Below are 57,671 nucleotides of genomic sequence, written 5' to 3'. Positions count from 1 at the left end.
GCAGCCACTACACCAGATGCTGTGAACGCAGCGAAAGATGCAGGGAAAACAGCGATTGAAGCGGTAGAGGCAGCAGTAGCACCAGCTGCTCAAAAAGATCCACTAGAAGCTGCTAAAGAAACTGCGAAACAGCACCTAAAAGCAGAAGCGGATAAAAAAATCAAAGAAATTACGGCAAGTGACATCCTATCACCTGAAGAAAAAGTTAGAGCCATCAATAATGTAAATAAAGTGGTTGAAGAAGGAAACAAAGCGATTGATGCAACTCAAAATCAAGATGCTGCAACGGATGCAGGTTCTGATGCGGAAGCTCGTATTGAAGATATAGGTAGTGTAGGCAGAGATAAGGCAAGAAAAGCGATTGATGATGCGGCAGCAATTAAAAAAGCAGCGATTGATGCTAACCCAGCTTTGACAACTGAGGAAAAGAATGCTGAGAAAGCGAAAGTTGACGCTGCTGTAACAGCAGCAAAAACAGCAATTAATCGCGGGCGTAATCAAAATGAAATTAATACTGCAAAAGACACTGGGGTAAATACTATTAATGCTATAACTCCAGTTCCAGTCAAGAAAGACGCAGCTAAAGCTAAAGTTGAAGAAGCAAAACGCATAAAAGAGCAAGCCATCGACAACAACAATCACTTGACGGCCGAAGAAAAACAAGCTGCCAAAGAAAAAGTTGCAGCAGAAGCTGATAAAGCTAATAAAGTGATTGATGCGGCAACGTCTAATCAAGATGTAGCAACTGCTCAAACAGCTGGAGAAAAAGCCGTACGAGATGTGCCAGAAACAGCAGCCAAAAAAGCAGAAGCCAAAGCAGCTATTGACAAGGTAGCTGCAGATCGTAAGCTTGAGTTGGCGCTTAGAACGAACTTGTCGCCGGAAGAAAAAGAGGCAGTGCTTGCAGATGTAGAAGCGGCAGCTACAGCAGAAAAAGAAAAAGTTGACCAAGCGACTAATGACGCAGGTGTAGAAGCGGCGAAAACTGCAGGTGAAAATGTTGTGAAGGCAGTCGATAAAGTCGGAAAAGACCAAGCCAAAGCAGCGATTGATGCCGCTAAAAAAGCGAAAGATAAAGAAATCGATGACAACAAGGACTTGACGGCTGAAGAAAAACAAGCAGCTAAAGAGCAGACTAAACAAAAAGCAGACGAAGCCAAACAAGCTATTGATAACGCAACTAACAAAACTGGCGTAGACACAGCGAAAACAGATGGAGAAGCAGCTTTAGCAGGCGTAGCACCAACTGCTGATAAGAAAAAAGACGCTAAACAAGCGATTGAGGCTAAGGCAACGGAAGCTAAAGATGCCATTGACCAAAATCAAAACTTATCACAAGCTGAAAAAGACGCTAAAAAAGCCGAAGTAGAGGCTGAAGCAAACAAAGCTAAAGACGCAATTGATGCTGCAACTAACAATGCTGAGGTTGATAAAGCTAAAACAGACGGTGAAGCCGCAGTAAATGACATTCAAATAGTTGGTAAAGAAAATGCTCTCAAAGCTATTGATGACGCTGCAGCAGAAAAAGAAAAAGCTATTAATGACAATGCTGATCTAACAGCTGAAGAAAAAGCGAAAGCGAAAGAAGCTGTTTCACAAGCGGCTAAGGACGAGAAGCAAAAGGTTAACGATGCGATAACTCAAGATGCAGTAACAGCAGCTCAAGCAGCAGGGGTAAAAGCAGTCAATGACGTAGAAGTCACTCCAGCGAAGAAAAAAGACGCAAAAGCAGCAATTGATGAAAAGCTTAAAGAAAAAGAAAATCTTATCAATGATGCAACTGGTTTGACTGAAGATGAGAAAACAGCTGCAAAAGAAGAAGCTAAGAAATTAGCAAAAGAAGCTAAAGAAGCAATTGATGCAGCGACAACAGATGCAGCTGTTGATAAAGCGAAAACAAACGGTACGGGTGAAATTGAAAAAGTAAGCCCAAATGCTGTGACAAAACCAGAAGCGACGAAAGCTATCGATGAGGCAAAAGCTGCTAAAGATCAAGAAATCGACGGCAATAAAGATTTGACCGATGAAGAAAAACAAGCAGCCAAAGAGAAAGTTCAACAAGCAGCAGACGAAGCAAAACAAGCTATCGCAGATGCAACGACAAATGATGCTGTTACAAATGCGAAAACTAATGGTCTAAATGCGTTGAATGATGTCCCTCAAACTTCAGAAATTAAGGCAACTGCTAAAAATAGTATTGATAATGCCAAATTACAAAAAGAGCAAGAAGTTGACATGCGTTCAGACTTAACGGATGAGGAAAAAGCCGCAGCTAAAGCGGAACTTGCTAACAAAGCTCAAGAAGCAAAAAATGCAATTGACGCTGCTACAACGAATGATGCTGTTGGCGATGCATTGAATGAAAATCTGCCGTATTACAATAATTTTGCGCCGAAACCAGTTCAAAAAGAAGCTGCCAAAGCGAAAGTGGAAGAAGTTGCAAAAGCGAAGGAAGCAGCTATTGACAAAAATACTCAAGCGACAGATGAGGAAAAAGTAGCTGCTAAACAAAAAGTTCAAGAAGAAGCGACAAAAGCGAAGCAAGCAATCGATGCAGCGACTACAAATGCAAATGTCATTGCTAAAAAAGATGATGGTATCGTAGCAATCAACGGCGTGGATGTAGCACCAAAAGCTAAAGAAGCGGCAAAAAAAGCGATTGATAAAGCAGCAGAAACGAAGAAAGCGGAACTTGTAGCGAACCCAGATCTTAGCACAGAAGAAAAATTGGCTGCCATTCAAAAAGTTGATGAAGCAGCAAAAGCAGCAAAAGAAGCGATCGACGAAGCAGAGACAAATACGACCGTTGACACTGAAACAGCCAATGGTGTGAAAGCAATCAATGCTGATACAGTCGCAAAAGATAAGCAGAAAGCTGAAATTGAGAAAGCAGCTGCTGATAAGATTGCTGTTATCAATGCGGACGACAAAGCAACGCAAGAAGAAAAAGAAGCAGCTATCAAAGCAGTGAACGATGCTAAGAAGGAAGCTTTACAAGCGATTGAGGATGCAGATGCAGCTGATCAAGTTACTGAAGCCGTTACTGATGGAAAACAAAAAATCAAAGATGTTGAAGTTTCTCATGCAACTGCTGATGCCGTAGAAGCAGCGCTAGCGAAAGCGGAAACTGAAATCAACAAAGCAGCAGACGCGAAGAAAGACGAAATTGCGAATAACGATGCTTTATCAGACGCAGAAAAAGAAGCAGCGAAAAAACAAGTAGATGACGCTGCAAAAGAAGCAAAAGAAAAAGCAAACGCAGCAACAACACCAGAAGAAGCAGACCAAGCAGTAGAATCTGGTAAAACAGCTATCGATGACATTGCTCCAATTGGCAAAGACAAGGCTAAAGATGCCATTGACAAGGCAAAAGAAGCAAAAGACAAAGAAATCGATGCGGATAAAGCCTTGACAGAGGAAGAAAAAGCGAAAGCGAAAGCAGACGTTGAAAAAGCCGTAGCTGATGCGAAAAAAGCAATCGACGACGCGATGGACAATGATGGTGTTGATACAGCGAAAACAGAGGGTGAAACTGCAGTAACTGGTGTTCAACCAGCAGCAGCGAAAAAACAAGCCGCTAAAGACGTAATTGACAAGGCAAAAGAAGCAAAAGACAAAGAAATCGATGCGAATAAAGCTTTGACAGAGGAAGAAAAAGCGAAAGCAAAAGAAGAAGCACAAAAAGCTGCAGACGAAGCCAAAGCGAAAGTGGACGAAGCTGCTACAAACGAAGATGTAGCCAACGTTCGTGCTGAAGCAGAAGATAAGATTGAAAAACTTCAACCAACCGCAACTGCTAAAGACGACGCGAAAGCAGCTATTGCAGAAAAAGCGAAAGAAGCCGCTGAATCTATTGATCAAAATAATGATTTAAGCGAAGCAGAAAAAGCAGCTGCTAAAGCCGAAATTGCAGAAAAAGCAGAAGAAGCGAACAAAGCAATCGATGCAGCTACAGATCAAGCTGCTGTAGATACAGCGAAAGATGATGGTAAAACAGCTATCGATGGTATTGCTCCAATCGCAAAAGACAAAGAAAAAGATGCGATTGATGCAAAAGCAGTTGAGAAGAAAAATGCAATCGAAGGCGATAACAACTTAACAGCTGAAGAAAAACAAGCTGCTCAAGCCGAAGTAGATGCAGCTGCAAATGCAGCCAAAGCAGAGATTGACAAAGCAACTGACAAAGCGGCTGTAGACCAAGCGAAAGCAGCCGGTGAAAAAGCAATTGAAGCTGTTACTGGAACAGCTTCAACGAAGCGAGATGCTAAAGCCGCGATTGACAAGGCAAAAGAAGCAAAAGACAAAGAAATCGATGCAAATACAGCCTTGACAGATGAAGAAAAAGCGGAAGCGAAGAAAGAAGTAGCAAAAGCAGCAGGCGACGCGAAAGCAGCGATTGAGGCAGCGACAACGGATAAAGCAGTTGCAGATGAAAAAACTAAAGCTATCAAGGCAATTGACGAAGTATCACCAAGTGCTGTTTCAAAAGACGATGCTAAAGCCGCGATTGACGCAGCCGCAGATGTGAAGAAAGCTCGCATTGAAGCAAACCCTATCTTGACAACTGAAGAAAAAGAAGCAGAAAAAGCCAAAGTGGATGCAGAAGTCACAAAAGCGAAAGATGCAATTGATGCCGCAGCAACTAATCAAGCTGTAATTGATGCAAAAGCAGCAGGAATCAATGCGATTGACTCAGTGACACCTGACACGACTGCAAAAGCAGATGCTAAAGCCGCAATTGACAAGGCGAAAGAAGCAAAAGACAAAGAAATCGATGCAGATACAGCCTTGACAGATGAAGAAAAAGTAGTGGCGAAAGCAGCCGTTGAAGCTGCAGCAACAAAAGCCAAAGTAGCAATTGATGCCGCAACTGACAAAGACGGTGTTGATACAGCGAAAACAGATGGTGAAACTGCAGTAAACGACGTTCAACCAACAGCAGCGAAAAAACAAGCTGCTAAAGATACCCTTGATGCCGTTGCAGACGTGAAGAAAGCAGCAATTGATGCTAACACTGCTTTGACAACTGAAGAAAAAGAAGCAGCGAAAGCGAAAGTCGATGAAGCTGTAACAGCAGCAAAAGAAAGCATTGATACAGCTACTACGAATGCAGTCGTGGATACAGCAAAAGCTGAGGGTGTGACAGCGATTAAAGACGTGCCAGTCACAGCAACAGTGAAAGATCAAGCTAGAAAAGCGATTGATGAAGCTGCAAAAGCGAAAAAAGCTGAAATCAAGGCGAAAGATGATCTTTCAGCAGATGAAAAATTATCTGCAGTAGAAGATGTTGATACAGCAGCCAATAAAGCCAAAGAAGCGATTAATGCTGCAGAGACAGATGAAGCTGTCAATACAGCAGCGAACAATGGTAAAGCTGAAATCGAGGCGATCAACCCAGTCGCAAAAGATGCATCGAAAGTAGCAATCGATGAAGCAGCGAAAGCTAAGAAAGAAGAAATTGCGAATAATAACACTTTATCAGAGGCAGAAAAAGCCACAGCAAACAAACAAGTTGATGATGCTGTAGTAGCAGCGAAAGCAAAAGTGGAAGCAGCAACAACTCCAGAAGAAGTAACAGCTGCAGCAAATGAAGGTAAAGACGCAATTGAATCAGTGAAACCAGTTGGTAAAGACGCATCGAAAGCAGCAATTGATGAAGCAGCGAAAGCTAAGAAAGAAGAAATTGCGAATAATAACACTTTATCAGAGGCAGAAAAAGCCACAGCAAACAAACAAGTTGATGATGCTGCAGAAGCTGCGAAAGAAAAAGTGGACGAAGCAACAACTCCAGAAGAAGTAACAGCTGCAGCAAATGAAGGTAAAGACGCAATTGAATCAGTGAAACCAGTTGGTAAAGATGAAGCGAAAGCAGCAATCGATGAAGCAGCGAAAGCTAAGAAAGAAGAAATTACGAATAATAACACTTTATCAGAGGCAGAAAAAGCCGCAGCCAACAAACAAGTTGACGATGCTGTAACAGCAGCAAAAGAAAAAGTGGAAGCAGCAACAACTCCAGAAGAAGTAACAGCTGCAGTAAACGGTGGTAAAGATGCAATTGAATCAGTGAAACCAGTTGGTAAAGACGAAGCGAAAGCAGCAATCGATGAAGCAGCGAAAGCTAAGAAAGAAGAAATTGCGAATAATAACACTTTATCAGAGGCAGAAAAAGCCGCAGCCAACAAACAAGTTGATGATGCTGTAACAGCAGCGAAAGAAAAAGTGGAAGCAGCAACAACTGAAACAGAAGTTAAGGAAATTTTAGGTTCTACAAGTCTTGTGGTGTTGCCAATTGAAAAACTTCCAGTAGCAAACATTAATCAGTTAACAACGGCTGAGCAAGAAAGACTTGTTAAAGAATTAACTCGTTTTAATCCTAATGCGACAATTACTGTTGGTGAAAATGGTAAAATATTTGCTGATAATTTTGAAATCCCAATTACTGATTTGGTAGTTCAAGGTAGACATGAGCTTGGATTGGCTGATTTTAATGATAAACCAATCTTGAAACTCAATGCGGACGATGATAATGATGGGTTAACTAATCTTGAAGAATTACAACTTGGAACAGACTCATTTAATAAAGATACTGATGGTGATGGTGTCGATGATGGTACTGAAGTTAAGAAAGGTACAAATCCACTTGATGCGAATAGCTATCCAGTAAGTGATAATCAAGCTAACAGTGAAACCAAAGTTGATAAAAATAATGTCGGTGACGCTGATAGTCAAAATAATACAGCAAAATCAATTTCTGATAAAAAATTACCAACTACAGGTGAATCTAACTCAATGACTAGTTGGAATACCGCAACACTTTCACTTCTAATTAGTTTAGGTTTGGTAGTAGCTCGTCGAAAAAAAGATGAAGAAGCATAAAATTTAATCATGGTAATTTAATTGCTGATTTGTTTTTAGTATATTAAGAAACCCTGTATTTTAGGTTCTATAATATTTGGTGTTGGTGGCTTCCGCAAGGAAGCTATCAACACTTTTTTTATTGTATTAAAAAAACCGCTTATGATTTAAAGTTATTTGTCGAAACACTAATTAAATTGCCTAATAAAATGCCTGAATTAGGCGAAAAAGGAATATAGTTAGGTAATTTGAATTGAAAAGATAGATAAGCGATCCTTTGTTCGCTTTTTTCGTATCCAGGACAATATCGAAGAAGTTTTTCAAAAAAAGAAAACGTTTTCAATACTATATACTACGCATATAGTATGTTGTTGACACAGTCAACAACATATATAACCTAATAACTGATTATTTATATTAAGGAAAAATGTTGTCGGTTAAGATGTTAGGAGTGATTCGTTACAAGATGGAAAAAATGATGGGTCAGCCACTTATTACTGTTATTATCCCTATTTACAATGGCGAAACGTTTATAGATAAATGTTTAGCATCTGTTACCAGTCAAACGTATCCCAATCTTGAAATCATTTGTGTTGTAAATGGTTCGACAGATTCTTCTGTTCTTAAAATTAATGAATGGAAAGAAAAAGATTCAAGAGTGAGGCTGATTGTGAGTGATATTGCAGATTTAGGTAACGCTTCAAATATAGCACTCGATGCTTCTAAAGGGGAGTACATTGCATTTGTAGACGTTGACGATTGGGTGATGCCTGAATATATTTCTAGTTTAATGGGAGGCATTCAAAAAGGGTATAAGATGTGTCGGTCCAATTGTATTATGTATGACGGCCGTAGAAATCATAAAGCTTATCAAAATCAATATAGTCGTTATGTCTCTATTAGAGAGGCAACGTGGTTATTGCCTTTTCGTCATACGGGTTTGTATGCGAGGGCATTATTTTCTGAATTACGCTATTTAGAATTTTCATATTATGAAGATTTGTCTTTGTGGCCAATTTTAGTTGCTAGGGCAAACGGTGTCTACTATATTGATGAGCCACTATATTATTATAATCAAACGAATGTAAATTCTATAATGTCGATAAAAGACGAGCGGCATTTAGTGCTTGATAAAGTTTTTGATTTTATACTATCGCATATTACTGAAGAACTAGATAGAGAAGTTAATTTATTAGTGACATGTTTGTTTGTTCAATCTTTCTGGACATCTAATATACAGTATGTACCACGAACGAAAGCAGGCATTAACTATATGAAGAGAATCTATCAAGTGATTAATAATAAGTTAGTTGGTTACTATTACGTCGTACAACAATTGAACGTTCCACCAAGTATAAAATCAGAAATGATTGACTTTTATAAATACGGAATAAAGGGTTTTAATATTTGAAAAATAATTACAATTAAGGAGACAAATTTTATGACGTCTAAAAACAAAAAAATGACGAGTGGACATAAAGGTTCGCAACGTTCGCTGAGTTCCAAATCTATTGTATCGTCATTATTGCTATGTACAGTACTTTTATCTAATGTATCATCAGTATATGCTGAAAGTGGCGTATCGGATGTTGAAATAGAGAAAATTAATGCTTTCTTAGAGACGAAACCAGAAAATGGAGCATCAAAAACTATTTTTGCTAGCGAGTATGTGCTAAAAAGTAAAACGGATCATGGACAATTACTTAGTGATGCAACAAATTATGAGTCATTTGTGCAAAAAAGTATGGAGAAAATTAAATTATCAGCTGATCAAGTTTATCGTGTATATACTGGTACTTTCGACTACCGTAAAGCAAAAATCAAAGATGTGGATACAATAACAGTGTATCGTTATCAATTCAGAGGAGAGGACTACTATTTTTTCAAACGTGGGACATTAGTCTATCAAGATGATTTTTCAGAAGAAGAAGTAAATAATGTTAGTATTGGTTTGGTTGAGGGTGAACTATATATAAGTAGGGATAGATATATCGCCGATTTACCAATATCTAAGGTTGACTATTTGGATTTAGACCGGTTTATGTTTTTTAATGGGTATAGTGAATATTGGAGTATGCCAGTTACAAACTTAGCTTGGGATATAACATATGATACCATTGTCTCAATAGATGAATCTTTAAAAAGTGGTGAAATACTAGTAGATGAAGAGGGGAAAAAGGGAGCTTTTCTATTTAGTTATACACCTAAGTTAGATTTTATAGACAAAGTAACAAAAGAAAATTATAAAAAATTTACAGAAGCTAAAATATACGAGGATATTAATGCCAGCCTTGAAAAAGATGGAGTAGAGAAACTTCATAATGGGGAATTCAATTCTGAGTTTGATTGGGGAACTATTTCATATACAAGTACAGAGGAACCAGCTTATGAAAATAATTCGATTGAATATGTAGATGATGAATCAGACCCAATTGTACACGATGAGTATTATTTAACTCAACCGCGTAAAATTCGAGTTGGAATAGACTATACACATTTTGAAACAGTAGATGGTGTAGAGTTAAGTTCTAAAGCATATGGATTAAAAGAAGCGACTATGTTTGATGGATATGAACTTTTAGAAACTAAAAAGCTTGAAAATGGCGATAGAGTACACGTTTATCGATTAGCTGTTAAAGATAGCGATAAATATACTCCTGAAGGTGGGGGGATAATTGTTCCTAAAGGTACGATGATTACAGAAAAAGATATTTTCGAAAAAGTAACTATTCCAGAAGGTTCAAATGGTATTCTAGAAGTAATTGGAAAAATTCCAGAAACTGATACAGCAGGAGATAAAGAGGCTGTATTAGTACGCGTGACGTATCCAGATAATTCAACAGATGTAGTGGAAGTAACAGTTAAAGTAACGGAAGTAATATCTGATGAAGTTGTAAAAAAAGATAGCGATAAATACACTCCTGAAGGTGGGGGGATAATTGTTCCCAAAGGTACGATGATTACAGAAAAAGATATTTTCGAAAAAGTAACTATTCCAGAAGGTTCAAATGGTACTCTAGAAGTAATTGGAAAAATTCCAGAAACTGATACAGCAGGAGATAAAGAGGCTGTATTAGTACGCGTGACGTATCCAGATAATTCAACAGATGTAGTGGAAGTAACAGTTAAAGTAACGGAAGTAGTATCTAATGAAGATGTGACAAAAAATACAGAAACTGAAAAAACTGAAGGAAGCGTCTCGCCAGGTAATGATGTTTTAGATAGTCAACAAGAGAAAAATGATGTTCAAAATGATATTCCTACTGATGCGCCAGCTAAAGTTTTACCGCAAACAGGAGAATCAAAAAGCGGTGGTATGATGCATGGTATAACAGCTATTAGTTTTGGATTATTAACGTTTATCAAAAGTCGTCGAAAAGAAAAAAGGGAGTTAAAATAGTAAGTATTTAACAATAAATATTGGCTCTATGTCAAATAGGGTTGATGGCTCATAAAGGTAGTGATTTAACAGATGTTAAGTCACTACCTTTTCATTTTAGACTGTATAATTTGGGTTCTATAATATGGTTCTAATAAGTGTAACTTATCCATTCCGTTTCTTCACGTAGTTTTGACTTGTTTCAATCCGTATCAATCAGTAATTTCCATAGTTTGTTATAGTTGATTCTCATTTTTGTTGTTTTCCCTCTGTTAATTCTCATTTAGGGGGATTAAATCAAACCTAAGTTGTTCATACTCATATCTAAGATCTCTATTTTTAACAGCCCAATGCGTATTGTAAAGTTCAAAATCTTCAATACCTAATTCAAAATTATTTTTATATAATTCGTGTTGTAAAAATGATGATCTTAATTCAAATGTTATTTTTACATTAGATCCTAATACATCAATTTTCTTAATATCACCTAAATATGCTAAATCTCCTTCAGTATCTCCTATTGGACCTTGATCCTTTGCAAATATAGTATTTAATGAAGTTAAAAATTGACGGGATTCAATATTTAATTTACTTAAAGGATAAACAATTTCATCACACCACCTGTTGAGTACGCGATCTTTTGATAATATTAATGATCCAATTGTGTTACTACCTTCACGAAAAGTAGCATTTTGAAAACCTACAATTAGGTTATAAAATTCAGCAGGGATTAGTTTTTCTTGTGTGTTAGGTGTATGGTTGCTAATTTTACGAATATTTACTTCACCTATATGTAAAGTTTCTATATGGTTTTCTAATAATTTTTGTTTTTGAATTATAGAATACGGCTTATTTGAATTTTCAACTGTGTATTCTCTGTTAAGCAAGATAGAAGTAAATAATTCGGTTATCTTATCTGCAATATCATCGACATCATCAATATTCATATCAGGTATATCATTTTTGAACTCTTTTGCTAAATTTAGGATAACAGATTCATCTAAATCCAAAATGAAATTAGTAAAACTAGTTGATTCTATATATGTATTTATACTTTTTGATAACCCGTCAATTTTTGATTTACCAGACATATATCTTCGATACGTGTCAAATTGTAAGTCAAGTAAATGTAATTTAGATTCAGGTAGATTCACAATTTCTTCAATTAATTTTTTTGTAAAGTGACCTTTACTTAGCCCAAACGTTACCACTTTATAAAATTTTTGAGAAAATTTACTAAATTCCATACTTTCTCCTTACTAACGGATGACATGGGATACGAAAGTATCTTATTTTATCCGTTTTTATTTTTGTATTTTTATTATAATGATTATGACTTAAAGATTATGTGTAAAGTATATCACGAATATTTATCTTGGGTCAAAGATACTATTTGCGAAAGTAAACACATAATTCACAAAAAATCTCATAAAAGTTCAAGTAGGCCTACAAGAACGGACGAGAGTAAAAAGAATTTTAAAAGATAAATAAACAATAAAAGTTTATTAGAATCTTAAAAAATTCAACTCACTTCCGTGTTTTTGTCGTGCCTATTTGGTGCAGTTACAGAACCCTAGTGCGTTGAATACTATGGTTCTTTTTGTTTCTCGTCCTTTGAGATGAATCCCAACTCAAAGGAGAAATTTTAATGGAAAATTTAAAGAAACAACACTATATCCCAATGGAAGTAAATCCAGAAGAAGATAAACGGTTCATTAAGGCTAAAGGCTATACATTAGAAGATGTCAGATGGTGGAAAATAGGGAATATTACCAAGAGAGTGATTCTTATTCCGTGTACAAAAGAAGAATATGACGCATACATGCGTCCGATTTGGCGCGAATTGAAACAAGAAGAACGTAAAAAAGCCTATTTTGAAGAACGTGGTATGACACAAGTATCTGTTGAGTATGTTAAAGAAGCGTATGACTTAGACATTATAGACCCATCTCGTGTAGAAGACGATATTATGAAAAAAGAATTGCTATCTGAATTGAAAGCACAATTAGAAAAACTGAGTGAACTCGACCAGAAGATTATGTTGCTTTTTAGTCAAGGATATTCGGAATCGGCTATAGGCAAAGAAGTTGGCATGAGCCAAAAAGGCGTGAATAAACGAAAAACGAATGCCATTAAAACATTAAAATTACATTTTTTAGAAAACTAGTACTTAAACTCATCAGAAGTGTCCGATTACTTTCGAGAGGCAAGTGCTTCTTAGAAAGGAGGAACCTTCATGATGGGAAAAACGATTAACGATGACATAACAGAAGTGTTGATGTCAATTCACGAAGTCAATCAACGTATTACTAAAAGAGTAAATGGTATGTTAGTTAAGAAAGGAGAACACGTCAATGGCAAAAACAAAACAACTGGATCAAATCATCTTGGACTTAGACCAACACATTAACCAACTGATGGTTATTAAGGCTGACTTGGCATCTTTATTGACACAAACAAAGGAGTCATCGGTTCAAGAGATTAAACTAGAAGATGTCCGAGCGGTACTAGCGGATAAGAGTCGATTAGGATTTACCAAAGAAATCAAAGCGATCATCACGGCATGTGGTGCGACTAAGTTAAGTGACGTAAAACCTCAAGATTACCCTACACTTTTAAAGAAAGCGGAGGGATTAGGTCATGAATAACCACGCTTTATTATCGGCATCAAGCAGTCATCGTTGGTTAACATGTCCACCATTGCCTAGGCTAGAGTCGTATTTTGAAAACAAAACCAGTGAAGCAGCACATGAGGGGACACTAGCACATGCTGTGGCAGAAAATAAACTTAGAAAATCACTAGGAATGTCGCACAAAACCATTCAAGTGACAGATAAAGAACTGGATGAATATACTGATGACTATGTGACTTACATTTTAGAACAACTTGACATCATCAAACAATCAACCAAAGATCCGATTGTACTCATTGAACAACGTCTGGACTTTTCAGACTATGTGCCAGAAGGATTTGGTACGGGGGATTGTGTCATCGTGTCGGATAAAAAAATACACATTATTGACTTTAAGTATGGACGTGGTGTTGACGTATCGGCAGTTGATAATCCACAGATGAAACTGTATGCACTAGGGGCATTAAAATTATATGACGCCTTATATGACATGGAAGAAGTGGTGATGACCATCTTTCAACCGAGAAAATATAATGTATCAACAGATACGATGTCAACCAAAAAATTGATGGAATGGGCAGAAACAGAACTGAAAGAAAAAGCTGAATTGGCATTTGAAGGCAAAGGTGTCATTGAGTATGGACCTTGGTGTCAGTTTTCAAATTGTGGTGTCGTACTGCGTGCCAGGTATGACCACCATAAAAAGTTAGACCGTTTTGAATTGAAGTCGCCACATTTATTAACCGATGCCGAAGTGGAAGAAGTCCTTCATCATGTGGATGATTTAGCTAAGTGGGCAACTGAAGTTAAAGCGTATGCAACTGAAGTAGCGATTAAAAGTGGCAAGGCATGGGACGGTTTCAAATTAGTGGCAGGTCGAACGGTTCGCAAATTTACGGATGAAGAAAAAGTCGCACAAATCGCAAAAGCAAATGGGTATGATAATATTTATAAACAATCCCTATTGTCTATGACCGATTTACAAAAGTTAATGGGTAAAACAACATTTGAAGAACTATTTAAAACACTGATTGTCAAACCTGCTGGAACACCTGTATTAGTACCAGAAAGTGATAAGCGTAGAGCAATCAATCTAACACAAGCAAAAGATGAATTTACGGAGGAAAAATAATATGAAACAAACAAAAGTAATCACAGGATTAAATACAAGATTATCTTATTTTAATGGGTGGGAACCTAAGTCGATTAATGGTGGTGCTGAAAAATATTCAGTGTCCGTATTAATTCCTAAAGATGACTTAGCTACTTTACAGAAAATCGAACAAGCCATCGATGCAGCTATTGAAGAGGGGATTGCGAAGTTTGGTGGTAAGAAACCGAATAAAGCAGCCATTAAAACGCCCCTTCGTGATGGAGATATCGAACGTGACGATGAAGCGTATAAAGGGCATTACTTTATTAATGCGAACTCACTAACCAAACCACAAATCGTGGATATGAATGTACAGCCAATTTTGGATCGTCATGACGTATATTCTGGATGTTACGCGCGTGTGTCATTATCATTCTATGCATTTAATTCTAACGGCAACAAAGGAATTGCTTGTGGTTTAGGAAACATCCAAAAAGTAAAAGACGGTGAACCCTTAGGTGGACGTAGTAGTGCGAGTGATGATTTCACCACTATTACAGATGATGATTTCTTAGCTTAGGGAGGAATGTGACATGACAGAGATGGATAGATTTATGCTCATGATGTGTTTTGGTGTGGCGGTGGCTATTGTTATCGCATCGTGGATACATATTATGTGTGACTGGATTGACAAGTGGAAAGGGAGAAAAAGAAAATGAGCATGGAAAACTTTATCTTGGTGGCAGTGGGTGTTTTAGTTGTGGAGTTTGTGGTCAAACGATTATTAGATTTGTATTTGTATGTAAAGGAACAATTAAATGAGAAAGCTAAACATTGATATTGAGTCGTTTTCTAGTGTGAACTTGACGAAATCAGGTGTTTACAAATACGCAGAGAGTGAGGACTTTGACGTCCTCCTTTTTGCCTATGCAGTAGATGACGGGGATGTGCAAGTGGTTGATTTGGCAAGAGGTGAAACAATCCCACAAGAGATTATAGACGCCATAAAAGATGATACGGTTTTGAAATGGGCATTTAATGCACAGTTTGAACGGGTATGTTTATCTCGGTATTTAGGTGTTTATTTAAATCCATCTGCTTGGCGATGTACGATGGTGTGGTCTGCTTACATGGGGTTACCTTTATCTCTTGAAGGAGTGGGAGCAGTTTTAGGATTAGACGAACAAAAGCTAAAAACAGGCAAAGAGTTCATCCGATATTTTTGTGTACCATGCCAACCAACAAAGACAAATGGACACAGAACACGAAACTTCTTTTATCATGATGAGGATAAATGGATACAATTTAAAGCCTATAATAAACGTGATGTGGCAGTTGAAATGGCGATAGCCAACAAACTAAACAAGTTTCAAGTACCAGACTTTATATGGGATGAGTATGTATTAGATCAAAGCATTAATGACCGTGGTATTCAAATTGATCGTGATTTTGTCCAACAAGCTATTCAAATAGATGAACAAAATCGATGTTTGTTATTAGCAGAACAACAACGCCTTACCCATTTAGATAATCCCAATTCAGTCATACAATTATCACAGTGGTTAAACGACCAGGGATTAGACGTTAGCAGTTTAGATAAAAAGGCAGTCAATACATTGCTTGAAACCACGACCGGTACAGTCAATAGAGTATTGCAACTAAGACAACAACTCGCCAAACCATCTGTTAAAAAATATCAAGCCATGCAAGATGTGGCTTGTAAGGATAATCGTTGTCGAGGCATGTTTCAGTTTCTAGGTGCGAATTGTACTGGGCGATTTAGTGGCAGATTGGTACAACTACAAAATCTTCCTCAGAACCACATATCCGATTTAAAAGAAGCAAGAGCACTTGTCAAACAAGGCAACATGGAAGCGTTGAGTATCCTTTATGATGATACGTCTAACGTTTTATCCGAATTGATTCGGACAGCGTTTATCCCGAATGGGTTGTTTTATGTCGTAGACTTCTCAGCGATTGAAGCGCGCGTTATCGCATGGTTAGCCAAAGAAACGTGGCGAGAGGATCTATTTAAACAAGGTGGAGACATTTATTGTATGTCGGCAAGTCAGATGTTTGGTGTACCTGTTGAAAAACACGGAGTGAACAGTGAATTAAGGCAGAAAGGGAAGATTGCCGAATTAGCCTGTGGTTACGGTGGTTCAGTTGGAGCTTTAACTGCGATGGGTGCTCTTGAAACGGGGCTTAAACCAGAAGAACTTCAACCACTTGTGAATGCGTGGCGAGGATCTAATCCAAATATCGTGCAGTTATGGTGGGCAGTTGATAAGTGTGTCAAAGAAACGGTTAAAGAAAGAAGGATCACTCGAACGCATGGGATAACGTTCAGTTACCAAAGTGGTATGCTTTTCATTCATCTGCCAAGTGGACGGAAACTAACCTATATAAAACCACGTATTGGTGAGAATACATTCGGTGGAGAGTCTGTCACCTATGATGGTGTAGGTGCAACTAAAAAATGGGAGCGTATTGAAAGCTACGGACCAAAGTTTGTTGAAAATATTGTTCAAGCGATTGCACGAGATATTTTGATGTATGCCATGATGAACTTAAAAGACTATCAAATTGTTGCGCATGTCCATGATGAAGTCATTATTGAAGCAACAAACGCTTCTTTAGATGACATCTGTTGCATCATGAGTCAAGTACCACCGTGGGCAACTGGGTTGATTTTAGATGCAGATGGCTATACTTGTGAATTTTATAAAAAAGAGTGAGAATCATTTCTCACTTTTTTTGATATTTGGTACTTAAACAATTTGTTTTTGTCCTTTATCTAGTGAAGGAATCACTTCTTCAAATACAACATGATAAAGGAGAAACGATATGTTTTATATTAAGCAAAAAGTTGGCAATGACTTAGAACTAACCATAGACATTCATGACGAAAATGTGTTTACAAGGTGTCCATATTGTGGTGTCGAGTTTAGTGTAGATTTGGCGGAAGTCTTATCAGAAAAAGATAGTGATTTATTTTCTACTGCTGTGGTATGTACTGCCTGTACTAAAAAGCTAAGGGGGTAAGACCATGAAAACAAAAAATGAATTCGGTATTTTTGCTGATAAAACTGAAGTGCTACAAAAGGTGGAGGTAGGTTTACTAGTTGCCTTTCCAAATGATGAAGATTGTAAAAAGCACCTAGAATGGTACAAAGTGAAATGGGAGGAAGAATATGGGAAAATCAACTAAACGCATCATGGCAGAAAAGCAACAAGCCTTTAAGCCGCTTGTCTATATCTGTGCACCGTATCGAGGTGATACAGAAAAACACATTCACAATGCCATACGGTATGCCAATTTTGCTTATCAAAAAGGGAACTTACCGATTACACCACATGTACTCTTCCCATTTCTTGACGAGGAGAAACATCGGGAAGATGCGATGGCAATGGATATTATCATGCTTGGCAAGTGTCAGGAAGTATGGGTGTTTGGCAATCGTATAACTGACGGCATGAAAGAAGAGTTAATTGTCGCAAAACGTAGACGACAACCGATTAGATATTTCAATGAGGAGTGTGAATCAGTTGATGAAGATAGCGTATGGGAATAAGCGAACAGATAAATTATGGAAAAATAGTGAAATAACTTGGGATGAGTTTTGTGACCGATTAAAAACACCCATCATAACCACTGAAAGTGTTTCAGAGTATCAAAAAATGCCTAAGAGCCAACAAGCAGATATTAAAGATGTTGGTGGTTTTGTCGCAGGGCATTTAAAGCAAGGGAGACGTAAGAAGGGACATGTATTGAGTCGTTCGATGGTTACATTAGATATGGATTTTGGGACAGTTGATATTTGGGAAGAGTTAACCTTGCTCTTTCCATATCGCTGTTTATTGTATTCAACCCATAGTCATCGTAAAGATAACCCTCGTTACCGTTTCATTATTCCGTTAAGCCGTGATGTGAGTCCGGAAGAATACGGTGCAGTGGCTCGTATGCTGGCTAAAGAGATAGGCATCGATTTGTTTGATGTGACAACTTATGATGTGGAACGTTTGATGTATTGGCCATCTGTGTCTAAAGATGGTGATTATCTATTTGACGTACAAGAGGGGCCGTTACTCAATCCTGATGATGTTCTTACGAAATACGATGATTGGACGGATATAACAACATGGCCAGTATCGTCAAAAGAATCACAAGTCATTAAGACGAATGATAAGACACAAAAAGACCCACTTGAAAAAGAAGGAATAGTGGGTGCTTTTTGTCGTACGTATAGTATCACTGAAACGATTGACACATTTCTATCCGATATCTACCAATCGACTACTATACCGAATCGCTATGATCATGTCGGCTCAGAGTCAAGTGCAGGTGTGGTGGTGTATGATGATAAGTTTGTGTATAGCCATCATGCGAGTGACCCAGCAGGTGGTAAATTACTAAACGCTTTTGATTTAGTGCGTGTTCATAAGTTTGGAGATGACGATAAAAAGGACATGTGGGTGTTTGCCAGTCAAGATGATGCCGTTAAACGCACACTGTTAGAAGAGCGAAAGCAACAAGCCATTCTTGATTTTTCAAGTGATGACGATTGGATGAAAAAGCTAACCTACCATCAAAAAACAGGTGTTATTGAAAATACACTGCGAAACTTGATGTTGATATTAGAGAATGATGACAACCTAAAATCGCTCGTTTTCAATCAATTACTTGATGGCATGGAGATTAAAGGAAGTGTGCCATGGAAACACCCGTCTAAATATTGGCGGGATGCCGATGATGCACAATTGATTTCTTATATTGATTTAACGTATGGGACTTTTTCTAGTCGTAACTACGACATTGCCGTAACAAAAATCACAGATGACCGTAGTTATCATCCCATTCGTGACTATCTGGAAGCCTTGCCTGAGTGGGATAAAATTGAACGAGTGGATACCTTATTAATTGACTATCTTGGAGCACCAGATAATGAATATGTAAGAGCTATAACACGAAAAATGTTGTGCGCTGCTGTGAAACGAGTTCAACAACCCGGATGCAAATTTGATACGATGCTTGTGTTAAATGGTCCACAAGGAGTAGGTAAATCAACCTTAATTTCCAAATTAGCCGGTGAGTGGTTTTCTGATAGTTTACATTTGTCGGATACTAAGGATAAAACTGCTGCGGAGAAATTACAAGGGTATTGGATATTAGAAATCGGTGAGTTGGCAGGACTTCGAAAAGCAGAAGTAGAGACATTACGTTCATTTTTATCTAGACAAAATGATGTCTACCGTGCAGCCTTTGGCAGACGTGCCACACAACATCCGCGGCAGTGTATTTTTATTGGGACAACGAATGCAGAAACTGGGTATTTGCGAGATACCACAGGCAATCGACGTTTTTGGCCTGTTCAAGTGAACGGTAATGGCAATAAACAATCGTGGGCATTAACGAGTGAGGATGTGTCGCAAATTTGGGCAGAGGTTAAACAGTATGTTGATGCCGGTGAAAAACTTTATCTTGATGAAAAGCAAGTGTTACTGGCCAAAGAAGAACAGCGTGAAGCCATGGAAGCAGACGAACGTGAAGGGTTAGTGAAGGATTATCTTGATTTATTGCTACCTGAAAATTGGCATACAATGAGTCTGTACGAGCGTAGAAATTACATTAATGGAGAATCTGAATTTGGTGATGTGAACCATAAAGGTATTGTCGTGCGTGATTCTGTTTGTACTTTGGAAATTTGGTGTGAGTGTTTTGGAAAAGAGCGCGCCAACATTAAACGTACCGACTCAAACGACATCATTTCTATTTTAATAAAACTAGGTTGGATTCGTGAACATCAGAAGAAGCGTTTCTCGATTTACGGACCGCAATATTTTTACGTACCTAAGTCGTGTTCTTGAGAGTGTTCCAAGGGAAATCAGTGTTTTGGAAATGTTAGGTACACAGTTTGAAAACGTATCGTACCTAAGTTTTAATGGTAGGAACATTCCATAGGCACATCAGTAAAAAGTTATTCTATCAAGCTTTTTACTGAGTCGTGTTCTTATGTTCTTATTATTATAAATAATATAAATATATAAGAAATAGAGAGATAGATACAGTAAATACACGTATATAAACTATATAGAGAAAATTTGGGAGGCATTAGCACAGTGAAAGAAAAATACATTGAACAAAAATTAGTAGCTGAAGTGAAAAAAGCTGATGGGTTGTGTATCAAGCTAGTGGGGATGGTAGGTATCCCCGATCGAATGGTATTACTGCCTAATGGGAAGATAGGGTTTGTGGAAGTAAAGCAAAAAGGCAAGAAACCAAGAGCCATTCAAGTCAAGCGGATAACACAACTGAGCAGTCTAGGGGTTCAGTGCTTTGTCCTTGATGACGTGGTACAGATTGGAGGGATTATCCATGCAATACAAGCCACATAAGTATCAACGGTACGCCAGTGAGTTTATTTTAAAGCATGATGCATCAGCGTTATTATTGGATTGCGGACTTGGGAAAAGTATCATCACTTTGACAGTTATTGATGAGTTAATGCTTGATTATTTTGACGTATCAAAAGTATTGGTCATTGCACCACTTCGAGTAGCCAGTGCGACTTGGCCAAGTGAAATCAATAAATGGTCACACTTAAAGCATTTAACGTATTCAATCGTTGTTGGGAGTGAGAAAGAACGACAACAGGCATTAAAGCAAAAAGCCCATATTTATTTAATCAATCGAGAGAATGTGGATTGGTTGATCAATAAGAGTGGGTATAAATTTGACTTTGATATGGTTGTGATTGACGAAATGAGTTCTTTTAAGTCTTACCAAAGCAAACGAGTGAAAAGTCTACTCAAGGTACGTCCGTATATTAAACGTATTGTTGGTTTGACGGGCACACCAAGCAGTAATGGGTTAATGGATTTATGGGCTCAGTTTCGTATTTTAGATTTTGGTCAAAGACTGGGGCGATACATCAGTCATTATCGCAATACTTACTTCGTACCAGATAAACGTAATGGTGCAATTGTCTATTCTTACAAACCACAAGCCAATGCTGAAGATAGAATTTATCAAGCGATTAGTGATATTACCATTTCGATGAAAGCTAAAGATTATCTTGAAATGCCAGAATGTGTGATGAATGAAGTGGTGGTAAGTCTTGGCGATAGAGAACAAAAGATATACAACACCTTAAAACAAGAAATGATTACGACCGTAAAAGATGTTGAAATTGACGCTATCAATGCAGCCAGTTTATCCAACAAACTGTTACAAATGGCAAATGGTACGGTGTATGACGAGAATAAAGTCACACATACCATTCACGATAAGAAGTTGGATGCATTAGAAGATTTAATTGAATCGGCCAATGGTAAACCTGTGTTAGTGTCTTATTGGTTTCAAAGTGATCGTGATAGAATCATGAAACGCTTGGATGTGCGAGAAATTAAAACTAGCCAAGACATTACGGATTGGAATGACGGTAAAATAGCTGTTGCTTTAATTCATCCAGCAAGTGCAGGACATGGACTTAATTTACAGCAAGGTGGGTCGACATTGATTTGGTATTCACTCACTTGGTCATTGGAGTTGTACCAACAAACGAATGCACGGCTTTATCGCCAAGGGCAACAAGATACAGTCATTATTCATCACATATTGACAAAAGGGACAATTGACTTTGATGTGATGAAAGCATTGAAACAAAAAGATAAAATACAAACGGCACTGATGCATGCAGTTAAAGCAAATCTTGAGTAGGAGTTCTATGGAGAACTTACCTCAGTAACATGGGAGGTAAGCATGAAAGCAAAAGATTTTTTTAAAACAATCAAACAACTTGAAAACCAAATTGAATCAAAACGGTATATGGCACAAACCTATCGTACGTTAGCTGAAGGTGTAAGGTCTCCTGTTTACTCTGACATGCCAAAGAGTCCGAATCGTCAACTAGAACCAATGGCTGAAGCGTTAATAAAGGCAGTAGAGATTGAAGAAGAAATAAAAGCGCTAGAATATGAATTGACTCAAAAGAGAGCAGATGTGATTGATTTGATTTCTAAACTGGAAAAGGACCATCAAATCGTATTGATTAAAAGGTACTTTGAAAAGAAATCATGGGGAGAAATTGCAGCGAGTATGTATTACACAGAGCGATGGATTTATAAGATGCATGGCACTGCATTGAAACAACTTGATGAATTGTTCAGTCGAGTTCAGTTGAGTTCATGTTAGTTCAGTAGTATTCAGTTCTTATGTTGTGGTATTATATAATCAGCAAAAAATATAGAGATTGTCATACAAGCAATAATTTTATAAAATGTAAAGCAGTTACATGGAGGAAAGCTTAATGATAATCATTAGTTTGAAAGCAGCCAGAGTGAATGCTAATCTAACGTTGATTGAGGCATCTAATCAATTAAATATCAATAAAGATACTTTATGTCGACTTGAACGAGATTCGACTGATATTCCAATCTCTCTCGTTCATAAAATGGTTGCGCTCTATAAAATTCCAATGGAAAATTTATATTTTGGTAAGATATCAGAATTCAATAAGACTCGGTAGTTTTATACTACTGGGTCTTTTCTTATGGGAGGAAATAAGATGCCAACAAAACCAAAACGACCGTGTTCGTATCCAATGTGTCCAAGCTTAACACACGGACAATTTTGTCAGGAGCACCAAAGACAAGAAAATAAACGCTACGAGAAGTACGACCGCAATCCAATCTTACGCAAAAGATATAACGGACAGTGGCGAAAGATACGTGCAAGATATGTTAAAGCTCATCCGTACTGTGAATTATGTTTTAAAGAAGGTTATATGAAACAGGTAGAAGAAGTTCATCACATCACCCCTTTATCTGAAGGAGGAACGCATAACAAGGAAAATTTAATTTCTTTATGTCAGTCTTGTCATGCACGCATTCATGCCAAAGATGGGAGTCGATGGCATAAAAACATTAAGGGGTAGGGGGATGAAAATCTCTACGATTGATCCCAAAGGATAACGGGTGCCTCCCGTCACGCACAAAAACGCCTATTCAAACAGGGTATATAAAACTGAAGGAGGAACATATGGCAAGAGATGGTACAAATCGTGGTGGTAGACGTAGAAATACTGGTCCAAAACCACAAACAGCCATAGATAAAATTCAAAAAGGACAAATGGTCAAAGTGATGCCAAACGATATTCTAGAACTTGATGTCCATGAATTGGATGCAGTTGATTTACCAGAAGGAGTCTTACTTGAAGGTAACACAATGCCCAAGCCGAGTGAGTATTTATCAGCGAATCAGAAGAACGGTTTACCACTTGGTGCTGATGTGATTTATGCTGAAATTTGGTTATGGCTTAAAGAACGCAACTGTGACAAGCTAGTGAATAAACGGTTGATTGAATCCTATGCACAAGCATTGGCAAGACATATCCAATGTGAAGAAGCTATGAGCAGTTATGGGTTGCTTGGTAAACATCCCACTACTGGTGCAGTGGTGACATCTCCCTTTGTGCAGATGTCGATTCAATTTCAAAAACAAGCCAACTTATTATGGTATGAAATTTATGATATCGTCAAACAAAATTGTACAGAAGTATTTGAAGATACAGGAAGCGATATGATGGAGCGTTTACTACGTTCTAGGAAAGGATTATAAATATGATTGAAAAAGTAAACCCACAACACCCAGACAAGATTGCTGATCGCATTGCAGGGGCCATTGTGGACTTAGCCTATACAAAGGAAGATAAACCAAAGATTGCGGTTGAGGTATTGATTGGACATGGTAAGTGTCATGTCATTATTGAAACCACAGTCACTTTAAAGAAAAAAGAGATTATCCCAATTATTGAACGCATTGCTGGTCAGATAGCGTGTGATATCACTATTGAAAAACAAGATGAACATTTGGCAAATAATCAAAAAGAAAAAATGCGATGTGGTGATAATGGTATCTTTAAGGGGGTTCCACTCACAGATGAACAGAAACGACTATCAGATATTGCACGAAATATTTATAGACAATACCCCTTTGATGGTAAATACATTTTAGACGGTGAAAAACTGATTATTTGTCAAAGTAATGCTTATACGCAGTTTTTACAAAGTCAATTTCCCAATGCCATCATTAATCCGTTAGGTGATTGGACAGGTGGGACGGATGTAGACACTGGTGCTACTAACCGTAAGCTAGGCAGTGACATGGCAGATTCAGTAACAGGTGGTGGTTTACATGGTAAAGATTTATCGAAAGCAGATGTATCGGTCAATATTTATGCCTTTTTAAGAGCACAACAGGTAAATGAACCTGTGTTTTTCTCATGTGCTATTGGCGATGAAACAATTGACGGTATACCGTATGAGGATATTGTCAACATCGCAAAAGAATATGTAGACGCCATCGGTGGTTTTGAAAAACTAGCCGAATGGGGTCTTTTTTAGAGGTGTGAGATGAACAAAGAAGCAACCTATTATTTAGCTAATATTCATGACCTTATCCCTTATGCGAACAATGCAAGGACGCATTCAGATACTCAAATTGCACAAATTGCTTCCAGCATAAAAGAGTTTGGGTTTCTTAATCCAATTATTGTATCACGTGATCACACAATTCTCTGTGGACACGGTCGTTATTATGCCGCACAAAAGTTAGGTTTGGAAAAGATACCCTGTATCAAAGAGGAACATCTAACGGAAGCACAAAAGAAAGCATATATTATCGCAGATAATAAACTAGCACTTAACGCTGGGTGGGATAATGACCTATTAACCATTGAGTTATCTGAATTACAAGGGTTAGACTTTGATTTAGACTTGCTTGGATTTGATGATAAAGAATTATCCAAACTGTTTGATGACGAAAAAGATATTCAAGAAGATGACTTTGATGTCAATGACGAGTTAACGAAACCAGCGATGACACAAGTCGGTGACATTTGGCATTTAGGCAAACATATGTTAATTTGTGGTGATTCTACGAAAGAAGAAACCTACAAAGCGTTACTGGATGATACAAAAGTGAATCTAGTGGTAACTGATCCACCTTATAATGTGAACTATGAAGGTAGTGCAGGAAAAATTAAAAACGATGATATGGAAGATGGAGTGTTTTATCAGTTCTTGTGTGATGCTTTTACGCAAGCTGAAAAGGTCATGGCGCAAGATGCAAGTATCTATGTCTTCCATGCAGATACGGAAGGTTATAACTTTAGAAAAGCATTTAAAGATGCAGGATTTTATTTATCAGGGACGTGTATTTGGAAAAAACAGTCACTTGTTTTGGGGAGAAGCCCTTATCAGTGGCAACATGAACCCATTTTGTTTGGTTGGAAACAAAAAGGTAAACATCAATGGTATACCGGTAGAAAAGAATCGACGATTTGGGAGTTTGATAAACCAAAGAAAAATGCAGACCATCCAACGATGAAACCCCTCGAGTTGATGGCTTATCCGATTAAAAATTCAAGTATGACCAATAGTGTTGTATTCGATATGTTTGGTGGTAGTGGGTCTACTTTATTGGCGAGTGACCAATTAGATCGCATATGTTACACCATTGAACTGGACGAAAAGTTTTGTGATGTGATTGTTAAGCGCTACATTGAACAAGTAGGGAAAACAGATAGTGTGTATGTCATTCGTGATGATAAGAAAATACCATACGATGACTTAGTAGGTGATGAAAATGCGTAAGTTAACAATGGGAAGTTTATTTTCAGGGTCAGGAGGTTTTGAACTCGCTTCAAAATTGTCTGGTATTACACCGATTTGGAATTCAGAAGTCGAACCGTTTCCTGTGCTTGTCACTAGGAAGAATTTCCCAGAAGTCAAACAATTAGGCAATATTCAACATATCAACGGCAAAAGAATACCACCAGTAGATATCATTACTTTTGGTAGTCCTTGTCAAGATTTATCTATAGCAGGCAAAAGACAAGGGTTGGACGGTAAAAAGTCTAACCTTTTTTATGAAGCTATTCGAGTAATTAAAGAAATGAGGGAGGCAACAAATGGCAACTATCCACGATTTATCATCTGGGAAAATGTCCCAGGTGCCTTCTCAAGCAACAAAGGAGAAGATTTCAGATGTGTCCTTGAAGCCATCTGCCACATCAAAGACATACAGACATCTATCCCTAGACCTTCAAAATGGGCAAATAGTGGCAACATCGTGGGTGGAACATTCTCTCTTGCATGGCGAGTGTTGGACGCTCGGTATTTTGGAGTCCCCCAAAGACGCAAAAGAATCTTTCTTGTCGCAGATTTTAATGGCAGATGTGCCAGTGAAATATTATTTGACGAAAAAAGCGTGCCAAGGGATATTGAAACGAGCAGCACTACGAAACAAGACACTACCAACAATACTAGAACAAGCCCTACGTTATGCCTAAATGACCAAGGTGGAGAGCGTATGGACGTGACAGAAGATTTCACAGCCACACTTCGTGCCAAAGGGAATCGAGCCCCGTATGTGTTTGACAATCACGGACAAGACAGTCGATTTAATGGACCGCTTGACGTATCCCCAACATTGGGGGCAAACCTTGGTTTAGGGGGCAATAATCAACCATTGGTAGTGGATGCCAAAACTTACGACATTCGTTTGACAAGCGAAAACACACGCAATGTCAGGGCGAATGTTTACGAAACAGATACCTCAAGAACGATTGATACTGGTGGAAACAATCCAGACAGAAATCAAGGTGGATTAGCTGTGGTGTATTCCACCAGTAAAAACTCACACCATACAATCGCTAATGTGAATGAAGTTGGGACGCTTGTGGCAAGTGATTATAAAGATCCACCAACCGTCATGGAAAGAAACTTAAAGGTGCGTAGATTAACACCATTAGAGTGTGGTCGATTACAAGGCTTTCCAGATGATTGGTGTAAGGATTTAGCGGTTTTAGCACCAAGTGAGGAAGATTTGATATTTTGGAAAAATGTTTTTGAAGAGCATCGAATCATCAACGGACAGAAGAAAGCGAAATCTGACAAACAATTAGTAAAGTGGTTATCTAATCCATATTCAGATACTGCAGAATATAAGATGTGGGGTAACGGTGTCGCACTACCTTGTGTCATTTATCTGATGAAAAAAATCTTCGAAATAGCGAACAAATGACTTGATAAATAATCGGTTTAGAGTGATATATAGTGTAACGAAAATACAGGAGGTTAATTCTGATGACACAAGCATTAAACGAAAAATTATACGAGGTTGCAGAAAAGCATATTTTTTCTTTAGAAGGTAGAGGCGATTTAGTACCTAGAATGCGAGATAACGATGATTTTTTGGATGTTTATGTGATGAGTTTAGAGAAACTTTTAAAAGAAGTCTATGAGTTGGGAAAAGCAGATGGAAAAAATGAAAAATAACATTGAGAAATTAAGATTGGAGTACCAAAACGGTACTCGAGTGAAACTTGTTAAAATGGATGACAAACAAGCGCCACCTATTGGCACAAAAGGGACTGTGTTAGGAGTAGATGACATTGGCTCTATTATGGTTTCTTGGGATAATGGTAGTCGATTGAGTGTCGTATTGGGTGAAGATTGTTGTATGAAACTTGATGATTAAAAAAATTGAATCATCATGAGAAATAATTAAAAAAGACTTGATATTTATAGTGTTTAGAGTGATATATAGTGTAACGAAACAAAAGGAGAAAACACCATGTACAGACATACACAAGAAGCACTCAACGGATTAAAAACAGAAATAAAAGCCTGCAAAAAATATGTAGATTTAGCTACTCAACAAGCACAAAAAGGAAACGTAGGCAATGCGATTCAATTTTTAGAGATTGCCCAAACGGCAAGGACGTGTGCCAACCAAGCACATGAAGCCTTATGGGATTTATCAAAAGGGCAACTAAGTGATGACGCATTTGATCGTTTTTGCGAAGCAGAAACCCTAAGTCAAGTGATACACAAGGCACATAAAGCCATTCAACAAGCAAGATTTTAAGAAAAATGGATTGGATAGGGGTTTATACAAGTTTGTCACGTTCATTGAAGAAGATAAAAAAGAATGTCGTAAAATCATTCTAAATAGTGAAAAAACACTTGATAAATAGTCGTTTTAGAGTGATATATCGTGTAACAACATGAAAGCGAGGCAATGAACATGACAAGATTTGAAAAACATTTTAACATGATACAAGTTGATCCATTTTCAGCAAGAGAGATTTTAGAAGAAAGACAACAGGAACTGAATCGTTTAAAAAACAAACGAGACTGTTGTAAAAATGGATTTAGATGGCAATGTATCACACAAGAATTAGAACAGCTAGAAAAAGAATATCAATTTTTAGATGCATTGATTTAGGAGCATTGGCTCCTTTTTTTGTTGGGAGGACAGAACATGACCTATAAACCAAGTCCGTTTAAATTAAAGACATCAACCTATAATAAAGAGTTCGCTGACTATGCCGTCAATTTTATTGAATGCCTATCGCATACTAAAGGCACATGGGCAGGGAAGCCATTCAAACTTCTTCAATGGCAAGAACAAATCATCAGAGATTTATTTGGGATAGTCAAGCCAGATGGGTATCGACAGTTTAATACGGCATACATTGAAATCCCTAAAAAGATGGGTAAGAGTGAGTTAGCGGCTGCTGTTGCATTATTGCTTTGTTGCGGAGATTTTGAAGAACGTGCTGAAGTCTATGGTTGTGCAGCAGACCGACAACAAGCGAGTATTGTCTTTGAAGTAGCAGCAGATATGGTAAGAATGTGTCCTGCATTAAATAAGCGAGTTAAGATTCTAGCTTCTCAAAAACGGCTTGTGTATTTACCAACCAACAGTTTTTATCAAGTCTTATCAGCTGAGGCTTACTCCAAGCATGGTTTTAATATTCACGGTGTGGTGTTTGATGAATTGCATACACAGCCCAACAGAAAGCTCTTTGACGTTATGACCAAAGGGAGTGGAGATGCACGCACACAGCCCCTTTATTTTTTAATCACAACGGCTGGTACAGATACCCATTCGATTTGTTTTGAAACGCACCAAAAAGCAAAGGACATCTTAGACGGACGGAAAGTCGACCCTACTTTTTATCCCGTCATATACGGTGCGGATGAAAATGATGATTGGACCGATCCAAAGGTGTGGCATAAAGCCAATCCGTCACTTGGTGTGACCGTACCGATTGAAAAGGTGGAAATGGCATGTGAATCGGCTAAACAAAATCCAGGAGAAGAAAATGCCTTTAGGCAACTGCGACTCAATCAATGGGTTAAACAAGCCATTCGTTGGATGCCAATGGAGAAATGGGATGCGTGTGCGTTTAGTGTGAATGAAGAAGACCTAGAAGGTCGTGTGTGTTATGGAGGCTTAGACTTATCTTCTACAACTGACTTGACTGCGTTTGTATTAGTCTTTCCACCAGAAGATGAAGACGATAAATATGTGATACTACCATACTTTTGGTTGCCAGAAGATACCATTCCATTAAGAGTTAGACGTGACCATGTGCCGTATGATTTATGGGAGAAGCAAGGGCATGTTGAAACGACAGAAGGAAATGTTGTGCATTACGGTCATATTGAAAAATTTATTGAACGATTAGGTCAAATATTTAACATTAAAGAAATTGCCTTTGACCGTTGGGGAGCCGTTCAAATGGTTCAAAATTTAGAAGGCATGGGCTTTACAGTGGTGCCATTTGGTCAAGGATTTAAAGATATGAGCCCACCAACTAAGGAACTTATGAAATTAACCCTAGAGAAGAAAATCGCACATGGGGGGCATCCTGTTTTAAGATGGAATATGGATAACATTTTTATTCGAACAGACCCAGCAGGAAATATCAAAGCAGATAAAGAAAAATCAACAGAAAAGATTGACGGTGCCATTGCGACTATTATGGCATTAGATAGAGCTATTCGTTGTGGGAATGTCAATACGGAAAGTGTGTATGATGGGCGCGGAATTTTGTTTATGTAACCTTAAGCTTGCATTTGTGCGTTATTTATTTTATAATAAAGCACAAAAGGAAGTGCGAAATGATGAATGAAGATAAGATAAGAAAAATGATAGAAAAAAATAATGGTATCATAACAGCTAAAGAAGTATCAGAGAGTGAAGTAGAATCATGGTACCTTACGAATATGGTAAAAAAAGGAAAGCTCGAAAGAGTTGCAAGAGGTATTTATTTTGATTCTAATTATGATAATTACGATGAACTTTATATTTTTCAACTTAAAAACAAAGCATGCATTTATTCCTACCAAACGGCACTATATCTTTATGGTTTGACCGATAGAATCCCCTTTATTAATGAAGTCACTGTGAAACAAGGATATAATGCATGGCGTATCAAAGAAACAGTCTTTGTTCATCAAATAAAAAAAGAATGGTATGAGATAGGATTGACTAAAGTTATGACAGAGATGGGAAATCTTGTATATGCTTATGATATGGAAAGAACTCTTTGTGATTTGGTAAGAGATAGAAAAAACCAAGATGTAGAAATATTTTCAAAAGCTTGGAATTTTTATCTAAAGAAAGGTTCCAGAGACATATGGAAACTTAGAGAGTATGCTAAGGCATTTAATATATCACAGCAGATAGAGGAAATACTGGAGGTAATTGTTCATGAATAAAGATAGTATTACGCAAAAATTAAGAAACAAGGCTAAAGAACTAGAATTAAATTACAATACAGTATTAAGTAAATTTTTCTTTGATGAATTTTTGAAATTACTAGCAAACAGCAATCATAAAGAAAATTTTATGCTCAAGGGAGGAATGCTTTTAACGTATGCATTAGGCATTCAAAATAGATCTACTCAAGACATTGATTTTTTAGTAAAAGGAATAAAATTGAATGCTACAGAAATAAAAAAAGTTTTAGAAGATATTTTAGGAAAAACGAATCAATCGGATATATGGTTTGAATTGATTAGTGATGTGCAAGAAATTCGAGTAGAAGATGAATATGGTGGATTGAAGTTTCATGTAATTGGGCATTTATCAAATATTAGAATTCCTTTTTCTATTGATGTTGCAACAGGTGACCCAATCTTTCCGTATCCAAAAATAGAGAACTATACTACAATTTTAGGCGATAATATTGAATTAAAAATATATCCATTGGAATCTGTGTTATCAGAGAAACTACAGACAGTATTGGCAAGAGCAGAAAATAATAGTAGAAGTAAAGATTTCTATGATATTTATGCTATTTTGAATAATAAATTAGAAATGGTAGATACAGAACAGCTTAAAATAGCCGTTCTCATGACATTTAAATATAGAAAGACAGAAATTACAAAAGATGAAGCGAAACAAATTATTGACAATATTAATAATGATTCTTTAGTTAAAGAAAGATGGATAAGATATCAAAAGAAAAATCCATATGCTAAAGATATTGAATTTAATGAAATCGTTAAGTGTTTAAATGATTTAGTTGAATTGTCCATGTAAGACAAAAACTTAAAATGGTCTTTTTTTAAGGGGAATATCATAATTAAGGGAAAGTATCTACTGAAAAGTAGGTGCTTTTATTATACTTAAAATTGGGAGGCAACAATGAAATTATTTAGTGGGCTATTTCGTTCAAGAGATAAACCAGAAAACAAACTCAGCAATAATAGTTATTCCTTTTTCATTGGGCAATCATCTAGTGGGAAACGAGTCAATGAACGAACGGCGATGACCATGAGTGCGGTGTATTCGTGTGTCCGTATTTTATCGGAGACATTGGCAAGTTTACCCCTTCATGTGTATGAGATAACAGATGTGGGGAGTCAAAAAGCAACGAATCATAGTTTATATAACCTCCTGCACAATGAACCAAATAGTGAAATGACGAGTTTTATCTTTCGAGAAACCTTGATGACACACTTACTCTTGTGGGGGAATGCTTATGCACAAATCATCCGTAATGGCAAAGGGGATGTGGTGGGGTTATACCCACTTATGCCAGATAAAATGACGGTGGATAGAGATGACAACCATACGATTTATTATGAATATCTAAGTACTAATGGGGAACGAGTGAGATTATCCTATCAAGATGTGCTACACATACCAGGTTTAGGTTTTGATGGTTTGGTTGGTTACTCACCGATTGCGATGGCAAAAAATGCGATTGGCATGTCGATTGCCGCAGAAGAATATGGGGCAAAGTTCTTTTCTAATGGGGCAACACCATCGGGTATTTTAGAACATCCAGGGACGGTTAAAAATGCAGAAAGTCTAAGGGAAAGTTGGACAAGGGGCTTTTCAGGGAATAACTCGCATAAGGTGGCGATTTTAGAAGAAGGCATGAAGTACACGCCCATTTCTATATCGCCTAATGAAGCACAGTTTTTAGAAACACGTAAATTTCAACTAAACGAGATCGCTCGCATTTTTAGGATTCCACCCCATATGGTAGGAGATCTTGAAAAGTCGAGCTTTTCTAATATCGAACAACAGTCACTTGAATTTGTGAAATACACCTTAGATCCATGGGTGATTCGGTTTGAACAAGCCTTTAATCGCAGATTACTAAAAGATAAAGAAAAAGCACAGTTTTATGTGAAGTTTAATGTGGATGGTCTGCTTCGTGGCGATTATCAGTCACGTATGAATGGCTATGCGGTAGGTCGTCAAAATGGGTGGATGAGTGCGAATGATATTCGTCTACTAGAAAACCTAGATAGAATACCTACTGAAGAAGGTGGTGACTTATATTTAGTGAATGGGAATATGTTACCACTAAAACACGCAGGAGCATTCGCAAATTTGAATAAGGAGGAAAATGCCAGTGAGGAAGTTTTGGAATTGGAAAACAAACAATAAGGATGAACATCTATTGTTTTTAAATGGCACGATTGCAGAGGAGTCTTGGTTTGATGATGACGTCACGCCAAGACTTTTTAAATCGGAATTAGACAAGCATCAGGGAGATATTACCGTGTGGATTAATTCGCCAGGTGGGGATTGTATCGCGGCTGCTCAAATTTACAACATGTTAATGAACCATAAAGGAGAAGTAGTCATCAAAATTGATGGGATTGCCGCAAGTGCCGCATCGGTGATTGCCATGGCAGGGACAAAGGTGTTGATGAGCCCCGTTTCCATGATGATGATTCATAATCCTATGACGATTGCTTTTGGAGACAAAGAGCATATGAAACAAGCCATTTCTATGTTGGATGAGGTAAAAGAATCCATTATGAATGCCTATGAAATCAAAACAGGTTTAAATCGTCAAAAACTATCCAATATGATGGATGGTGAAACGTGGATGAATGTTCATAAAGCCATTGAATTGGGATTTTGTGATGGGTTACTCGAGCGAGAGGGCAATGAAACAATTGAGGTAGTTGTCGTATCAAACGCATATTCAAAAATGGTGGTTGAAAATTCACTCAAAGAAAAATTGGTTGAAAAATGTCACATTCAGCCAAAAATCAACACAGCACAGTCGCAAGATTTACTAGACAGACTTAACTTAATCAAAAATTGGAGGTAATACATATGAGCAAGTTATTAGACATGATTGAAAAAAGAAATATTGCATGGGAAGGTGCGAAAGCCTTTGTGGAAGCAAACAAAGATAAAGACGGGTTACTTACCGAAGAACAGACCAAACAGTACCAAGAAATGGAACAAAGAGTAATGAACTTCAGTAAAGAAATTGACCGTCTGCAACGTGAAGAACAATTGGATAAATTGATGGAAAAACCCATCAATACACCGATTAAAGAAAAACCAAGACAAGAAGCTATCGAAGAAAAAACAGGACGTGCTAGTCAAGAATACAAAACGAGTATGCTTCAAGCCTTACGTTCCAACTTTAAACAAGTATCGAATGTCCTACAAGAAGGTGTGGATGCCGATGGTGGGTATTTAGTACCAGAAGAGTATGATAGTCGCTTAATTCAAGTGTTAGAGGATGAAAATATTGTTCGTTCTTTAGCCACAGTCATTACAACAGCAGGCAATCATAAAATAAACATCGCCGGTTCAAGTCCAGCAGCGGCTTGGATTGACGAAGGAGCAGCATTATCCTTTGGAGAGGCGACGTTTAGTCAGATGTTATTAGATGCCCACAAACTGCATGTGGCCATTAAAGTGACAGAAGAATTACTGTATGATAGCGCCTTTAACTTGGAAAGTTATATCACTGAACAATTTGGTAAAGCACTGGCTAATGCAGAAGAAGATGCCTTTTTAAATGGTGATGGGAACAACAAGCCAACAGGTATTTTCCATGAAAGCAATGGTGGTACGTTCCTAGATAAAGTGACAGCAATTAAAGCCGATGATGTGATTAATTTGATTCATGCCTTGAAACGTCCATATCGTAAAAATGCGGTGTTCATCACAAACGATAAGACCATCGCTCAAATTCGTAAGTTCAAGGATAGTAACGGCGCCTACATTTGGCAACCAAGCTATCAACAAGGGGAACCGGACAGATTGTTAGGGTATCCGATTTACACCTCTGCTTTTGCACCAGAAAATGCAATCGCCTTTGGGGACTTTAGTTATTACAACATTGGAGATCGTGGTGCTCGTTCCTTTAAAGCCTTAACGGAGTTATTCGCAGGGAATGGGATGATTGGTTATGTGGCAAAAGAACGTGTAGATGGTAAGTTGATTGTCAAAGAAGCTGTTCAGATTTTAAGTACACAAGGGTAACAGGAGGTTTAAGCAGTGGGTTTAACATTAGATGACGTCAAACAGTACTTAAGAATTGATTCGAGCGATGATGACTCACTGCTTGAATCTTTGATGGCAACTGCTAAACATTTATGTATGCACATTTTGAGAGTGGATGATTTGTCGTCTACTCTTTTATTGTCAGAAGAAGTTCATACAGCCATGCTTTATGCCATTGCCTATTTATATGAACACCGAGAAGAAGCCAACCATAAGGACTTAACCTTGACATTAAGAAGTTTATTGTTTGGGCTTAGAAAGGTGGACTTTTAATGAAGGTGAGTTTATTGAATACTAGAATCACCATACAAGTAACAACTATTGAAACAGATGATATTGGCAATCAAACAGAGGTATGGAAAGAGCTGTATTCGTGTTATGCGACCGTCAGTAGTGAAAGTCCACTGGAACAAACGGCAACAGGTGCTGTATGGGATCATACTAAACTTGATTTTACGATTCGGTATGCCTCTGAAGTGGCACAGTTAGACAGTACCCATTTCCGAGTTGTTTTTGATCATCATCTTTATAACATTAAAGGGGTAGACCACATGAATCACAAGAAAAAAGCCATCAAACTGCATTGTCAACGGGTGGAGAGATGAAAGTAAAGTTAGATGATTTAGCTCAAGTGATTCAAAAAGAACTCGAGCAGTATCAAAAGCTAACCAATGAGCAGATTAAAGTAACGGTTAAAGAAGTTGGTCAAGAAACAAAAGCACGTATGCAATCTACTGCCCCTAAAAGAAGTGGTCGGTATCGTAACAGTTGGGTAGTAACCACCACAAAAGAAAATCGTAACAGCATGAATGTTGTGGTGCATTCAAGAAATCAGTATCAACTCACACACTTATTAGAATTTGGTCATGCCAAACGAAATGGGGGGCGAACGACAGCGATACCCCATATTGCACAAGCAGAACAAGAAGCAGTCACGTCTTTTGAAAATAAAGTAAAGGAGATTTTAGAAAATGGTTAGTGTCATAGCACTGATGAAACAAATCGACTTGCCGTTTGCTTACCATCATTTCGCAGAAAGTAACGTACCAAACCCACCGTTTATGCTTTATGTGTTACCTAGCACCAATCATTTTAAAGCGGATGGGAGAATTCATCATAAAATTGTGGTCGTGCATTTGGAGTTGTACACGGATAAAAAAGATGTGGTATCCGAGCGAAAGATTGAATTCGTCTTGGATCAAGCAGAGATTGTTTATCGTAAAAGCGAAGTATGGATAGAGAGTGAAAAACTCTATGAAGTTTTATATACATTTGAAATGGAGGAAGAAAAAATATGGGAAACAAAGTCAAATACAATTTAAAGAATGTTCATGCCGCAAAACTCACGAAAAGCCCTGAAGGGACATTTACTTATGGCACACCTAAGCCCATTTTAGGGGCTGTTAGTATTAGTTTAGAAGCAGAAGGCGAATCCAGTCCATTTTATGCCGATGGGATTGTTTACTTTAGGTCGACATCCAACAATGGATATAGTGGGGATTTGGAAATTGCCTTAATACCTGAGTGGTTTAGAACAGAAATCTTGAATGAAGAATTGGATAAAAATGGTGTTTTGGTTGAAAAAGCAACGGTAAAAGAAACCGAGAAATTTGCCCTGTTATTTGAATTTGATGGGGATGAAAAAGCGATTCGTCACGTTTTATATAATTGTTCAACCTCTCGCCCATCGATTGAATCAGAAACAAAAGAAGAGTCGATTAGTCCAGGGACGGAAAAGTTAACCTTAACAGCAGATCCTAGAGAAGATGGGTTAGTGAAATCACGCACTGGAGATACCACACAGGATACAGCCTATCAAAATTGGTACAAAGCAGTTTATGTACCAACAGCTCAAACAGTAAGTAGTCCATCACGATAGGAGGTTTATATGATACAAAAGATAATCACGATTCAAAATCAAACCGTTACGTTTAAGTCATCGGCTACCATTCCGCGTTTATACCGTTTGACATTTAAGCGTGACATCTTTAAAGACTTAGCGAAACTTGAGAAGTCTTATCAAGGTAATGGGAGCAGTTTCGAGATAGATGACTTGGAGATTTTTGAGAATGTGGCGTATATTATGGCTTATCATGCCGATAATAGTATTCCATCAACCATTGAAGAATGGTTAGACCAATTTGAGATGTTTTCTATTTATGAAATTTTGCCTGAAATATTAGAACTATGGGGGAGTAATCTTCAAACGGATGTGGAAAACAGAAAAAAGTTACATCAAGTAGTCGGGAAATGACGACAGCCTTATTTTTACTTCGATGTGTGGAGGTTGGGATTGCGATAAGAGATCTCGACCTTTTAACCATTGGTTTAGTGCTCGATATTTGGACAGAGAAAGCGAATGACAGTGTAAAGTATAACAGAGTTGCAGGACAAAAAGAGTTTGATAAGTTTTGATTTAAAGATTTGAGTATTTATGGTATAATAAAAAAAGTAATCAAACAAGCAAAAAAACGGAAAAAATATATTTACATTAATATCAGATTAATGTAAAATGATATAACTTATGAGAGGAGGATTAATATGATTTATTCAAATGAAAGAAAATTATCTTTAAGTGGTTGGCTAAAGAAACACAATAATACATCATATGAGACCCCTTTAAAGTTGCAAAAATTTTTGTTGTTTTATGAAGCATTGACGAAAGTATCTGGAGAGACCCCTGATTTTAGTCATTTAAGAGGGTATAAAAAAGGTCCGGTATTCAGTAATGTTTGGGGAGATTATACTAAGGAAAGAGCAAGCTTTAATATGGCGGCTCAGAGTGCGTATGATAAAAATGTTGAATCTATTAATGGTAAAAGAGCTGAAAAATGTGCTTTTATAGTTGGTACTATGACAGAAAAGGAATTATCGGATCTTACACATCAGATGAATCTTTGGAAATCCAAAGAAACTCGCATTATGTCTGGTGAGTATCAAGTGGATTTAGATGAATCGGATTTCAACTATAATGATGAGAAGCTGATTGACACATTAGATGCAATGTATTCAACAAATATGATAGAAAACTCAACAATTATAAATTTAGATAAAAAATATTTTGTATTTTCAAAATCTGATTCGGAATCACTTACAGAGAAACATTTCGATATGTTGCTTACTCTTGCGGAAAATGAAGAACTCCATAACCCGGTATTCGTCGATATTGACGAAGAAGGGAGGCTTCTAATTGATTAACGAAAGAGATGTTGTGAGAATGAAAGTACCTTATCCGTCTATATCGGATGGAATGGCCGTGGCTTCACATATGTATATTTGTCACAAACATTTGGGTACAGATTATGAGTACATTAAATGTCAAACACTAAAACCTTATATGCTTATTAATAATCCAATGGTCCATTATCATGATGAGCAGCCAGACATATCTAGGAATCCATTTACGCGACCAACTAGAATAGATTGTGATAAGTTATTTCTGACAGCTACAGTACATTACGACGATCGATTAAAAACATCCAATCGTCCAGATGTATGTGAAGATTTATTTTGGTCTGTCCAAGTAAAATTATTGAAAGATGGATATTCTAAGATAAATATAAATGAAATAGAACTAAAGAACTTAAATAGATTGATTTACTAATAAATTAATTAGTGATAAGTATTTGTAGCACTTACTAAATAGTAGGTGCTTTTTTCATGTCAATTTTTAGGAAAGGAGGTAATCACATGGCAAATCGTATCAAAGGGATAACTGTTGAAATTGGTGGGGATACAACAGGGTTGGATAAGTCACTTAAGTCTGTAAATAGTACTATTAAAAATACGCAGTCTGCATTAAAGGATGTAAATCGGCTATTAAAAATTGATCCAAAGAATACGGAGTTACTGGCGCAAAAACAAAAACTCCTCCAACAAGCTATTCATGAAACGAGCATCAAATTAAATGCATTAAAAGAAGCAGACAAACAAGCCAAAACGCAACTGGCAAATGGCGAACTAGGGCAAGATAAGTACGATGCTCTGCAACGAGAAATCATTGAAACCGAGCAGTCTTTATCTAAGTTACAAGAAGAGTTTAAGAAAGTGCCGAATGTGGTGGCATTATCGGTAAAAGAAGTAGGGGATAAACTGAAAAATATTGGTGATAAAACACAAGAAATTGGCACAAAGTTATCTACTCACTTAACTTTACCACTTGTTGGCATTGGTGCGGCGTCTATTAGTGCTTTTAATGAAGTAGATGCTGGACTCGATACGATTGTGACTAAAACTGGCGCAAGTGGTGAAGCACTTGAAGACATGCAAGGGATTATGGAACGTATCGCCACCAGTATTCCGACAGACTTTGAGACAGCTGGTGCCGCCATTGGTGAAGTCAATACGCGTTTTGGTGTAACAGGTAAACAACTAGAAGAACTATCTACTCAGTTTATCAAGTTTGCACAACTGAATAATGTAGACGTATCTACCGCAATCGACAACACACAAAAAGTGATTGCAGCCTTTGGTTTAACGACTGAAGATACAGGGGCATTATTGGATACGATGAATGCAGTCGGTCAGAGAACAGGCATCAGTATGGACACTTTATCCAGTGTCATGGTTACCAATGCCGCCTCGCTCCAACAACTCGGCTTTTCAGCCAGTGACGCTGCCAACTTTCTAGGGAATGTGGAAATGTCCGGAGCTGATACGTCACAAGTGATGACCGGATTAACCAAGGCATTAACAAACGCTACTGCAGAAGGTAAGCCACTAAACGATGCCTTATCGGATATTCAAAATAGGATGGTCCATGCCAAAAGTGATACGGAAGGGCTACAAGTGGCGTATGAATTGTTTGGTAAACGAGCAGGAGGGGCGATTTATCAAGCTTGTAAAAATGGGTCACTGAACTTTAGTGAATTAGGGACGTCTTTACAAGATAATATGGGTTCAGTTGAAACGACCTTCGAAAACACCATTGATCCAATTGATAGTTTTCAAACAACGATGAACCAATTAAAAATTGTCGGTGCCGATGTCGGTAATACGTTAATGACGATTCTAAAACCCATGCTTGAAAAATTAGCGACAGTGTTTAAAAATATCAAATCTGGATGGGATAGTTTATCTCCTGGTATGAAAGAAGCGATTACAACCTTTGGTGTGATTGTCGCAACAGTAGGACCAATCCTTGTCGTAGCGGGTAAAATAATCACAGCCATCGGAACGATTACAGGTGTTCTTAGTCCATTGATTGGTTTATTAACTGGAACCAGTGCTGCTACTGCAGCTGTTGGGGTTGCAGGAGGAGCCAGTGCGGCAGGAACAACGGCAGCTGGGGTTGCAGCTGGTGGAGCAGCAACTGGATTTGGTGCATTACATCTTTCTTTATTACCCATTATTGGTATTATTGCAGGTATTGTCGCAGCCATCGCTGGTATTATTTTAGTGATTAAAAACTGGGGAGCGATTACGGAATGGTTTAAGGATGTATGGGGAACCATCACACAAACGGTTACAACAGTTGTGCAGAATATGTCCACCTACTTTATGACGGCTTGGAACGGTATTGTCTCTTTCTTTACGACCACTTGGGAAACGATTAAGGCTATTTTAGATGTTGGCTTACAATTTTTAGTGTCTTTAATACAAGGTGCCTTTGCCCTTATCACTTTACCTTTTCAGTTTATTTGGGAAAACTGTAAAGAGGTGATTCTATCGGTATGGGAGGGCATTAAAGGAATTGTTGATAGTGGTATTCAAGCCGTATCTAGTGTAATCAGTAGTGTTATGAGTGTTATCCAAGAGATTCTATCTTCGATATGGCAATCCATCAGCACAACAATTTCAACGGTCTTATCAATGATTCAAAATGTGGTGTCAACTGTGTTTCAAACGATTAAAGGTGTCACCAGTACGGTATGGAATGGCATCAAGTCTACTGTTGGCACTGCTCTTGATGGTATAAAAACCGCTGTTTCAACGGTATTTCATTCTGTTTCTAGCACAGTAGGCAGTATTTTTAATGGCATTAAAACAACGGCAACAAATGTATGGAATGGCATCAAATCAGCCATTACCACACCGATTGAAGCTGCCAAGAATACTGTCAAAAAAGCTATTGATGCAGTGGTGGGATTCTTTGCTGGAATGAAGATTAGTTTTCCAAAGATAAAACTGCCACATTTTAGTATTAAGGGAAGTTTTTCAATCCTCCCTCCATCTGTACCGAGCTTATCCATTGATTGGTATAAAGAAGGTGGGATTATGACACGACCAACATTGTTTGGTATGAATGGCACTTCCTTAATGGCAGGAGGCGAAGCAGGGCATGAAGCGATTCTTCCGTTAAAAGGATTTTATTATCACTTGGATAAACTGTTTCAAGAGAAAATGGGAGGCAATGAGATGATTGAAAAATACTTAGCGATTATCGCAGAAAATAGTACACAAGCCATCTACTTAGATGATGGGACATTGGTTGGACGATTACTCCCAAGTATTGATAGTGGACTGGGAAAAATGGCAGTAAGGAGGGCTAGAGGATGATTACACTGTTTATTGATGACACAGACTTATATAAGCAAGGAATTATTTTAGAAGAATTTGATATTGGTATTCCTGAGATGAAAGTACACAAAGTATCTGTTCCGGGCAGAAATGGTGACCTTGATATGAGTAGAGCTTTAACAGGTTATACACATTTTTCAAATCGAACCATCAGTCTGGTTTTAGGCATGACCGGTTCAGAAGAAGAGCGAGAAAGGCTTCGGTCATTATTGTTTGTGCATGTGTATAATAAACAGGTGCATATTCGGTTTTCACATTTAGAGGGTTATTTTGTGGGTACGATGACGTTTCATTCTTATGAGCGAACACCAGCTAAATCGACCATCAAAGCCACGGTAGACTGTTATCCATTTCGATTGATTGGTGATGAAGTGGTATCGAGTACGACACTGACAAGTGCATTTCAGTACATCACCATTGGGTATGCAGGGATGCCAACGCCATTAAGTATTGTGACAACTGGCATGGCGACGATTGAATACAAAGGGAAACGATATACGGTGCAAAAGGGTGAGCATCAATTAGGGATTCTCCTTGAAATGGGGAATAATACGTTAAGGGTGTCAGGCAATGGCACGTTAACGACTCAGTACATCAGGGAGGTGTTATAATGTATCGCATTTATGCCGATAATGATTTAATCTATAATCCCCTCATTCCAGAGTATACCATTATTGAAGGGAGATTGAACAGTTCGTTAAATACGGTCGGGACATTGACCTTTACGATACCTAAAAGCAATCCGTCTTATGGTCAAATCCAGTATATGAAATCCATCATTACGTTATATGACGATGATCGGTTGCTTTTTAGGGGACGTGTTTTCTCACCTAGTGTTGATCTTTTTCAAACAGAAACCGTTGAATGTGAGAGTGACTTAGCCTTCTTCAATGACAGTGTGCTTGAACCGTATGATTTTAGAAATAGACGTGTTGAAGATGTGTTACAGGACGTGTTACTCAGTCATAATGCACAAGTTAGTTCAGATAAACAATTTAAATTAGGATATGTGACGGTCACCAATGATACCGCAAAGGGGAACATCGTCCGTTCATCTAGTGATTACACATCCACTTGGTCTTTTTTAAGGGATAAACTGTTAAAAGAACTGGGTGGCTATTTTTATGTCCGCTATCAAGTAGATGGTGTGTACTTGGATTATGTCAATGATTTGAATGATGTGAATCATCAAACCATAGAACAAACCATCAATTTATTGGATGCCAAACGAGAATGGTTTAGTGACGAACTCGCTACGATTGTGATTCCTTTAGGCAGTAAGATAACAGATGACGATACGGATACGGAACGCTATGTGACGATTGAATCGGTTAATCATGGCGATAAGGCGCTTCGAGATGAGCATGCGATAGCACTTTACGGAGAGATTACTAAAGTGACCCATCATGACTACATCACAGATCCAACGAATTTGCTTAGTGCAGGACGTAAAGACTTAGCGGATTCTGTTCTATTGATTAGTAAGATAACATTAACGGCTGCTGATTTGTCTAAAGCAGGAGAGGCAGTTGATGCCTTTGGCTTAGGGCAAAAGCTAAAAGTAAAGATTCCAAGTCTTAACATTGATGAGCGGATGCTTGTCAGTCAACTATCCCTTGATTTACTTCATCCAGAAAGTAGTACTTTGTCCATTGGGATTGAAGAAAAAACGCTGACCGTGACACAGTTCCATACGGAGCATTCAATTGAAACGATTTATCAGAATTTACAAGAACATATGAAAGAGTTGAATACAGCAGCGATTGTTCGAGCCATTCGTGAAGCCAATTCGTATATTCAACAATCAGCCAATGAAATCAAACTGGACGTATCCGAGAAATACTACAACAAAGAAAAAGCAGATGAACTGTTGAGTGCGGTTCAAACGATGATGACACAAACATCAGATGCCATTTCTTTTCAGTTTTATCAGTATCAACAGTTACAAGAGACCTTATACGGTGCTAATGCGAGACAATTTACAGAACTCAGCCGTTATATTCGCTTTGAAAATGGGCACATTATTTTAGGTGAACAAAATAGTCCCATTGTGCTTCGCATTGAGAATGAGCGCATTGTCTTTTTACAAGGTGGTGTGGAGAGTGCCTATTGGCATAATCGAAAATTCTATGCGGTAGATGGAGAGTATCTGCAAAGTTTAAAATTGGGTAAGTTTGCTTTTATGCCAAGATCAACAGGTAATTTAAGTTTTACAAAGGTGGTGAATTAAGATGGCAAGCAGTGGTTCTTTTCACACGAATGCGTATGACGTTAGGTATTTAACGTTTGAGTGGCATGTTGCCAATCAAAATGTATCCACTAATCAAACAACCATCAATTGGAGCTTAAGAGGAAATGGTGCAAATCCAAACACTTGGTATATGTCGGGAAACTTTAAGGTGGTCATTGAAGGGTCTACTGTTTACCAATCAGCCAGTCGTATTCAATTAACCGGGACTGCCAGTGTTGCGAGTGGGCAATTTACCATTTCACATGACTCAGATGGGCATAAAACCTTTAGTGCCAGTGTGGAAGCTGGCATTTACTATTTTGCGGTGAATGCTAGAGGGAGTGGATCATGGGATTTGCCAACTATTGCCAGAGCCACACAACCGACCTTGAATAAGACAAGTATGTCTTTTGGGGATACGATTACCATTTATACCCCAAGAGCAACAAGCACCTTTACACATACTATTCAAGCAGGTGTGGAGGGAAAATTAAGTTGGACAACCATCGCATCGAATGTCGCAACAAGTGATACATGGACGTTACCCAAATGGTGGGGACGCTATTTAACGCATTCAACGGATAAATTACTATTTAGGGTGCTTACTTACTCAGGAAGTCAACTGATTGGCAGTAAGGATACACCTCCTGTGACCGTCATAGCCACTACTGATATGGCACCTGTTGTCAACATCACCTTAACGGATGTGAACAATTTTTATAACACCTATGGTGGTTTTGTCAGAGGAAAGTCTAGAATCAAAGCAACCGTAACAGAAAGGCTGTATGAACAAGCCGTTGTGACAACACGCAGTTTAGTTTTAAATGGGATAACGTATCAAAGTAGTGATCAAACATCTGAAGTGATTACGTCAACGTCACAACGAGTAGAAGCTAGAGTTGTGGATTCTAGGGGAATGACAGGTACAAAAGTCGTGACCCCTGTTGTGTATGATTGGTATGAACCTAGAATTACGATGGCAAAAGCCAATCGTTGCCAAGCCAATGGGACACTGGATGAGTCTGGAGCGTATATTAAATTGGAGTATGCGTGTGCTGTTGCCCCAGTGAACAATAAAAATCAAAAGGTACTCAGTTACAGTTACAAACGGCAAAACCAAAGTCAATCGACTACGCAGAGTATACCAATGGAAACGTATAGTAAAACAGGGAGTGTCATCTTTCCTGCCAGTGGGGAGAGTTCTTGGGAAGTGACGGTGACACTAAGAGATGCTTTTAATACGAGTCAAGTTGTAGTGAGCGTTGGAACAGCCTTTGTGTTACTCGATTTTCACAGTTCTGGAAAAGGTATCGGTGTTGGTAAGGTTGCAGAATTACAAAACACACTTGATGTATCACCTAACTGGGATTTTAAATATAAAAATGCCGTGATGAGTGATTTTGTGATGGAACAAGGCATGAAGAATAACTGGATTTACCGTAAATGGTATAGTGGTGTGATGGAATTGAGTACGAGAAAGTCGGTAACAGTTGATGTGAAAAATAGATGGGGAAGTTTATTTACTTCTGGACCGATTGCAGCAACGGATTTAGCATACCCTTTTGTTTTTAAAGAGTTACCGACCGTCATTGTGACTTTATCGCCTATTACATGGGCAGGGATGGTGATGGCTGGATCAGGACAGGTAGGTTCTATATCTAAAACAGGCGTCTTTGAAGTTGTCAGAGGCTTAGAAGCATCGAATGCCAATTATATATTTAATTATAATGTGGTTGGCAAATGGAAGTAAAGAATGGAGGATACACTATGAAAGAATTATGGTCAACATGCCAAGTGGTGTTTTCAGTTATTGGAGGCACACTTGGTTATTTTTTAGGAGGATTAGACGGCATGTTATACACATTATTGGTATTTGTGGTTACAGATTATGTAACAGGTGTTTTGTGTGCGATTGCGGATAAACGTTTATCCAGTGACGTTGGGTTTAATGGTATCGCACGAAAAATCATTATTTTTGCATTAGTGGGGATTGCCCACTTACTGGATGTGCAGATTTTGGGGCATGTAGGTGTTTTACGCGCAATGGTTATCTTCTTTTATGTATCAAATGAAGGGATATCGATTATTGAAAATGCCGCCCACTTAGGTTTGCCAATTCCAGAAAAATTAAAATCTATTTTACAACAATTAAAAGAAAGAGGGAATGAACATGAGTAATAGTCCATTAGTCAATTATGTCAAATTAAGCCCAAATCATAGTGGGCAACGCAATCATACCATTGATACGATTACCATTCATCACATGGCAGGTAATCTATCGGTTGAAACGTGTGGGAATGTATTTGCGCCAGTGTCAAGACAAGCAAGTTCGAATTATGGGGTCGATTCCAGTGGTAGAGTCGGTATGTATGTTGAGGAACATAATCGTTCGTGGTGCTCGTCAAGTGCAGCCAATGACAACCGAGCGATTACGATTGAAGTGGCCAATGATGAGTATGGTGGTAACTGGCATGTGAGTGATGTGGCTTTAGAAAAAACTATTCAATTATGTGTGGATATTTGTCAGCGTAACGGCATTCCGTCACTCAATTATACAGGTGATACAAGTGGTAATTTGACGAAGCATGAATGGTTTGCGAATACGAACTGTCCAGGACCTTATCTTGGTAGCAAGTTCCCCTATATTGCGACTGAAGTGAATAAGCGATTAAGTGGGCAGTTATCGACACCTGTTCAACAAACCTATACGAATCTTGATGATGTGGCACGACAAGTCATTAACGGACGTTTTGGAAATGGAGAGGAACGCAAACAAAAGTTACGTGCTTCTGGATATGATCCTTTGCAAGTCCAAGAACGAGTGAATGTCTTGTTGGGCAAACCATCAACATCTAAGCCTACATTGAAATCAATCGATGAAGTGGCAACAGAAGTATTGAACGGTAAGTGGGGGAATGGTGCTAGTCGCAAAACGACATTGACTAATGCGGGGTATGACTATAATCAAGTACAAGCAAAAGTGAATGAATTGTTAAGTGGACAACCAACCCCAAAACTAAAATCTATTGATGAAGTAGCTAGAGAAGTCATTAACGGTCAATGGGGCAACGGACAAGAGAGAAAGAATCGTTTAACGCAAGCTGGATACGATTATCATCAAGTCCAACAAAAAGTAAATGAACTATTATAGTAGAAAGCCTATCTAAGTAGTGATGCTTAGGTAGGTCTTTTTTTTATTTTAAAGGTTAATTTTTTATTTATTTTTGTTGCCTGAGATGTAGACAGGATAAATTTTGGTACTTAGAACCTCGCTTTTTGTCCTTTATCTACTGGAGGTAGAGAAAATGACTCACAAAGATGACATTATACGATTAAGAAGAAATGGATTAGGTTATAAAAAGATTGCGAGTTTACTAGCTATATCTGTCAATACGGTTAAATCAGTATGTAGACGTGAAGGGATTGAGAAAGTTAAGGTAAATGATGGTCATAGATGTAAAGGTTGTGGTGAAGCACTTATTCAAAAACAAGGCAAAAAAGTGAAACAGTTTTGTAGTGATACGTGTCGTATGAAGTGGTGGAATAAGAACTTAGATAAAGTGAATCGGAAATCATACACTACGCATACCTGTAAAAAATGTGGTGAATCATTTAAATCTTACGCCAATAAAAAAAGAGTGTATTGTTCACATCAGTGCTACATAAACGATAGATTTGGAGGACATAATGAATAAAAACAATGAATTAACCTTTCAAATCACAATGACCCTTGTTGATAATTTAATTAAAAATAATCTTATTACAGCGGAAGAATATGAGCTTTTTAAAGAAAAAATGATTAAAAAATATGAGCCAAAACTAGGTAAATTATTGATCCTAATACTTGATAAATAAACGTTTCAGAGTGATATATAGTCATAACAAAAAGGAGGATACAATGAAAGTTATTAAGCAATTATCTGCACTACCAAAACGAGAAAAGTTAAAAGTTGCAGCGTATACACGAGTATCTCATCATCATTTACTAAATTCACTCTCCAATCAAGTATCTTATTACAATCAATTGATTCAAAATCATCCTGATTGGGAGTATGTAGGTGTTTACTCTGATGATGTGGTTAGTGGCAAACAAATAAAAAATCGAAAAAATTATTTAAAGTTACTCGATGATTGTCGGCATGGAAAAGTTGATATGATCCTCACAAAATCTATTTCAAGGTTTGGACGAAACACTATCGAACTATTAGAAACTATAAGGGAATTAAAGCAACTAGGTATTAGTGTTCGATTTGAAAAAGAAAGTATTGATACCTTAACGACAGATGGCGAATTACTGATTACATTATTGGCAACTTTAGCAGAAGAAGAGTCAAATCAAATTAGTAGTAATATCAGATGGAAAGTTAGAAAGAAATTTGAACAAGGAATACCCCATAATCCGCAACCTATTCTAGGTTATAGATGGAAAGACGATCACTATGACATATACGAATCCGAGGCAATGTTAGTTAGAAAAATATATGATGATTATATTTCAGGGATAACGCCATCAAAAATAGCCAATCGATTAAATGAAGATGGTTTTACAACACGAAAAGGAAACTCATTCACACGATCCATCATCCATAACATATTAAATCAAGAAGCTTATACAGGTATTCTCATTTTACAAAAGACGTATAGACGGAGAGGTAAAAGCCGATCTATACCAAATGAAGGAGCTTTAAATAAATATATTGTTGAAGCTGCACACGAACCAATTGTTGCCAAATCTATTTTTGAAAAGGTACAAGAATTAAAACAGAAAAACAATCTAAGGAAAGGAAAAAAGAATGACTAAAAAAATTATTACCATTGAAGCAGATAAACGATTAAGCAATCAGTCTAAATTACCGAGTGTTCATAAACGAAAAGTTGCTGGTTATGCGAGGGTATCAACGGACTTAGAAGACCAAGCATCGTCTTACGAAACACAAATGAATTATTATGAATCGTATATCAACAGTCGGTCAGATTGGGAATTTGTGAAGATGTATTCGGATGAAGGGATTAGCGGAACAACTACTAAAAAACGATTAGGATTTCAAGAAATGGTATCTGACGCAATGGATGGTAAAATTGATTTAATCATTACGAAATCAGTTTCACGATTTGCAAGAAATACCGTTGATTCGTTATCGACAGTTCGTCAATTGAAAGACAAGGGTGTAGAAATTTATTTTGAAAAAGAAAATATATGGACATTTGATTCAAAGGGCGAACTACTGATTACCATTATGTCTTCTATTGCCCAAGAAGAAAGTAGAAGTATTTCAGAAAACGTCAAGTGGGCAAAACGTAAAAATGCAGCAGAAGGAAAAGTGACATTTTCTTATTCAACGGTTTTAGGTTTTAAACAAAGTGAAGATGGTGGGTTTGAAGTCGATAAGGATGAAGCTAGAATTGTAGAATACATCTTCAGTTTATTTTTAAAAGGGAAAAATCCCAATCAAATCGCAAGAGAATTAACTGAAAAAAATATAAAGACTCCAGCTGGTAAAGAGAAATGGTCGTATGGCAGCGTGAAAAGTATTTTACAAAATGAAAAATATAAAGGTGATGCACTTCTTCAAAAATACTATAGCGTTGATTTTCTAAATAAGCAGCAGAAGAAAAATGAAGGAGAGTTGCCACAATATTATGTTGAGAATAGTCATGAAGCCATTATTGATAAAGAAATCTTTGATATGGTGCAAGTACAACTAAGACATAACACAAAGTGGGCAACAGAAAAGAATTATTTTTCAAAAATAGAGTGTGGTTGTTGTGGAAATAAGTATTGTCGATATATATGGCATTCTAATAGTAAGTATAAAAGACACATTTATAGATGTAGCCATAAGTATAAAGATAAGAATAAATGTCAAACACCACATGTAACAGATGAAGACATTCAAGAATGGATTGTTGATGCTTTAAATCAGCAAATTGCGAATAAAGAAGAGATTATTGATAATTTAGGTATTTTAGTTCATCAATTGGAGAGTAATATGACATTAAAAGATGAAATCAATACTTTGAACAATAAATTGACTGTTGTACAAGACGAAGTTGAAAATTTAGTTTACACCAATTCAAAATTAGCACAAGACCAAAGTAATTATCAAAAGATATACGATAAATTGGTTAAAACATATGAAAAACTAGAATTGTTACTTGAAGAGAAAAAGGAAGAGTTGGTCAACTATCATATTCGTATTCAAAACTTAAAATCGTGTATTGACATTATTGGAAAACAGGACACCCTAATTAGGGAGTTCAATCCAACACTGTTTAATATACTAATAGAGAAAATCGTTATCGAAACAGACAAGAGAATCACCATTCACTTTACTGATGGAAAAATTTTGTATCGATGAGAAAATGACATGACTCGCGAATAATGATTCACCCTGCCATGGAGGTAGGGTATTTTTTTATTGGAAGAAAACCAATAAAAAATGTTATAATAATATGGAAAAATCAAATCGTTAAAAGTTGCACACCCCTAGAGCCATTTGCACACCCTTTTGGGCGGTTGCACACCCCTAGCATGAAAAAAGGAGAAATTGTATGATAAAACTAATAGCAATAGATATGGACGGCACACTTTTGAATGAAGCAAAAGAAGTGACTAAACCACAAATTGAAATGCTTCATAAAGCCGTTGAAAAAGGTATAAAAATTGTAATTTGTACAGGACGAGCATTGTCTGGAGTAAAGCCGATTTATGAAAAAATAGGATTGAAACAAGATGAGTATGCCATATTAAACAATGGTTGTTCCACACATCATACATCAGATTGGTCATTGGTGAGTTGGCACCAATTAACAAAAAATGATATGTTGTATTTAAATCGTATCAATCATGAAAATAAAGATGTACAATTTACACTATTTGATGAGGAACATTATTTTTGTGTTGATGAAGAGCCTCAAGAACAAGTGAAAAAAGATGCCTCACTTGTCTTTTTAGAACCTCAATTTTTATCTATTGATGAAGCAATTAGTGGCGAATATACGATGTTCCAAGGCATGTTTCTCGCTGCCCCCGAAAGACTAGATATATTCCAAGAAAAATATGAAAAAGAGTTATCAGAACATTTTAGTGTTGTACGAAGTCAATCTTATATTTTTGAAACAATGCCAAAAGGAGCAACAAAAGCCACGGCGTTAGAGAAATTAGCCAATAGTTTAAATATTAAACGAGAAGAGATTATGGCAATTGGAGATGCAAATAATGATTTAGAAATGCTTGCATATGCAGGAGTGAGTGTTGCTATGGGAAATGCTACAGAAAATGTTAAAGCAATTGCTACACATATTACAGATACAAATGAACAAGACGGCGTTGCCAAAGCGATTGAGCTATACGCTTTGGAACAGGAGGTATAAAATGTTTGATAGGCTACCGTTTTATGCTTCTATTCAAGCAATAACACCAATTCAGAAAGGGTATTCGGTAGACAAAAAATTTTATATCAAAGATAAAGACGGGAAAGAATTTCTTTTGCGCCTTGTCTCTACCGATAAAGTATCTAATCAAATGCCTTTGTTAGAAAAAATAAAGGCTATAAAAAATCCCTATATTTCTCATTTAGTTGATTATGGTTCTTTAACAGATACAACTGATTTTTTACTCTTTGAATGGAAACAAGGTGTTATTTTAAGAAATGTCATACATTCACTACCTATAAAACAGCAATATGCATTAGGGATAGAGTGCGGACAATATTTGACAGAAATACACGGTATATCTGTCGATGTTCAATGTCATTTTTTGGACTATTATCAACAAAAAGTAGATAATAAACTAAAAAATGCGAATAGCATTGATATAAAAGTAAACCATTTTGATACGTTTGTTGATCATCTTCAATCGAATATATTTTTGATGAAGCAACGGCCCATCAAAATTGAACATGGTGATTTTCATGTGGGAAATATGATATATGACGGTCAACATATTCATGTCATTGATTGGGACAGAAGTGAGTATGGAGATCCTTATGATGAGTTTAAACCGTTTGCGTTTAATGTGGAAAAAAGTGCTGCTTTTCAAACAGGTATTATTGATGGGTATTTTCATGGTCGAATTCCTGATGATTTTTTTCCGATTTTAAGTGTGTATGCTGCTGAATCTTGTATTGGTAATTTGTATTGGGCATATCATTTTGGGAAAAAAGAAGATATGACAATGATGTATCAACTAGCCGAAACAATTTATGATTATTTCAAAGGATTTACACAAACAACGCCGACCTGGTACGGAAAATATTGATTTTCAGAAAATGTTTGAAAACATATTAGTTGCTTATTAGGTGATTTGTGTTATACTGTTATAGGAACAAAAGAGAGTTTTAAGTTTTTAGATAAAGGCTTGGTCTGTACCGAGCCATTTTTTTACGTGAAGAGCGTTTCAAACAAGAAAAACTCTCTATTTAAAAAAGAGAGAGGTAATATATGAAATTTTCAGAATTAGGATTAAGTGATATCCTTTTAAAATCCATTAAAAATATGGGATTTGAGGAGGCTACTCCTATCCAAGAACAAACGATTCCGTTGGCATTATCTGGTGCTGATGTTATTGGCCAAGCACAAACAGGAACAGGAAAAACAGCATCATTTGGGTTACCAATGCTTGAAAAAATTGACACTTCTCATCGTGTCATTCAAGGATTAGTCATTGCCCCAACACGTGAATTAGCTATTCAAACACAAGAAGAGTTATTCCGTTTAAGTAAAGACAAACGTGTTAGAGTGAATGTTGTATACGGAGGCAGTGATATTGGTCGTCAGATTAAGCAGTTAAAAGATGTGCCGCATATTTTAGTTGGAACACCTGGACGTTTATTAGACCACATTAAACGCAAAACCATTTCATTAAGTCATATCGAAACATTGGTTTTAGACGAAGCAGATGAAATGTTGAACATGGGATTTTTGGAAGATATTGAAAGCATTATTCAATTAACACCAGAAACTAGACAAACACTATTATTTTCTGCAACAATGCCAGAAGCAATTAAACGTATTGGTGTGACTTTCATGAAGTCTCCAGAACATGTACGCATTAAAACAAAAGAAATGACAGCTAATTTAATTGATCAATATTTTGTGAAATGTAAAGAAAATGAAAAATTTGATATTATGACACGTTTATTTGATGTACAATCTCCAGAATTAACCATTATTTTTGGTCGTACAAAACGCCGTGTTGATGAGTTAGCTAGTGGACTAGAGGCTAGAGGATATAAAGCTGAAGGGATTCATGGAGATTTATCTCAACAAAAACGTATGAGTGTTTTACGTGCATTCAAGAGTGGTAAATTAGATATTTTAGTAGCCACAGACGTTGCAGCGCGTGGACTAGATATTTCAGGTGTCACACATGTGTATAATTATGATGTACCACAAGATCCAGAAAGCTATGTACACCGTATTGGAAGAACAGGACGTGCCGGTAAAGAAGGTATGTCTGTAACACTTGTAACACCACATGAAATGGATTATTTAAGAACGATTGAGGACTTAACAAGAAAACGTATGACACCTTTACGTCCACCAACTAGTCAAGAAGCGTTCGAGGGACAACTACGTGTTGCGTTAGACCAAGTTGATCAAATGATTTCTGATGTTGAATTATCTGATTTTGAATCTGCTGTGAATGTATTGTTGAGTAAATATACACCAACAGAATTGGCAACAGTTTTAATGAAAACATTAGCACGCGATAAAGAAGAAATTCCTGTTAATATTACACCTGAAAAACCATTACCAATGCGTAAACGTCAAACAAGACGTGACGGTGGAAACCGCCGTTACAATGATAGAAACCATGAAAAAGGTGGAAATAGACGTTACCGTGATAGACGTGATGATAAAGGTGGCAGTCGATACAATGATCGTAAACAAGATAGAACAGACCGCTACGACAGAAAATCAAAAGACGGCAGACGCGACAAAGGATTTACAATTCGTAAAAAATAAATAAGTCTATAAAAATAAAGTTAAAAAAGCTTTAAATCAACATGCCTAACAAGTTGATTTAAAGCTTTTTTGATTGTCTGTTCAATCGTGTTGATGGCTTACTCCCACCAACACGATTGAACGAAGAGCTAGTGAATATGTTTATATTTACTTTTAATGAAAAAAGGATTAGAATTTAGAAAAAAGGAGGAAATACTATGTTTGAACATTTTGTGAAAATGGAAACATTTATGTACGAAACAATGCCATTTCTCATTTGTATCATGTCTGCTGTACTATTGATATGGATACCATGTTTAATATATATTAGAGAAAAGCGGTGGGCTAAGTATTTAAATCTTGTTACTTTATTGTTTTTAATTGGAACAAGTGTGTATATTTATACAGGTTTCAAAACATACGAAGAGATTTCTAAAAAAGAAAAATATGTTAACGCAGCTGTGCGTGAATACAAATTATTGCTTTTTTCTGGAGAAGCATATAGTTATCCAGAATTAAAACAAGCTTCACAAGAATATATGAAAGATACATTCGAAAATATTGGCTTGTATGATGCGAATACAGTAGAAGAAGTTGTTGAGTATTTAGGAAAAGATGATCTATTTTATTATTTTGATATAGCTGGACAACAACTCTCTGTGACGCATCATTATGGTGCCATAGATGATAATATACAAGAGGCAAAACGTGAGGGGATACAATACACGTTGACGGATAAAAATTTTGAAAATATCGGCTTTATCAATCAATCTAGTATTTTTTTCATCAAATATCACATTCCAAAATCTATGGAAGATAAAATAGTTGAAAAAGAGGTTGAAACAACAGCAAAATATCAAAAAAAGGTCGTTAAAAAATGGATAATACCATAATTAAAAGTTGACAAAAAGTAAACTTTTAATGTATGATGTTAGTGAGGTGACATTATGCAAATTGGTGTTTTATCTTTTAATCATTTTCATCATGATGTATCAAGAAAAATTATTCATATTGATATGGATGCATTTTATGCGTCTGTTGAGATTCGAGAAAATCCTAGTTTAAAAAATAAACCTGTTGTTATTGCTCAGCATCCAAAAGAAACAAATGGTAGAGGGATTGTTTCCACGTGTAATTATATCGCTAGACAATATGGTATTCATTCCGCCATGTCTTCTCAAAAAGCTTATGAATTATGTCCAAACGCTGTTTTTATTAAAGGGAATATGACATTATATGCCTCTGTTTCTCAACAAATTCGAGAGATTTTTAAACGATATACCGACAAAATAGAACCGCTTTCTCTTGATGAGGCGTTTTTAGACGTAACAGAGAATAAAAAAGGGTATAAAAGTGCGATATATATTGCTAAGTGTATTCAAAAAGATATATGGGAAGAATTACATTTGACTTGTTCAGCAGGTGTTTCGTATAACAAATTTTTAGCAAAAATTGCTAGTGACTATCAAAAACCGTCAGGGTTAACAACCATTACACCTGAGGAAGCACAAAGTTTTTTAAATGAGTTACCCATTGAAAAATTTTATGGTGTTGGAAAAAAATCTGTTGAAAAACTGCATGAACAAGGTATTTTTAAAGGAAAAGATATTTTAGAAATAGATGCTACACGTTTATTACAGCAATTTGGGAAATCAGGATTTTCATTATTGCAACGTGCAAATGGTATCGATAATAGTCCCGTTAAATCAAATAGAAAGCGTAAATCATTAGGTAGAGAGAACACTTTTTATCCAGAAATTTCAACAGAAAATGAAGTCCAAATAGCTATTCGCAAACTAGCCAAGTCTGTTAGTAAGCAACTACAAGTAAAAGACTTACGTGGAAACATTGTAACACTTAAAATTCGGTATACAGATTTTGAAACCATTACACGTCAACAAAAATTAGATAAAATGGTAGAAAATGAGGACTTTTTATTTCAAAAAGCAATAGAATTATGGGAAGAATATGGAGATTTGGATAAAAACATTCGATTGATTGGCGTTTCTGTCAGTGGTTTGGAACAAAAGAAAATTGAAAGAATTGTTTTAGATATATAATTGTTTGTATTACACTATATTTTCTCGTATAATAAAAGAATATTCCAAGTTTTAGGAGATTATAAAACATGAAAAAACGTATATTTTCTGGCGTCCAACCAACTGGTATTCCAACCATTGGTAACTATGTTGGCGCAATGAAACATTTTGTGGATTTACAAGATGAGTACGACTGTATCTATTGTGTTGTCGATCAACATGCCATCACTGTTCCACAAAATCCAACCGTATTAAAAGAACAAACTCGATCATTAGCCGCTTTATATATTGCTTTAGGAATCGATCCTAAAAAATCAACATTATTTATTCAATCAGAAGTTCCTGCACATTCACAAGCTGCTTGGATTGCTTTGTGTAATGTCGGTATTGGAGAGTTAGAGCGTATGACGCAATATAAAGATAAATCGGCTAAACAAGAAACGGTTTCTGCTGGCTTATTGTGTTATCCGCCTTTAATGGCTGTCGATATTGCTTTGTATGACACGCATGTTGTACCTGTTGGAGATGATCAAAAGCAACATATTGAGTTGACACGTGACTTTGTAAATCGTTTTAATAGCCGTTATGGTCAAGGTCAAGACTTACTTGTTTTACCAGAACCGCTTATTCAATCATCGGGTGCTCGTGTTATGAGTTTACAAGATCCAACGAAAAAAATGTCTAAATCAGACAGCAATCAAAAATCTTACGTGCTTTTGTTAGATGAACCAAGTGTTATTCGTAAAAAAATAAAAAGTGCCGTAACAGATTCAAGCGGTTTAGTATATTATGATAAAGAAAATAAACCGGGTGTATCTAATTTGTTAACAATCTTTTCTGTTTTTTCTGGACGTTCTATTCAAGATTTGGAGCAAGAATATCGTGAAGCAGGATATGGTAAATTTAAAACAGATTTAGCCGAAACAATTATTTCTGTTTTAGAACCTATTCAAGAACGCTATAATGCTTTACTTCACTCACAAGAATTAGATCGTATTTTAGATGAAGGTGCAAAACGTGCCAATGACATTGCCAATGAAACATTAAAAAGAATGGAAAAAGCTATAGGCTTAGGAAGATAAAAGGTTGATATAAAATGGATATTTTTAAAAGATTAGATCAATTCATGAAAAAAAATGCGCATTTATATACCACGGAAGATGAAGCAATTCAAAGCTTTTTAAATCAAATTGAGAAAGAAGATATTAATCCATATTTTTCAGAAGCATTTGAAAGTGATGAGATGGATACGATAGACGAGATTTATGATTTATTAGAGCAATTAGAGTTTGAACCAAATAGAAGTAAAAAACGAAAAATATGTGACAAAATCTTGGCGTTAGACCCAGATAATATTGATGCACAAATAATGTTGTTATCTCAAGAAAATATCATTGATTTTCTTCAAGGACTAAAAAAACTTGAAGAATCTGAAAAACAAAAGTGGTTAAAAACAAATCAAGCTGGTTGGATATATTTTGAAGAAAGACCTTATTTAAGAATGAAATATATTTTAGGTCAAGAATATTTGAAGCAATTTATGGTTAAAAAAGCAAAAGAGTGTTTTGAAGAATTATATTTTCAACTAGATAAAAATGATCATCAAGGTGCTCGTTATGAATTGATGTATATTTATTGTCTACTTTCAGATTGGGAAAAAGCGAGTAATCTTTTTTATAGTCAATCTTATTTTAAAAACGATGATATGATGATTTTTCCATTATTAGTGATGGCTATTTTAGAAGATAGACAATCAGAAGCACAAGAATTATTGACATTACTAAGTAAAGCTAATAGAGATGTAAAACACATGGTGACTTTTTCAGATGATTTTTCAGAGGCTTTAGCAGATCTTGAATTATTTAATTTTGATACATATATACCGAATAGCATTCAGTCACTAGCGATTTTATATGATAAATATGCGATGCGTGTGTTTAGTATAGATGATTATGTTCTTGAGTGGATAGAAAAACATTTTTCTAAAAGGTCAAGTGTCAAACCTTTAACTCTATTAGAGAAAAAGACAGTAGATGAATCGATTTTTTCTGATTTATCGGCAAATGTGGCTCGGCAATTTATTGAAAAAAAACTTTTCACAAAAAAAGATTTTCAAAAAGTAACAGAAAAAGAATTACTTGAATTAAAAGGTGTTGGAGCAAAAACAATCGAAAAACTGAAAAGTAAAGGAATTGTTTTAAAGAAATAATTTGGCCGAGTTGTAAAATAAAGTGCAAAAGCAAAATAGTGTTATAAAAACAAAAAAAGACAGATAATTAACTTACTAAGATTCACCACAAAATTAGAAAGGTCATTATCATGTCTAAAACAAATTATAAC

At 36.8% G+C, this 57,671-nt stretch carries 60 protein-coding genes (1 of these 60 running past the window's edge); 59 read left to right on the top strand and 1 reads right to left on the bottom strand.

Going from position 1 to position 57,671, the window contains the following annotated elements:
* The 3 genes from GMA06_RS03550 to GMA06_RS03540 form a co-directional block, all read left to right on the top strand.
* Positions 1–6,876 carry the 3' portion of a DUF1542 domain-containing protein gene (locus GMA06_RS03550; RefSeq protein ID WP_163561721.1) on the top strand. It extends 2,865 nt beyond the left edge of the window, so only the last 6,876 of its 9,741 coding nucleotides appear in the window; its start codon lies beyond the left edge, outside the window; it ends in the stop codon at positions 6,874–6,876.
* A 445-nt stretch (positions 6,877–7,321) separates the two neighbouring features.
* A complete protein-coding gene (locus GMA06_RS03545; RefSeq protein ID WP_163561720.1) occupies positions 7,322–8,266 on the top strand; it encodes a glycosyltransferase family 2 protein in 945 nt (314 codons plus the stop codon).
* Between the two features lie 30 nt (positions 8,267–8,296).
* Positions 8,297–10,255, top strand: coding sequence for a Rib/alpha-like domain-containing protein (locus GMA06_RS03540; RefSeq protein WP_163561719.1), 1,959 nt, complete (start codon positions 8,297–8,299; stop codon positions 10,253–10,255).
* 251 nt (positions 10,256–10,506) lie between these two features.
* On the opposite strand, the gene GMA06_RS03535 is transcribed toward GMA06_RS03540, so the two are convergent.
* Entirely contained in the window at positions 10,507–11,481 is a 975-nt protein-coding gene (locus tag GMA06_RS03535; RefSeq protein WP_163561718.1) for a hypothetical protein, read from the bottom strand.
* Positions 11,482–11,882: 401 nt separating this feature from the next.
* Between GMA06_RS03535 and GMA06_RS03530 the strand changes: the two genes are divergently transcribed.
* The 56 genes from GMA06_RS03530 to GMA06_RS03265 all read left to right on the top strand — a co-directional run bounded on the left by GMA06_RS03530 (position 11,883) and on the right by GMA06_RS03265 (position 57,540).
* Positions 11,883–12,401 carry a sigma-70 family RNA polymerase sigma factor gene (locus tag GMA06_RS03530; RefSeq protein WP_163561717.1) on the top strand — a complete coding sequence of 173 codons (519 nt, stop codon included), beginning with the start codon at positions 11,883–11,885 and terminating at the stop codon, positions 12,399–12,401.
* A gap of 69 nt (positions 12,402–12,470) precedes the next feature.
* Positions 12,471–12,644 carry a hypothetical protein gene (locus tag GMA06_RS03525; RefSeq protein WP_163561716.1) on the top strand — a complete coding sequence of 58 codons (174 nt, stop codon included), beginning with the start codon at positions 12,471–12,473 and terminating at the stop codon, positions 12,642–12,644.
* 7 nt (positions 12,645–12,651) lie between these two features.
* Positions 12,652–12,882, top strand: coding sequence for a hypothetical protein (locus tag GMA06_RS03520; protein WP_163561715.1), 231 nt, complete (start codon positions 12,652–12,654; stop codon positions 12,880–12,882).
* The gene (locus tag GMA06_RS03515) at positions 12,875–13,999 is read left to right on the top strand and encodes a DUF2800 domain-containing protein (protein WP_163561714.1); all 1,125 of its coding nucleotides are present in this window, start codon (positions 12,875–12,877) and stop codon (positions 13,997–13,999) included. The genes GMA06_RS03520 and GMA06_RS03515 overlap by 8 nt, the downstream gene beginning before the upstream one ends.
* Positions 13,977–14,540, top strand: coding sequence for a DUF2815 family protein (locus GMA06_RS03510; protein WP_163561713.1), 564 nt, complete (start codon positions 13,977–13,979; stop codon positions 14,538–14,540). Before GMA06_RS03515 ends, GMA06_RS03510 begins: the two co-directional genes overlap by 23 nt.
* Before the next feature lie 13 nt (positions 14,541–14,553).
* Positions 14,554–14,679: a hypothetical protein gene (locus tag GMA06_RS08560; protein ID WP_255465982.1), complete on the top strand. Its 126-nt coding sequence runs from the start codon at positions 14,554–14,556 to the stop codon at positions 14,677–14,679.
* Between the two features lie 99 nt (positions 14,680–14,778).
* A complete protein-coding gene (locus GMA06_RS03505) occupies positions 14,779–16,698 on the top strand; it encodes a DNA polymerase (RefSeq protein ID WP_163561712.1) in 1,920 nt (639 codons plus the stop codon).
* Positions 16,699–16,807: 109 nt separating this feature from the next.
* Entirely contained in the window at positions 16,808–17,005 is a 198-nt protein-coding gene (locus tag GMA06_RS03500; protein WP_163561711.1) for a hypothetical protein, read from the top strand.
* A 4-nt stretch (positions 17,006–17,009) separates the two neighbouring features.
* Positions 17,010–17,171, top strand: coding sequence for a hypothetical protein (locus GMA06_RS03495; RefSeq protein WP_163561710.1), 162 nt, complete (start codon positions 17,010–17,012; stop codon positions 17,169–17,171).
* Entirely contained in the window at positions 17,155–17,535 is a 381-nt protein-coding gene (locus GMA06_RS03490) for a DUF4406 domain-containing protein (protein ID WP_163561709.1), read from the top strand. The genes GMA06_RS03495 and GMA06_RS03490 overlap by 17 nt, the downstream gene beginning before the upstream one ends.
* Positions 17,513–19,828, top strand: a complete 2,316-nt coding sequence (locus tag GMA06_RS03485; RefSeq protein ID WP_163561728.1) for a virulence-associated E family protein — start codon at positions 17,513–17,515, stop codon at positions 19,826–19,828. The genes GMA06_RS03490 and GMA06_RS03485 overlap by 23 nt, the downstream gene beginning before the upstream one ends.
* Positions 19,829–20,080: 252 nt before the next feature.
* Positions 20,081–20,356 (top strand): VRR-NUC domain-containing protein, encoded by a 276-nt coding sequence (locus GMA06_RS03480; protein ID WP_163561708.1) that lies wholly within the window; start codon positions 20,081–20,083, stop codon positions 20,354–20,356.
* Positions 20,337–21,680, top strand: a complete 1,344-nt coding sequence (locus GMA06_RS03475; RefSeq protein WP_163561707.1) for a DEAD/DEAH box helicase — start codon at positions 20,337–20,339, stop codon at positions 21,678–21,680. Before GMA06_RS03480 ends, GMA06_RS03475 begins: the two co-directional genes overlap by 20 nt.
* Before the next feature lie 42 nt (positions 21,681–21,722).
* Positions 21,723–22,154: a sigma-70 family RNA polymerase sigma factor gene (locus GMA06_RS03470; RefSeq protein ID WP_163561706.1), complete on the top strand. Its 432-nt coding sequence runs from the start codon at positions 21,723–21,725 to the stop codon at positions 22,152–22,154.
* A gap of 115 nt (positions 22,155–22,269) precedes the next feature.
* On the top strand, positions 22,270–22,488 hold the full coding sequence (locus tag GMA06_RS03465) for a helix-turn-helix transcriptional regulator (protein WP_205426203.1): 219 nt from the start codon (positions 22,270–22,272) through the stop codon (positions 22,486–22,488).
* 39 nt (positions 22,489–22,527) lie between these two features.
* Entirely contained in the window at positions 22,528–22,896 is a 369-nt protein-coding gene (locus GMA06_RS03460) for an HNH endonuclease (RefSeq protein ID WP_163561705.1), read from the top strand.
* A gap of 104 nt (positions 22,897–23,000) precedes the next feature.
* A complete protein-coding gene (locus GMA06_RS03455) occupies positions 23,001–23,579 on the top strand; it encodes a terminase (RefSeq protein WP_205426201.1) in 579 nt (192 codons plus the stop codon).
* Positions 23,580–23,581: 2 nt separating this feature from the next.
* Positions 23,582–24,364, top strand: coding sequence for an S-adenosylmethionine synthetase N-terminal domain-containing protein (locus GMA06_RS03450; RefSeq protein WP_163561704.1), 783 nt, complete (start codon positions 23,582–23,584; stop codon positions 24,362–24,364).
* Positions 24,365–24,373: 9 nt separating this feature from the next.
* On the top strand, positions 24,374–25,615 hold the full coding sequence (locus GMA06_RS03445) for a site-specific DNA-methyltransferase (protein WP_163561703.1): 1,242 nt from the start codon (positions 24,374–24,376) through the stop codon (positions 25,613–25,615).
* Positions 25,602–27,047, top strand: a complete 1,446-nt coding sequence (gene dcm / locus GMA06_RS03440; RefSeq protein ID WP_345940868.1) for a DNA (cytosine-5-)-methyltransferase — start codon at positions 25,602–25,604, stop codon at positions 27,045–27,047. Before GMA06_RS03445 ends, dcm begins: the two co-directional genes overlap by 14 nt.
* 62 nt (positions 27,048–27,109) lie before the next feature.
* Positions 27,110–27,301: a hypothetical protein gene (locus GMA06_RS03435; protein ID WP_163545661.1), complete on the top strand. Its 192-nt coding sequence runs from the start codon at positions 27,110–27,112 to the stop codon at positions 27,299–27,301.
* Positions 27,282–27,503, top strand: coding sequence for a DUF4314 domain-containing protein (locus GMA06_RS03430; RefSeq protein ID WP_163545662.1), 222 nt, complete (start codon positions 27,282–27,284; stop codon positions 27,501–27,503). Before GMA06_RS03435 ends, GMA06_RS03430 begins: the two co-directional genes overlap by 20 nt.
* 96 nt (positions 27,504–27,599) lie before the next feature.
* Positions 27,600–27,893, top strand: a complete 294-nt coding sequence (locus GMA06_RS03425) for a transcriptional regulator (protein WP_163561701.1) — start codon at positions 27,600–27,602, stop codon at positions 27,891–27,893.
* Positions 27,894–28,046: 153 nt separating this feature from the next.
* Positions 28,047–28,253 carry a hypothetical protein gene (locus GMA06_RS03420; protein ID WP_163561700.1) on the top strand — a complete coding sequence of 69 codons (207 nt, stop codon included), beginning with the start codon at positions 28,047–28,049 and terminating at the stop codon, positions 28,251–28,253.
* Between the two features lie 36 nt (positions 28,254–28,289).
* Complete coding sequence (locus GMA06_RS03415; RefSeq protein WP_163561699.1) at positions 28,290–29,879, top strand: terminase TerL endonuclease subunit; 1,590 nt, start codon at positions 28,290–28,292, stop codon at positions 29,877–29,879.
* Positions 29,880–29,938: 59 nt separating this feature from the next.
* On the top strand, positions 29,939–30,538 hold the full coding sequence (locus tag GMA06_RS03410) for a type IV toxin-antitoxin system AbiEi family antitoxin domain-containing protein (protein WP_205422865.1): 600 nt from the start codon (positions 29,939–29,941) through the stop codon (positions 30,536–30,538).
* Positions 30,531–31,364 carry a nucleotidyl transferase AbiEii/AbiGii toxin family protein gene (locus tag GMA06_RS03405; protein WP_163561698.1) on the top strand — a complete coding sequence of 278 codons (834 nt, stop codon included), beginning with the start codon at positions 30,531–30,533 and terminating at the stop codon, positions 31,362–31,364. The genes GMA06_RS03410 and GMA06_RS03405 overlap by 8 nt, the downstream gene beginning before the upstream one ends.
* A 105-nt stretch (positions 31,365–31,469) precedes the next feature.
* A complete protein-coding gene (locus GMA06_RS03400) occupies positions 31,470–32,726 on the top strand; it encodes a phage portal protein (RefSeq protein WP_163561697.1) in 1,257 nt (418 codons plus the stop codon).
* Positions 32,686–33,402 (top strand): head maturation protease, ClpP-related, encoded by a 717-nt coding sequence (locus GMA06_RS03395; RefSeq protein WP_163561696.1) that lies wholly within the window; start codon positions 32,686–32,688, stop codon positions 33,400–33,402. Before GMA06_RS03400 ends, GMA06_RS03395 begins: the two co-directional genes overlap by 41 nt.
* Before the next feature lie 5 nt (positions 33,403–33,407).
* Positions 33,408–34,574 (top strand): phage major capsid protein, encoded by a 1,167-nt coding sequence (locus GMA06_RS03390; protein WP_163561695.1) that lies wholly within the window; start codon positions 33,408–33,410, stop codon positions 34,572–34,574.
* Positions 34,575–34,589: 15 nt separating this feature from the next.
* Complete coding sequence (locus tag GMA06_RS03385) at positions 34,590–34,868, top strand: head-tail connector protein (RefSeq protein ID WP_163561694.1); 279 nt, start codon at positions 34,590–34,592, stop codon at positions 34,866–34,868.
* Positions 34,868–35,200, top strand: a complete 333-nt coding sequence (locus tag GMA06_RS03380) for a phage head closure protein (RefSeq protein ID WP_163561693.1) — start codon at positions 34,868–34,870, stop codon at positions 35,198–35,200. The genes GMA06_RS03385 and GMA06_RS03380 overlap by 1 nt, the downstream gene beginning before the upstream one ends.
* Positions 35,197–35,574, top strand: coding sequence for an HK97 gp10 family phage protein (locus GMA06_RS03375; RefSeq protein ID WP_163561692.1), 378 nt, complete (start codon positions 35,197–35,199; stop codon positions 35,572–35,574). The genes GMA06_RS03380 and GMA06_RS03375 overlap by 4 nt, the downstream gene beginning before the upstream one ends.
* On the top strand, positions 35,567–35,917 hold the full coding sequence (locus GMA06_RS03370) for a hypothetical protein (RefSeq protein WP_163561691.1): 351 nt from the start codon (positions 35,567–35,569) through the stop codon (positions 35,915–35,917). The genes GMA06_RS03375 and GMA06_RS03370 overlap by 8 nt, the downstream gene beginning before the upstream one ends.
* Complete coding sequence (locus GMA06_RS03365; protein WP_163561690.1) at positions 35,890–36,474, top strand: major tail protein; 585 nt, start codon at positions 35,890–35,892, stop codon at positions 36,472–36,474. The genes GMA06_RS03370 and GMA06_RS03365 overlap by 28 nt, the downstream gene beginning before the upstream one ends.
* Positions 36,475–36,483: 9 nt before the next feature.
* Entirely contained in the window at positions 36,484–36,849 is a 366-nt protein-coding gene (locus tag GMA06_RS03360; RefSeq protein WP_163561689.1) for a hypothetical protein, read from the top strand.
* Positions 36,846–37,010: a hypothetical protein gene (locus GMA06_RS08395; RefSeq protein WP_205426198.1), complete on the top strand. Its 165-nt coding sequence runs from the start codon at positions 36,846–36,848 to the stop codon at positions 37,008–37,010. The genes GMA06_RS03360 and GMA06_RS08395 overlap by 4 nt, the downstream gene beginning before the upstream one ends.
* Positions 37,011–37,136: 126 nt before the next feature.
* Positions 37,137–37,793, top strand: a complete 657-nt coding sequence (locus GMA06_RS03355; protein ID WP_163561688.1) for a hypothetical protein — start codon at positions 37,137–37,139, stop codon at positions 37,791–37,793.
* Entirely contained in the window at positions 37,786–38,199 is a 414-nt protein-coding gene (locus tag GMA06_RS03350) for a hypothetical protein (RefSeq protein WP_163561687.1), read from the top strand. Before GMA06_RS03355 ends, GMA06_RS03350 begins: the two co-directional genes overlap by 8 nt.
* An 86-nt stretch (positions 38,200–38,285) precedes the next feature.
* A complete protein-coding gene (locus tag GMA06_RS03345; RefSeq protein ID WP_163561686.1) occupies positions 38,286–41,093 on the top strand; it encodes a phage tail tape measure protein in 2,808 nt (935 codons plus the stop codon).
* Positions 41,090–41,725 (top strand): hypothetical protein, encoded by a 636-nt coding sequence (locus tag GMA06_RS03340; protein ID WP_163561685.1) that lies wholly within the window; start codon positions 41,090–41,092, stop codon positions 41,723–41,725. Before GMA06_RS03345 ends, GMA06_RS03340 begins: the two co-directional genes overlap by 4 nt.
* Entirely contained in the window at positions 41,725–43,344 is a 1,620-nt protein-coding gene (locus GMA06_RS03335; protein WP_163561684.1) for a phage tail protein, read from the top strand. Before GMA06_RS03340 ends, GMA06_RS03335 begins: the two co-directional genes overlap by 1 nt.
* Before the next feature lies 1 nt (position 43,345).
* On the top strand, positions 43,346–45,094 hold the full coding sequence (locus GMA06_RS03330; protein ID WP_163561683.1) for a hypothetical protein: 1,749 nt from the start codon (positions 43,346–43,348) through the stop codon (positions 45,092–45,094).
* 17 nt (positions 45,095–45,111) lie between these two features.
* Positions 45,112–45,522, top strand: a complete 411-nt coding sequence (locus GMA06_RS03325) for a phage holin family protein (protein ID WP_163545680.1) — start codon at positions 45,112–45,114, stop codon at positions 45,520–45,522.
* Positions 45,515–46,495, top strand: coding sequence for an N-acetylmuramoyl-L-alanine amidase (locus tag GMA06_RS03320; RefSeq protein ID WP_163561682.1), 981 nt, complete (start codon positions 45,515–45,517; stop codon positions 46,493–46,495). Before GMA06_RS03325 ends, GMA06_RS03320 begins: the two co-directional genes overlap by 8 nt.
* Positions 46,496–46,649: 154 nt before the next feature.
* The gene (locus tag GMA06_RS03315; protein WP_163561681.1) at positions 46,650–47,039 is read left to right on the top strand and encodes a sigma-70 family RNA polymerase sigma factor; all 390 of its coding nucleotides are present in this window, start codon (positions 46,650–46,652) and stop codon (positions 47,037–47,039) included.
* Entirely contained in the window at positions 47,032–47,199 is a 168-nt protein-coding gene (locus tag GMA06_RS03310; protein WP_163561680.1) for an SHOCT domain-containing protein, read from the top strand. Before GMA06_RS03315 ends, GMA06_RS03310 begins: the two co-directional genes overlap by 8 nt.
* A 43-nt stretch (positions 47,200–47,242) precedes the next feature.
* Positions 47,243–48,145, top strand: a complete 903-nt coding sequence (locus GMA06_RS03305) for a recombinase family protein (protein WP_163561679.1) — start codon at positions 47,243–47,245, stop codon at positions 48,143–48,145.
* On the top strand, positions 48,138–49,703 hold the full coding sequence (locus GMA06_RS03300; RefSeq protein ID WP_163561678.1) for a recombinase family protein: 1,566 nt from the start codon (positions 48,138–48,140) through the stop codon (positions 49,701–49,703). The genes GMA06_RS03305 and GMA06_RS03300 overlap by 8 nt, the downstream gene beginning before the upstream one ends.
* Positions 49,704–49,896: 193 nt before the next feature.
* On the top strand, positions 49,897–50,718 hold the full coding sequence (locus tag GMA06_RS03295) for a Cof-type HAD-IIB family hydrolase (RefSeq protein WP_163545601.1): 822 nt from the start codon (positions 49,897–49,899) through the stop codon (positions 50,716–50,718).
* 1 nt (position 50,719) lies between these two features.
* Positions 50,720–51,604, top strand: coding sequence for a phosphotransferase (locus tag GMA06_RS03290; protein WP_163561677.1), 885 nt, complete (start codon positions 50,720–50,722; stop codon positions 51,602–51,604).
* Between the two features lie 182 nt (positions 51,605–51,786).
* Positions 51,787–53,313, top strand: coding sequence for a DEAD/DEAH box helicase (locus GMA06_RS03285; RefSeq protein ID WP_163545603.1), 1,527 nt, complete (start codon positions 51,787–51,789; stop codon positions 53,311–53,313).
* A gap of 197 nt (positions 53,314–53,510) precedes the next feature.
* The gene (locus tag GMA06_RS03280) at positions 53,511–54,185 is read left to right on the top strand and encodes a hypothetical protein (protein ID WP_163561676.1); all 675 of its coding nucleotides are present in this window, start codon (positions 53,511–53,513) and stop codon (positions 54,183–54,185) included.
* A 54-nt stretch (positions 54,186–54,239) separates the two neighbouring features.
* Positions 54,240–55,352, top strand: coding sequence for a DNA polymerase IV (gene dinB / locus GMA06_RS03275; protein ID WP_163545605.1), 1,113 nt, complete (start codon positions 54,240–54,242; stop codon positions 55,350–55,352).
* A 68-nt stretch (positions 55,353–55,420) separates the two neighbouring features.
* Complete coding sequence (gene trpS / locus GMA06_RS03270; protein ID WP_163561675.1) at positions 55,421–56,413, top strand: tryptophan--tRNA ligase; 993 nt, start codon at positions 55,421–55,423, stop codon at positions 56,411–56,413.
* A gap of 44 nt (positions 56,414–56,457) precedes the next feature.
* Positions 56,458–57,540, top strand: coding sequence for a hypothetical protein (locus GMA06_RS03265; RefSeq protein ID WP_163561674.1), 1,083 nt, complete (start codon positions 56,458–56,460; stop codon positions 57,538–57,540).
* The last annotated feature ends 131 nt before the right edge of the window (positions 57,541–57,671 follow it).

The sequence above is a fragment of the Granulicatella sp. zg-84 genome (assembly GCF_010892375.1).
Classification (GTDB): Bacteria; Bacillota; Bacilli; order Lactobacillales; family Aerococcaceae; genus WM01.
Note: the sequence above shows the minus strand (reverse complement) of the source record. Positions and strands in the feature narration are given on the sequence as shown.

Excerpts from the sequence above, each read along its gene's own strand:
- GMA06_RS03545 (WP_163561720.1), top strand. The coding sequence starts at position 7,322 with ATGGAAAAAATGATGGGTCAGCCACTTATTACTGTTATTATCCCTATT.
- GMA06_RS03540 (WP_163561719.1), top strand. The coding sequence starts at position 8,297 with ATGACGTCTAAAAACAAAAAAATGACGAGTGGACATAAAGGTTCGCAA.
- GMA06_RS03535 (WP_163561718.1), bottom strand. The coding sequence starts at position 11,481 with ATGGAATTTAGTAAATTTTCTCAAAAATTTTATAAAGTGGTAACGTTT.
- GMA06_RS03530 (WP_163561717.1), top strand. The coding sequence starts at position 11,883 with ATGGAAAATTTAAAGAAACAACACTATATCCCAATGGAAGTAAATCCA.
- GMA06_RS03525 (WP_163561716.1), top strand. The coding sequence starts at position 12,471 with ATGATGGGAAAAACGATTAACGATGACATAACAGAAGTGTTGATGTCA.
- GMA06_RS03520 (WP_163561715.1), top strand. The coding sequence starts at position 12,652 with ATGGTTATTAAGGCTGACTTGGCATCTTTATTGACACAAACAAAGGAG.
- GMA06_RS03515 (WP_163561714.1), top strand. The coding sequence starts at position 12,875 with ATGAATAACCACGCTTTATTATCGGCATCAAGCAGTCATCGTTGGTTA.
- GMA06_RS03510 (WP_163561713.1), top strand. The coding sequence starts at position 13,977 with ATGAATTTACGGAGGAAAAATAATATGAAACAAACAAAAGTAATCACA.
- GMA06_RS08560 (WP_255465982.1), top strand. The coding sequence starts at position 14,554 with ATGACAGAGATGGATAGATTTATGCTCATGATGTGTTTTGGTGTGGCG.
- GMA06_RS03505 (WP_163561712.1), top strand. The coding sequence starts at position 14,779 with ATGAGAAAGCTAAACATTGATATTGAGTCGTTTTCTAGTGTGAACTTG.
- GMA06_RS03500 (WP_163561711.1), top strand. The coding sequence starts at position 16,808 with ATGTTTTATATTAAGCAAAAAGTTGGCAATGACTTAGAACTAACCATA.
- GMA06_RS03495 (WP_163561710.1), top strand. The coding sequence starts at position 17,010 with ATGAAAACAAAAAATGAATTCGGTATTTTTGCTGATAAAACTGAAGTG.
- GMA06_RS03490 (WP_163561709.1), top strand. The coding sequence starts at position 17,155 with ATGGGAAAATCAACTAAACGCATCATGGCAGAAAAGCAACAAGCCTTT.
- GMA06_RS03485 (WP_163561728.1), top strand. The coding sequence starts at position 17,513 with ATGAAGATAGCGTATGGGAATAAGCGAACAGATAAATTATGGAAAAAT.
- GMA06_RS03475 (WP_163561707.1), top strand. The coding sequence starts at position 20,337 with ATGCAATACAAGCCACATAAGTATCAACGGTACGCCAGTGAGTTTATT.
- GMA06_RS03470 (WP_163561706.1), top strand. The coding sequence starts at position 21,723 with ATGAAAGCAAAAGATTTTTTTAAAACAATCAAACAACTTGAAAACCAA.
- GMA06_RS03465 (WP_205426203.1), top strand. The coding sequence starts at position 22,270 with ATGATAATCATTAGTTTGAAAGCAGCCAGAGTGAATGCTAATCTAACG.
- GMA06_RS03460 (WP_163561705.1), top strand. The coding sequence starts at position 22,528 with ATGCCAACAAAACCAAAACGACCGTGTTCGTATCCAATGTGTCCAAGC.
- GMA06_RS03455 (WP_205426201.1), top strand. The coding sequence starts at position 23,001 with ATGGCAAGAGATGGTACAAATCGTGGTGGTAGACGTAGAAATACTGGT.
- GMA06_RS03450 (WP_163561704.1), top strand. The coding sequence starts at position 23,582 with ATGATTGAAAAAGTAAACCCACAACACCCAGACAAGATTGCTGATCGC.
- GMA06_RS03445 (WP_163561703.1), top strand. The coding sequence starts at position 24,374 with ATGAACAAAGAAGCAACCTATTATTTAGCTAATATTCATGACCTTATC.
- dcm (WP_345940868.1), top strand. The coding sequence starts at position 25,602 with ATGAAAATGCGTAAGTTAACAATGGGAAGTTTATTTTCAGGGTCAGGA.
- GMA06_RS03435 (WP_163545661.1), top strand. The coding sequence starts at position 27,110 with ATGACACAAGCATTAAACGAAAAATTATACGAGGTTGCAGAAAAGCAT.
- GMA06_RS03430 (WP_163545662.1), top strand. The coding sequence starts at position 27,282 with ATGGAAAAAATGAAAAATAACATTGAGAAATTAAGATTGGAGTACCAA.
- GMA06_RS03425 (WP_163561701.1), top strand. The coding sequence starts at position 27,600 with ATGTACAGACATACACAAGAAGCACTCAACGGATTAAAAACAGAAATA.
- GMA06_RS03420 (WP_163561700.1), top strand. The coding sequence starts at position 28,047 with ATGAACATGACAAGATTTGAAAAACATTTTAACATGATACAAGTTGAT.
- GMA06_RS03415 (WP_163561699.1), top strand. The coding sequence starts at position 28,290 with ATGACCTATAAACCAAGTCCGTTTAAATTAAAGACATCAACCTATAAT.
- GMA06_RS03410 (WP_205422865.1), top strand. The coding sequence starts at position 29,939 with ATGATGAATGAAGATAAGATAAGAAAAATGATAGAAAAAAATAATGGT.
- GMA06_RS03405 (WP_163561698.1), top strand. The coding sequence starts at position 30,531 with ATGAATAAAGATAGTATTACGCAAAAATTAAGAAACAAGGCTAAAGAA.
- GMA06_RS03400 (WP_163561697.1), top strand. The coding sequence starts at position 31,470 with ATGAAATTATTTAGTGGGCTATTTCGTTCAAGAGATAAACCAGAAAAC.
- GMA06_RS03395 (WP_163561696.1), top strand. The coding sequence starts at position 32,686 with ATGCCAGTGAGGAAGTTTTGGAATTGGAAAACAAACAATAAGGATGAA.
- GMA06_RS03390 (WP_163561695.1), top strand. The coding sequence starts at position 33,408 with ATGAGCAAGTTATTAGACATGATTGAAAAAAGAAATATTGCATGGGAA.
- GMA06_RS03380 (WP_163561693.1), top strand. The coding sequence starts at position 34,868 with ATGAAGGTGAGTTTATTGAATACTAGAATCACCATACAAGTAACAACT.
- GMA06_RS03375 (WP_163561692.1), top strand. The coding sequence starts at position 35,197 with ATGAAAGTAAAGTTAGATGATTTAGCTCAAGTGATTCAAAAAGAACTC.
- GMA06_RS03370 (WP_163561691.1), top strand. The coding sequence starts at position 35,567 with ATGGTTAGTGTCATAGCACTGATGAAACAAATCGACTTGCCGTTTGCT.
- GMA06_RS03365 (WP_163561690.1), top strand. The coding sequence starts at position 35,890 with ATGGGAAACAAAGTCAAATACAATTTAAAGAATGTTCATGCCGCAAAA.
- GMA06_RS03360 (WP_163561689.1), top strand. The coding sequence starts at position 36,484 with ATGATACAAAAGATAATCACGATTCAAAATCAAACCGTTACGTTTAAG.
- GMA06_RS08395 (WP_205426198.1), top strand. The coding sequence starts at position 36,846 with ATGACGACAGCCTTATTTTTACTTCGATGTGTGGAGGTTGGGATTGCG.
- GMA06_RS03355 (WP_163561688.1), top strand. The coding sequence starts at position 37,137 with ATGATTTATTCAAATGAAAGAAAATTATCTTTAAGTGGTTGGCTAAAG.
- GMA06_RS03345 (WP_163561686.1), top strand. The coding sequence starts at position 38,286 with ATGGCAAATCGTATCAAAGGGATAACTGTTGAAATTGGTGGGGATACA.
- GMA06_RS03340 (WP_163561685.1), top strand. The coding sequence starts at position 41,090 with ATGATTACACTGTTTATTGATGACACAGACTTATATAAGCAAGGAATT.
- GMA06_RS03335 (WP_163561684.1), top strand. The coding sequence starts at position 41,725 with ATGTATCGCATTTATGCCGATAATGATTTAATCTATAATCCCCTCATT.
- GMA06_RS03330 (WP_163561683.1), top strand. The coding sequence starts at position 43,346 with ATGGCAAGCAGTGGTTCTTTTCACACGAATGCGTATGACGTTAGGTAT.
- GMA06_RS03325 (WP_163545680.1), top strand. The coding sequence starts at position 45,112 with ATGAAAGAATTATGGTCAACATGCCAAGTGGTGTTTTCAGTTATTGGA.
- GMA06_RS03320 (WP_163561682.1), top strand. The coding sequence starts at position 45,515 with ATGAGTAATAGTCCATTAGTCAATTATGTCAAATTAAGCCCAAATCAT.
- GMA06_RS03315 (WP_163561681.1), top strand. The coding sequence starts at position 46,650 with ATGACTCACAAAGATGACATTATACGATTAAGAAGAAATGGATTAGGT.
- GMA06_RS03310 (WP_163561680.1), top strand. The coding sequence starts at position 47,032 with ATGAATAAAAACAATGAATTAACCTTTCAAATCACAATGACCCTTGTT.
- GMA06_RS03305 (WP_163561679.1), top strand. The coding sequence starts at position 47,243 with ATGAAAGTTATTAAGCAATTATCTGCACTACCAAAACGAGAAAAGTTA.
- GMA06_RS03300 (WP_163561678.1), top strand. The coding sequence starts at position 48,138 with ATGACTAAAAAAATTATTACCATTGAAGCAGATAAACGATTAAGCAAT.
- GMA06_RS03295 (WP_163545601.1), top strand. The coding sequence starts at position 49,897 with ATGATAAAACTAATAGCAATAGATATGGACGGCACACTTTTGAATGAA.
- GMA06_RS03290 (WP_163561677.1), top strand. The coding sequence starts at position 50,720 with ATGTTTGATAGGCTACCGTTTTATGCTTCTATTCAAGCAATAACACCA.
- GMA06_RS03285 (WP_163545603.1), top strand. The coding sequence starts at position 51,787 with ATGAAATTTTCAGAATTAGGATTAAGTGATATCCTTTTAAAATCCATT.
- GMA06_RS03280 (WP_163561676.1), top strand. The coding sequence starts at position 53,511 with ATGTTTGAACATTTTGTGAAAATGGAAACATTTATGTACGAAACAATG.
- dinB (WP_163545605.1), top strand. The coding sequence starts at position 54,240 with ATGCAAATTGGTGTTTTATCTTTTAATCATTTTCATCATGATGTATCA.
- trpS (WP_163561675.1), top strand. The coding sequence starts at position 55,421 with ATGAAAAAACGTATATTTTCTGGCGTCCAACCAACTGGTATTCCAACC.
- GMA06_RS03265 (WP_163561674.1), top strand. The coding sequence starts at position 56,458 with ATGAAAAAAAATGCGCATTTATATACCACGGAAGATGAAGCAATTCAA.